The organism is Arthrobacter sp. NicSoilB8 (assembly GCF_019977355.1).
In the GTDB taxonomy this organism is placed as follows: Bacteria; Actinomycetota; Actinomycetes; order Actinomycetales; family Micrococcaceae; genus Arthrobacter.
In genome coordinates this window covers 1,026,292-1,082,667 of record NZ_AP024655.1, presented here as the reverse complement: position 1 = coordinate 1,082,667, position 56,376 = coordinate 1,026,292, and the positions used below count along the sequence as shown (strand labels likewise).

The following is a 56,376-nucleotide window of genomic DNA, read 5'->3' as shown; positions in this document are numbered from 1 at the left end:
CGATCCCATGGCCAGTGACCCGCTTCACTTCTTGGAAGTGCGGGTTCATGGCGTCCGGGGAACCCGCCCCTGGGAAAGTCTCGGAGTGCCCGAGGGCGTCGAGCAGCCCTGCGACCCTGCTCCCCCCGGCGTCGGGACGGACACCGTCGATAACAAGACGGGCTTCTACTGCGCCGGCAAGGCACGTCACGGAGTAGGCGAGGCCGGGACGGGGGCCGATCCGAACCTGGACGGAAGCCGGCAGCTGCATGTGGAGGCCTATTTCTGGGGCAGGCTAACGTCCGGTGCCCGGGGGTTCGAGAGCGTCGGGAGAAGTTTGTGGCTCTTGCTGGCCCCGTTCGCTTTTGTCAACGTGGCGATGTGGTCCCGGCCTGGACTGTCCACGGCCGGGCGCCGGCAGGACGTGGCCGCGGTCCTCATCCGGTGGGCAGGCCTTCTTCTCACGTGCCTCCTGCTGGGAACTATCTGCAGCATCGCCGTCGATCTTGTGGCATGGCAGTGTTTTCGTCATGGCAAATCCTGGTGCGCCAGCATCAGCGTCCTGACGCCCATCTTCAGCAGCTCCCGCGCTGTGGAGCGGATTGTCATTGCGTCGGTAATTCCTCTTGCCGGACTGGCCGTTCTGCTGGCCCTCAGCCGGCAGTCCATCCGGAAGACAGAAGCACGAACGCCCCAGTACGCAAACCCGGACGAACACATCCACGACAATCAGATCCTGCGCCGACCGGCCTTCTGGCAAGGCAAGGACAGGGCGGATTCTCTCCTTAGACTTCACGCGGCCTGCGGGCTCTGCGTGCTCGCCATCTCTGCCGCAGCGCCCGTCCATGCCCTCGAATCAGGCGGTTCCTGGGCGCTGCCCCTCCCGCTGATATTCGCCGTCATTGTGCTGCTGGCAGTCTTTCTGTGGATAGGCATCGGCGTCCAGGACCAGATAGAGCACGGCGCGTCCGTGAAACTCCAGCGCACACGGCGCAATGGTCCGCCCGTGCTGCTGGTGACGGCCGTAGCAGCTTTCGCAGCGAACATCGCCTGGCTCTGGAACGGGCATGAAACCTTGGATCAAAGCGGGCAGCTGCCGCTGAATTCCGACATTCAAATCGTCATCACGGCGTGCCTCTTTACCCTCGTGTACTTACTCGCCGCTGTCCTTTCGGCGGTGTGGTTCGCATGGATAGCAGGCGTAATTCTCGCCGCCTTCATAACTATGCAGATCCTTGATCCGGCGATCATCAGGGATAACTTCCTGGCCGCTGCCTGCCTCCTGGTGGCCGCGTTTTTCGTCGGCGCTCTGGTGCATTACAGATCCCGGAAGGGCGTGGTCCTCAGTTGGGCGTGGTTTGGACTAGCCCCGGCGTATCTCCTCTCATTCGCTACCTTCCTCGGCGTCATGTATTCATCGGTGGCCACCCTGTTTTCCGCCGCAATTCTGGACGGACGGCTGGACACGGCCCTTCTGAACCCGTCCACCCCCTATGCGACTTCTGCCGGAGTCAGCAATACCCTGGTGGTGCCCAGCCCGTTTCTTTGGTTCGCCATGCTGTTCCTGCCCGGACTGGTGATAGCCGTTGTCCTCGCCGTGATTCTGCTACTGAGATTCCGCCGCGATGGCGCCCAGGACATAAGGGACCTGGCCCGAGAAGACCAACAGACGGAGCCTCGGCCGGACGACGCCACGCTGCTCAGCAGGACCACCCGTTCCAGGTACTTCGCCGCCGTCATTCACCGGGCAGAAGCCCTTCTGGGCGCCCTCATACTGGTGCCACTGAGCATGGGATTGCTGGCCGCCCTCGGCATGTTTAGCGGGCAGAAACCCTACTTCTCCGCACTCGTTCAATGGGGCGTCATCTTGGCCGCCGTCACTGGGATCATCCTCCTGGTCATCATCGCGGTGGGCATCGTCCACGAGAACTTGCTGCGGACTGTGGGCATCATTTGGGACCTGGCCACATTCTGGCCCCGCGCCGCGCACCCGTTCAGCCCGCCATGCTACGGAGAGCGCGTTGTACCTGAACTGTTGGACAGAATCAGTGGCGGCCTGACGGGGGCAACGTCCCCGGGAAATGCGGACGGGACAAATACCCCCTGCAAGAAGACGGACACGCAGGCAGCAGCCAAATACGACTACATCATCCTTTCCGGACACAGCCTCGGTTCGGCCATCCTGGCCGCCGTGATGCTCCAGCTGCCCGACGCGCAGCTCCCACGAATCAGGTTTGTGTCCTACGGCTCGCAGCTGCGGGCATGGTTCGGCAGGTTCTTCCCGGACCTACTCGGCCCCGCAGTCCTTGGCCATCAGGTGACCGCCCGGCCGGATTTCCGGACCGCTGTCCCCGATGCTCCGCCGCAGCCGCCCGTGGGCGGATTTACTCCTCCCGAGGGGTCCCTTGCCAGTCTGTTGCAGAGCAGACAACACTGGCAGAACTTTTATCGGCGCACGGACTATCTGGGATTCCATGTGTTCCAGGACTCCGAGAACGACGTCGACCATCGCATTTCCGACTGGGACCCCTACCCATCGGGTACTCAAAAGGTTAAGCCGCGCGATCACAGCCAATACCAAGAGTCGGCACCCTACGGAAGTTTGATCCTTTCCTGGCTTGCCGACGGCGGCGGCGATGGCGGCAGCCGCGACGACGGCGGCGGCGGGTCACTGGAGCAGGAGGAACAGCCTTAAGGATCGTCCCCTCCGCCCCGGTGTCACAGGCCGGGGCGCGCCCGCCGTGACGCCCAAAACGGGCGCGCAACTGCCCCCGGTGGTGGGACGCGCCGTCGAACATGCCCAAGCACGCCAGCGGGTGGACCGCTCCCGCATCGAGATGATGCGCGGCCACGCCGAGCCGACGCCGGCCCTACCCGTGGGTGACAGCGGCGCCCACCAGGCCGAACAGCGTCCCGGCCGCCAAGGCAATGAGGGCACGCTTCCTGGTGGGATACAGCCAGCGCACGGCGAACACGGCCGCTGCCATGATGATGCCGTTGACGACGCTCAGGATGACCGCGAGCCACTCAGTCCCGGTGGCCACCCCGAAACCTCCGCCGCTGCAGCCGCTGATCCCGCACCAGGCAAAACCCGCCACCATCCACTGCGGGAGGCTCAGCAGCACTGCCAGCGGCACGGCCCACCAGAGCTTGGTGACGTCCGGGGTGACCCCACGCAGCGTCGCCCGAGGAAACGGGGCCGAGGGGCCGGGCCTGCCCGCTACGGGAACCGGTGTGCCCCTCCGGGCGCTCAGGACCAGCCATCGGAAAACCGCCGCGTTGACCACCGCCAGGAGAAGGTATCCGAGATAGTAGAGCACCGTGGTCAGGCTCAATGCGGCGCTGGATCCAAAGGTGCCGATGACGAAATAGGCAACCGAAACGGGCAGTGTCAGAACCACCATGGCGATTAGCAGCCACTCCTTGAACCCGGCATCCAGTCCCGGCACGAAGCTACTGCTCACCAGCGCACCCGCAACAACAGCAACAGTCACCGACAGATAAATCACGACGGCGGTTCTGGCCCAGCGCGGCAGGACCCTTTCATTCGGCCGAGATACCCTGCTCACAACGCTCCCCCTTGACGTCGTTCCGGCCCACTCTGCGCGAGGGAACCGATGCTGCCGGCATGCACCCGCAGGCCTCCGGCACTTTGATGGTCGCACGCCGGGCGCTCAAAGCACCCGCCATCTGCCCCGGCGAGGGCTGCGGGCTTCCGGGGAACCCGCCGTCGGGGCTTTCCTGCGGCCCGTTCCCCGAACCGTGTGGCTGCTCCCCGGGGCGCCACCTCTAAGATGAGGCATGGACTTTGAGGACATGCTCTGGACGGTTTTGGGGGCCGGGCTGGTGCTGCTGATGCTCATCGACGTCTTTCGTACTCTCCTTTATCCCCACGGCTCCGGACCCGTGGGCCGGGCGATCATGCGCGGATTCTGGCTGGTGTCGAGAAAACTGCGGGGCCGGGGCTCCTTCATCGCAGCACCTTTGGCCATGGCGGCTGTAATTGGCGCCTGGGCGGGTCTCGCCGCCGTCGGCTGGGCCCTGCTGTACCTGCCCCATCTGCCGGCCGGTTTTGTTCACGATGCCGGGGTACCGCAGCAGAGCGACTTCGCCGAAGCGCTCTACATCTCCCTGGTCACGCTTTCCACTGTGGGTTTCGGCGAAATCGTGCCGGCGTATCCGCTGCTGAGGCTGGTTGTGGCATTTGAGGCGGTCACGGGTTTCGGGTTGCTGACAGCCACGGTCACCTGGATCCTGCAGATGTACCCGGCCCTGAACCGCCGCCGGGCGCTTGCCCACGAGCTGAACCTGTTCAGGGAGGCTGCAGGTCCTGCAGGTGTGCTGTCCGTGGATCCCACGCATGCTGCCGGGCTGCTGGAGTCAATGGCCGGAAACGTAGCTTTGGTGAGCATCGATCTGCTTGCGTTCCATGAAACCTACTATTTCCGTGAAATCGAGCAGCGCGGATCGTTGCCGGCCACCGTCGCCTACGCCCAGGAGCTGGCATCCCAGGCCCAGCGCAGCGACAACCCTGAACTCCAGTTCGCCGGACGGATGCTCCACGCGGCGATGGACGGACTCGCGGACGTCCTTCGCGGCAAGTTCGGCCATTCAGGAAGCACCTCTTCGGATGTGTTCGACAGCTACGAGCTGCACCACCGGCATCTCCGGCGCGGGGAACCCGGCGCGAACTAGCTTGCGGGTAAGCCGCTGCGAACCGCGCTGATCTAGCCGGTCTCCCGCGTGCGGCTGCCAGGTTGGACGTTGTCAAGCGCCGCCCTCACCCGGCAGCGGAATAGCGCCCGGCGGAAGACGAACCAGATTCCGCCAGGAGCCGAGTCAGGTTTTCGGGTTCAGTGTTCCGCGGGCGATGCTGTCGGCGGAGTGGGCGGGATTCCCGTTGTACGGCTGGTTGGAAATGTCGACGACAGGGTATTGGGCCAGATCGATGCCGGCGGGGATGGTGAAGACGCCGGAGTCATTGGCGAGGACGCCGAGGCTGACCATCTTGGAGAGGTCGGCAGAGCCAACCCACACTCCCCGGAATCCGGAGATGTGGTCGTTGGATAGCCGGATCGCGAGTCGGCGGGATCCGTCGGGAAGTTGTTGCACCTGCGCATCTCCGCTCCCGGTGTGCGCGGGAAGGGGAGTCAGGGATGTTTGGGCGAGGACGATGGCGGCGGGGACCGACTGGCTGGATATGGGTGCAGGGGTGCCAGCGCGTTCGAGGACTCCGGCCGCGGTCCACCCGGCAGCCACGCCGACGACGATGCCGGCGGCTGCGGCGGTAATCCAGAACCTGGGACGGGTAAGCCGCTTTTTTGCGCCGCGCCGCAGTGGAATCGGTGCAGCCTGTGGTTCGGTGCCGGGCGTGTCAGTTGCATCAGGACCGGCGGCCAGCGACGATGGCATGGAAGGCCCGGCGGATCGCCGGCTCAGGGGATCCGCCGCGAGGTCCGGGGAGAGCCCGAGGGCCTGATGGATGGCGGTCCAGGTCTGGCTGCCGGGTGCCTCGAGTTCTATGTCGGCGAGGTCGAGGGTGGCTACGTGCACGGCGTGTTGCAGGCTTCGGAGGGTTTCACGGCACTGCGGGCAGTTGGCGAGGTGGTCCGCGTCCGCGTCTGGGCCCAGGGACTCGCCAAGGGCCATCAGGCTGAGAAGTTCGGCGTCAAGGTGTTCCATGTTCCACCTCCAGGCGGTTGCGCAAACGGGTAAGGCTGCGCCGGATGTGGCTCTTGACCGTACCGAGCGGCAGGTTCAGGCGCGAGGAGATCTGCTCGTGGGTCAGGTCTTCGTAGAATGCCAGCCGCAATATTGTCTGTTGTGGATCCCCAAGGTGTTCCAGTTCTTCGTCCAGGACCAGGCGGTCGGCAAGTTTTTCGACATCGCCGGTAGCGGGCCCGGGAGCCGGGTCAGCGACCAAGTGAGTGGCGGCTTGTTCCAGATGATGCTGCCGTGAGCGGGCGGACAAGGCGTCGGAGATGGCATTGCGCGTGATCCCGATCAGCCAGGCCGGCAGCCTTGCCGCTTCGGGGCGATAGCTGGTCCGCGATTTCCAGGCCCGGATGAAGACCTCCTGGGTGACATCGTCGGCCGCGGCACGCTCCCCCACGGATCGCAACGCCAGGGTGTAGACCAGCGGACTTAGCCTCCGGTAGACCTCGGCGAGGATGCGCTCGTCGCCGCCGGCAAACGCGTAATCGAGGCTGGGGTCCCAATCATGCGCGGCGGCAGCCTCCATGGGGTGCTCCTTCGAGCGGCAGCGGGGCTTGTTGAACCATATTATGCCGCTCCCACAGGGGCTCCGCCATGGTCGGATGGCCGCAGTTGTCCAGAGTGCCACTATGCGCGCCTGCCGGCGGGGCCGCCGTCGAAGCGGCCCCACCGGGCTAGGGAACGTGATGGCGGCACGAGCCGTAGGAGACTACTTTCAGTCGTCTCCGCGCGATGACGAGTCCACCACTTGTACGGCGACTTTGAGGTTCTTGGCGGAGAGGCTGCCCCACGCGTAAACGATGGTGTTCTTGCCCTCCGCGACCTTGACCTTCGCGGGGCCGATCAGTGGGGCTGTGGTTCCCGCGGCCGCGACCGAGGCGGAGACAGTTCCGGCCTTGAGGGTAAGGGTCTTCTGATGCGGGTTGGTGAGGCCCTTGATGACAGCGGTCTTTCCGGCGAGGACATCGACGGCCGGGGCGGCCGCTACGTGCCGGACAGTCAGCTTGCCCTTGCCATCCGGGCTGGGCGACGTGTCATTGGTGAACAGCGTGGCCGTGGGCTTGCCGTTGGCGCTCAGGTGCGCGACCGCCGTGTAGTCTTCCCCTGCTTCCAGGTCGACCGTGACCGGACCAATTACGGGGTGGGCCGCGCTGGTGGCGTTCGCGCCGGTGATAGCAATCTTGTGGTCACCGTCCGGGACGTTGAGCGGTCCGGCCAATGTGCCCGGTTTGAAGTTGTCCAGGGCCCGCTTTCCGTCGACCCAAACGTCCACGGTGAGGCCCGGGACACCGTGAAGGACCGAGAGTTTCGCTGTGCCTTCATCGCGGTGATGCGAGTTGCCGGCAGCGTCATCGCTCCGGCAACGGCAGAAAGTGTCTTGCGCATTTCCAACTCCTCGTAGAGGCCCCCGTGGGGGCTGTGGTTGTGCTTACACCTCTACTACCGGCCCAAGGCCGTGCCTGGATGCACCTGTACGGAAATTTCTTGGGCGCCTTGGCCTCATTATGGAGTCGGCTACCCGGCGCACGGCCTTGGCCGGGACTGCGTGGAAGGTCAGCCACTTTGACAGTTCGCCCGCCGGTACGTCCATTTCGAACCGGACACGGCCGGGATGGCGGCATTCCTGCACCCACGTCCCGTCCGGCTGCCGAGCGAACCGGACCAGCTCGACGGCGTCGGTGATCCGCGGATCCGGCGCTGCGGCGTCGTGGATAGCCGCTGCCCGGAAATAGTCCGCTGCGTTGAGTGCACTGTAGAACCAACGGAACGGGTAGGCGAAGTGGGTCGACCACGGCGCCACCACCTCGCCCGAGGAGAGCCTGTAGAGCAGCCTGCGCTCCAGCAGGTACTCCTCGCCGCGACGCCGGGCCGCGCGCAGTTCATCGGAGCCGCCGGTCTCGCCCTCGTAGTACAGCAAGCCCTTGAGGGAGTTAATGGTGGAATGAAAGGAGGACCTGGTGGAGCCGTTGACCCACTCGCAATTCCAGCCGCCGTCGGCCATCTGGTGAGCTGGGAACCATCGGGCAATCCCGACGGCGTCGGCGCCCAGCCACACGCCGTTTGCCAGCGTGAAGGCGTTGATGCAGCAGGCGGCGCGCCGGCAAGGTCGCGCTCAACCTCCAGCGGAGCGCAGGGGCGGAGTCCAGAAGCCGCGTCAGCACAGCGGGCTCTACGGCCATAGCGGGGAGACTACCACGGCGCAGCGCGTCCGCCGAGGCCTGTAACGGCACCTGCCTGCTCCCCGCCGCCCCGCTGGCTAGACCGCTGGCTAGAGCTTGGGAATCAGGACCGGAGTGTTGCTCTTGTAGGCCTCATAATCGGGCTGGCCGCCCCACTTCGAGTCGGACTTCTTCTCCAGGAGCGGAACACCGCTGACCTTGGTGATCAGCAGGGTCACGAATACCGGGGAGATCAGGGCAACCCACTGCCACCCTTGCAGCACGGGGACGGCGATAATGGCCACGCCCAGCCAGAGCAAAATCTCGCCGAAGTAGTTCGGGTGGCGGGACTTTGCCCACAGTCCGGTGGAGATGAACCGGCCCTTGTTGGCGGGGTCGGCGTTGAAGCGGCTCTTCTGGGCGTCCGCCACGACCTCGATGCCGAACCCGGCCGCCCAGACGAGGAAGCCGGCCAGCGCGAACCAGTCCAGCCCCACCTTGGTCTCCGCTGTGATGGCCACCCACGCGGCGGCCGCGGTGAACACTACCCAAAGCCCCTGGATGGTCCACACGTTAAGGAAGCGCACAAAGGACGGCTTGATCTCGTCAAAGCGGTCGTCCTTGCCGGCCTTGCTGATGCGGCGGAACAGGAAGCTCCCCAGCCTCATGGCCCAGGCCAGGACCATGGCTGCCAGCAGCAGCGCCCGCGCGTCGATCCCCGGGGTCAGCAGCACCAGCAGCACAGTGATCGCGATATAGGTCAGGGAGCCGGTCAGGTCGTAGAACTTCTCAGTCTGGGCCCTGAACGAGGGGACGAACACTAGCCACTGGGTGAGGAACGCCGCCCCGACGGCCATGGCAAAGATGGGAACTCCGCCCAGCGTCGCCCCGTGCTGGCTGCCGGCCAGGGCAACGAGAGCGGCCAGCAGCACCACCGCGGGAGTGACGGTGAGCGCCTTACGGTCTGAATCCCTCATCAGGCCTCTCCTTCCTATGCCGAACCTGGCGGCGGCACTCCGGGTCCTGTCGGGGCACCGCCGTATATTCAAACTTGTTTGATGATCAATCTTCATTGATTACTATATGAGCTAGCAAAACCGAGGAGGAACCATGAGTGGGATGCCTTACCACCCGGCCGCCGTGGCGCTGCAGACCCTGTTCACCCTCGCCACCGAAACTGAGCGCGAGATTGCCCGCGGGATGGGCATCAACCCCACTGACTTCCGCGCGCTGTCAGCTCTCGAACTCGCCGGACCGCTCACCGTGGGAAGGCTTGCCGACGAACTCGGCGCAACGGCCGCCACCACCACCGGGATCGTCAACCGGCTGGAGAGCCGCGGCTACGTAGTCCGGCACCGCGGCACTGACGACCGGCGCCAGGTCCAGGTGAGCGCCACACCAGCATCCGCTGAGGGGATCATGGCCTTGATGCGGCCCCTGATGACCGCCACGGACCAGCATCTCCAAGCTCTTCCCGCCGCAGAGCAGAAGGCTGTTACTGACTTCCTCGACGCGGCCCAGCATCTGATGCGCAGCCACCTCCGCACACTTTCCGAAAAGGACACCCGATGAGAGAGTTCACCACCCCGCTGCTGGTGGAGTCCTCCCTTCACCGGAACGCCACCGACGTGTTGATGCAGCGGTTCCGGACTGACCCGGGCCACGTGGCCTTCGAGGTACGCGCCCCGGACGCCCCGATCACGGAACCGTGGCGCCGGGTGACTACCGGCCAGTTCGTGGACGAAGTACGGGCCCTGGCCAAGGGCTTCATCGCCGCCGGCCACCAGCCCGGCGAATCGATGGCCATCATGTCCCCCACCCGGTACGAATGGGCGCTGGCCGACATGGCAGGGTGGTTCGCCGGCGCCGTCGTGGTCCCGATCTACGAGACGTCGGCGGCTCCCCAGGTGACCGCCATCCTCGCCGACGCCGATGTGCGGCTCGCCATTGGCGGCACAGCGGAGCACGCCGTCCTCCTGGAGGGCGGATTTGAGGACGCAGGGATGCCCCGCCTCGGGGTTTGGACGATGGATGCCCGTCCGGGCGCGGATCTGAAGGAACTCGTGGCCCGCGGCGCCGGGATCACCGATGATGCGCTGGAGGAGCGGCGCCTGCTGGCAGGCCTCGACTCGGTGGCCACCATCGTCTACACCTCCGGCACCACCGCCGCACCCAAGGGCGCCCTGATCACCCACGGCAACTTCGTGCGCCATGTGCTGAACGTGGCCGCCGCCTACACAGGGGTGGTCCGTGAGGGCGGCAACACCATCATCTTCCTGCCAATGGCCCACGTGCTGGCCCGCGGACTGCAGCTGATCTGCCTGGCCAACGGCATGGGCATCGCGCACCTGTCCGATCCCCGGGAGGTGGTTCCCGCACTCGGGGTCCTGCGGCCCACGTTCCTCGTGGTGGTTCCACGCGTTCTGCAGAAGATCCAGGCGTCCGCAGCGGACGCCGCGGCGAAGAAACACCTCGGACGGGCATGGGCGTCGGCGCAGCGCACCGCGGTGGCGTGGGGCCGGTTCGCCGAAGCCCGCGACGACGAGGCGGGACGGCTCAGCCTCACGGGCCGACTGAAGGACGTCATTGTCACCGCCGGGGGCAAGACCGTCTCCCCGGCCATCTGGGAGGGCTACGTTGAGGGCGACCCCCTTGTGGCGCATGCCGTGATGGTAGGAGAGGGCAAACCGTTTCTCGGCGGACTCGTGCTGCTCGATCCGGAGTCCGTCGCGGCCTGGGCGGAGCGCGAAGGCATCACGGACCTGACCCGGCTGCGGCTGCCGGACGACGGCGGCGCGCTCCAGATCGACGACGCGCGGCTTCTGGCCGCAATCGGCAACGCCGTGAGCGCCGCCAACGCGAAGATTGCCCGGTCCGAACGGGTGCGCCGCTTTGTCCTGCTACTCACCGACATCAGCGAGGCCGGCGGCGTGGTGACCCCCACTATGAAACTCAAGCGTGCCGCCTTCGCCGAACGCACCCAGCACATCGTCGACACCCTCTACGCCCAGCCAAGGAGCCAAGCATGAACACTCGGGTCAAAAAGTGGCTGCTGGCCTACGCGGTTACCGCCGTGGTCTTCGCCGTCATCGACGTCGTCTGGATCCTCACCGTGGCAAACAGGCAGTACGAAAGCCAGATCGGCGGCCTGCTTGCACCCAGCGTCAACGCCACCGGCGCCGTTCTGTTCTACCTTGTCTACGTCATGGGAATCGTGCACTTCGGCATCCGGCCCAACGACGCCGATGCCACCATGCGCCAGCGCGTGACCGGAGCTGCCCTCTTCGGCTTCTTCACCTACGCCACCTGGGCACTCACCGCGCTCGCCGTCCTCAAGGACTTTTCCCCCGTAGTGGCCGTGACCGACATCGTCTGGGGCGTCGCGGCGTGCAGCACCGTCACCTGGCTCACGGCCACCGTGCTCCGGCCGGCCCGTGCCAGGCAGCGCGCGTCCTAGTCATCAGAACCCTTTGGCCGCCCACCGCCGCGCTCGTCGCCGTCCTGGCGGGCCTCGCCGTCGCCGCGTCCGACGCCGAAGCTGGCTCCGGCCGTCGTCGAAGACGGCCGGAGCAGCTGCCTTCAGCCGAACAACGCAGCCTGGATGCTGCGGGGAGGCGACCATTTCACCGGAACACGCCGTGCGGTTTCACCCCCTAGCAAAAATACGGAGGTCACAGGACAAAGCGGCATAGGGTGCCGATAGGATCGGGCCGCAATCCGCATCACCCGCTTTTTTGGCGTTGCCGGGCGTCATGCTCGGGACCAGGCGGCGCGCATCGCTCAGGCCCTGGCCGCAGGACTAGGCAGCCGTGGCGAGACGGGGGTCCTGGTGCTCGCCACGGAGGAATTCGTGGCGCTGCCCTTGGCGGTCCGCTGTCGGCTGGAGGACCTGCGTCCTGACATCGACATCCGTTACTCCACCAAGGCAATCGCCGAACGGATCGCTTAGCCCGGTTCATCCAGCGCGGCGATCGGTGAGCGGGTACTGTCATTGGCGCCTGGGCGGGCCGGAAACGTAGCACTAGTGAGCATCGATCTGCTTGCGTTCCATGAAACCTACTATTTCCGTGAAATCGAGCAGCGCGGCTCGTTGCCGGCCACCGTCGCCTACGCCCAGGAGCTGGCATCCCAGGCCCAGCGCAGCGACAACCCTGAACTCCAGTTCGCCGGACGGATGCTCCACGCGGCGCTGGACGGACTCGCGGACGTCCTTCGCGGCAAGTTCGGCCATTCAGGAAGCACCTCTTCTCATGTGTTCGACAGTTACGAGCTGCACCACCGTCATCTCCGGCGCGGGGAACCCGGCGCGAACTAGCGTGCGGGTAAGCCGTTACTGCGTAGGCTGCCGTTCTGACCGCGCTCAAGGGTGATTTCCGGGGGCCCGCGTTATGATCTCGCGTAGCCGCACTGAAACCGGCTCCCGCCTGGGTGGCGGGAGCCGGTTCTCTCCGCCGTGTTAGCCGGCGGCAGCGATGCTTTGCGTCGTTGACCGGTGCCCGGCCTACGAGCGCTGGGAGATGTTGATGATGTTGCCCTCGCTGTCCAGGAACCAGGCTGCCTTCCCCCAGGATGCGGTGGCAATGCCGTTCTCCGTCTTCAGACCGGGGAAATCGTACTCTTCAAAGACGACGCCGCGGCCGCGCAGTTCCTCCATCTCGCCTTCGAGATTGTCCGTTTCCCAGCCCATCTGGGTGTTCTTGGCTGTCCCGGCATTCTCTGTCTGGTAAACGAGGAAGCGGGTTCCTTGGCCGCAGGTGTACATCGCACTGCCTTCCTCCATGGATTCGGAGGGTTCGATTCCCAGCTTGTCCCGGTAGAACTCCTTCGCCCTGTTGATGTCCTTCGCGGGGAGGACAGCCATGATGTTTGAATCCTTGAGCATGATGATTCCCTTCAGTGCGTTGTTGATCGCAGCGATGGCGTTACTCCCCCCGGTTTCGGTCCCCGGAAGCTTTCTCCGCAGACCGTGACCGCCCCTTGCGCCGAGCCGGGGCAGCCACCTGGGACCCTTCAACGCCGTGCCACTTATCACCCGCGCGAGGGGTCCCCGAAGCTTATGCGGCCATTATGGACCGATGTGGACCTGTGGAAACAGGGCTGCCTGGTATCCGCCTGACATCTTGAGCGCAGCGCCGCCGTGCCGGCAACCCGCTTCCGTCAGCGTCCGCAGGGTGACACAGTTGAAGGATGAATGGGGAAACTGGCGGACTGGTCCTGAACCTCGAATACACGCTCGACGCTCCCCCGGAAGAAGTCTTCAGGATGCTGACGGAGTCGACCGAACTGGTGAAGTGGTGGGGTCCGCACGGCTTCACCATCCCTGCCGCCGAACTGAACCTCACGGAAGGCGGCCGCTACGGATTCCGCATGGCGCCGCCGGACGGCGAACCGTTCCACCTCTCCGGCGAGTTCCTGGAAATCGATCCTCCCTGGCGCCTGGTGTACACGTTCCGCTGGGAGGAACCGACGCCGGACGACCGGGAAACCGTCGTCGACCTCGCGCTCGGAAGTACCGGCGAAGCCACGCGCCTGGTGCTCTCGCAGGGACCGTTCCTGACGGAGGAACGGCTGGCCCTGCACCGCAACGGATGGACCGAGTCGTTCGAGAAATTGCAGACGGTATTGAACAGCCGCACGTGACGCCGTGCGGGTGCTGCGCGACCGATGACGCCTTGGGAACGTTGCCGTCATGGCAGATTTCAGTCAATCCGGCGACCTCCTGGAGCAGAATTCGCCGACGTGAACCTGCGGGGAGCAGGTGGCTTCGCAGGAGGATTTTGTAGCCGGGGTCGGCCGCTCGTCCGCGCTGAATTGTTCACCGCAGGTCCAGTTCCCCGCACACGGCAGTCCATCTGGCTTCCCTAGGGTTGTCGGGTCGTCGGCGCAGCGCCGGCAACCGTCACCCAGGAGGAACCATCACCATGCGCACAGTCCTGACTGCCGCGGCCACCGCCGCGCTCATCGCCGCCCTGGCGGGCCCCGCCGTCGCCGCGTCCGACGCCGAAGCCGGCTCCGCGCCGTCGTCGAACACTGCCGGAGCAGGTGCCGCAGAGGCGCCGGCCAGCATCAAGACCAACGAGAGCAACGGGTCCTTCGACCTGCAGGCACACCGCGGAGGCCGGGGCCAGTGGACCGAGGAGTCCCTGGCCGCGTTCGGCAACTCGTTGAAGCTGGGCGTCACCACCCTGGAACTCGACACGCACCTGACTGCCGACGGCAAGATCATCGTCTGGCATGACGACACCATCCAGGCGGACAAGTGCGTGGACACGGCGCCGGCCGCGCCGGGCGACGCCGCCTTCCCCTATGTCGGCGACCGGGTTGCCGACCTGTCGCTCGCCCAGATCAAGACGCTCGACTGCGGGTTCACCCAGCTCAAGGGGTACCCCGAGCAGGCCGTGATCGGGGGCAACCGGATCGCCGAACTCAAGGACGTTTTCCAGCTGGTCCACGACGCCGACGCCAAGAAGGTCCGCTTCAACATCGAGACCAAGGTGGAGGACGGGAAGTCCGGCGGCGAGGGCATGGTGGCCCTGACCAAGGCCGTCGTCTCCGAGATCCAGGCCTCCGGCATGGCGGACCGCACCACGGTGCAGTCGTTCGACTGGTCCTCGCTGAACCTGACCAAAAAGCTCGCCCCGGAGCTGCCCCTCGTTGCCCTGTCCAGCGGCGACGCCTGGCTCGAGGTCGGCCAGCCCGGCGCCAGCCCCAACCTCGGCGGCATCGACATCGACACTTACGACGGATCCCTCGCCAAGGCAGCGGCGGCCCAGGGCTACGACGCCGTCTCCCCCGCGTTCCGGTCCGTCACCCCCGGGATGATCGCCGACGCGCACCAGCTCGGCCTGCCGGTCATCCCCTGGACGGTCAACACCACCGCGGACATGAACCGGCTCATGGACCTTGGCGTGGACGGCATCATCACCGACTACCCCACCCGCCTGCGCACCGTCATGGAAGAGCGCAGCCTAAAGCTCCCCAAGGCCTACCCGGCCAACAGCTAGCAAATCCAACGCGGGGTCACTTCGCGCCCATAAATCCCCTCCGGATGGGCCGTAGGTGACCCCGCGTTGCTTTTGATTGCCGGCGGGAGGGGCCTCATAAATCCCATGTAAAACGGGCCGGGCCGGGCGTATGCTCCTCGCATGGGACCTGCTCGGGCTCGTCCCGGGGTCGTGTTCCTCGCGCACGGAGCACAGATCGACAGTACACAGATCGACAGTGCACGGATCGACAGTGCACAGATCGAGGCGGTGGGCGGAAATGGACGCTGAAGTGGACACGCTCGTGGTGGGCGGAGGCCAGGCGGGCCTGGCCATGAGCTACTGGCTCGGCCGGGCCGGCGTCGGGCATCACGTGCTGGAACGGCGCGCCGCCCTGGGCGGTGGCTGGCAGGACCGGTGGGATGGGTTCTACCTGAACACCCCGAACTTCTCGCTGTCCCTGCCGGGCATGCCCTACTCGGGCGCGGACCCGGAGGCCTTCATGCCGCGGGATGCCGTGGTGGACTATTTCCGGCACTACGCGGAGGCCATCGGTGCGCCGGTCCGCACCGGCACGGACGTCACGCGCATCGCCCCCGCGGACGGCGGCGGCTTCGACGTCGAAACAACCCAGGGCGGCTGGCGCGCCCGCAACGTGGTGCTCGCTACCGGCGGCTTCCAGAAAGCGAAAATCCCGGCGCTCTCCTCCCAACTGCCCGGGCACATCCTGCAACTTCACACCAACGAGTACCGCAACCCGGGCCAGCTGCCGGACGGCGCCGTACTGATTGTGGGGACCGGCCAGTCGGGCGGCCAGATCGCCGAGGAGCTGCTGGCGGCCGGCCGCGACGTCCATCTGGCCGTGTCCGCCTGCCCGGAGGCCCCGCGCCGGTACCGCGGCAAGGACACCTTCTACTGGATCATGCAGCTCGGCCTGCACGGCCCGGAGTACGGGCTGAACGGCCTTACCGTGGCACAGCTGCCCTCCCCCGCCGCCCGGTTCGCCTGCAACCCGCTGCTGTCCGGCGCCGACGGCGGCCATGACATCCACCTGCGGGACCTCGGCCGCCGCGGCGTCCGGCTGCACGGCCACCTGGAGGGAGCCGACGACGGCGACCTCGTCTTCAGCGATGACCTCCCCGAACGTCTCGCCACCGTTGAGGCCGGCTTCAGCCAGCGGCTCCGGCCGATGCTCGATGCGTACATCGCCGCAGCCGGGATCGAGGCGCCGGAGGCTGAACCCCGGCCGGCCGACGCATGGCTTCCCTCGGAGCCAGCGCGGCTGAACCTGGCAGCGGAGGGCGTGACGTCCGTCCTGTGGGCTACCGGCTACCGGCTCGACTTCGGCATCCTCGACATCGCGGTACTGGATGAATGGAACTACCCCCGCCACAGCCGGGGCGTCACCGAACACCCGGGCCTCTATGCCGTCGGACTGCCGTGGCTGACCGGGCACAGCTCGGCGATCGTGGCCGGCGTGGGGCGCGACGCCGAGTACGTCGCAACGCACATTGCCGGGCGCTGACGCTCCGGTTCCGGCAGCGGTGATGCGAATAGAACCGCCCCTGCGTCCCAAAGCACAGGAATCTGGACGGCCCTTTTCGACCTTGAGGATCTAAGCCTGCAGCACCGGGCTCGGCGACATCTCCGCGGCCTGGCGCAGGGCCTCGATCATGCTGCGCACGTCCACGATGCCCTTGCCGGCGATGTCGAAGGCCGTGCCGTGATCCACAGAGGTGCGGATCACGGGCAGACCCACGGTGATGTTGACGCCGGCCTCGATGCCGAGGACCTTCACGGGGCCGTGGCCCTGGTCGTGGTACATCGCGACGATGAGGTCGAAGTCGCCGCGGCCGGCCAGGAAGAACGCGGTGTCCGCCGGGAGCGGGCCGCGGGCGTCGATGCCGTCGGCCTGCAGCTTCTCGATGGCCGGGGTGATCTTCTCCGCTTCCTCGCCGTAGCCGAACAGGCCGTTCTCCCCCGCGTGCGGGTTGATGGCGCAGACGCCGATCTTGGGGTTGGCGATGCCGGCGCGCTGCATGGCGCTGTAGCCGCGCCGGACGGTGCGTTCCACGAGTCCGGGCTCGATCTTGTTGATCGCATCGATCAGGCCGATGTGCGTGGTGACGTGGATGACCTTGACCTTGGGGGTGGAGAGCATCATGGACACTTCGTCAATCCCCATGAAGTGCGCCAGCAGCTCCGTGTGGCCCGGGTAGACGTGCCCGGCCTTGTGCAGCGCGGCCTTATTCAGCGGCGCCGTGCAGATCCCCTGTACCTCCCCCTTCATCCCGAGCTCGCAGGCGATCCGGATGTAGTGGTACGCGGCGTTGCCGGCCTCGGCGGATTCCACACCCCAAGGCAAAGCGTGCGAGAGCAGCTTCGGATCAATCACATTGATGCGGCCCGGTTCAAACACGGCCTCGGCCACGTCCTGGATCTCCACGATGTCCGCCTGGACACCCAGCGCCTTCGCACCAAGCTCCAGCCGATACACGTCCCCGATGACCACGGGACGGCAGTCCCGATAGGCGTTCTCGGCCAGCAGCGCGCCCACCGTCACTTCGGGGCCGACGCCGGCGCCGTCGCCCATGGTGACGGCGATGACGGGGCGGGTGTCCTGTTCGGTGGCATTCAACTCGGCGGCTTTCAAGACTGAATTCATGGTTTCTCCAGATTTTGCGGAAGGGTCGAGTGGTTCTTGGCGTGCAGTGCCCGCCGGTTTAGTGGCCCGGCGGCTTTGGATTGAGCGGTAGAGCTGCAGCAGGGCATGGTCATCGCCGAAGCTGCCGGGCTTGGTGCCCACCAGCCTGCCGTCGTCGGCGAGGCTGACCACCGCGCCGTGCTGTTCGGCGCCGAGCGGCTCCAGCGCCCGGATGCCGAGGCGCTCCAGCACCTCGCGGGCGGTCTCGCCGCCGGTCAGGATGAGATCGGGCAGGACGACGACGGCGGCAGGTCCGTCGGGCGCCGCGCCGTGGGGGTCCAGAATGTTGGAAACGAAGCGCCCCAGGTTCCTGACGATCGCGCCGGCCTCGCGGGGATCCACCGTCTCGGCGACGACGGTCAGGGCCACCGGCTCGCCGGCGGCCAAGGTTTCGCGGACAACGCTGAGAATGCGGGCGGATTCGGACTCACGCAGTTCCTCCGGGCTCAGCCCGATAAGCGTAAATCCCCCGGCCTGAAGCTCCCGCAGTTGCCTGCGTGCGGCCTCGGACGCGGAGCCGACGACGGCGAGCACTGGCCGGGCGTGACGGTTTTCAGTTGAGTCTGAGGTGCCGGAGTCTCCTTCGACAATCTGCGCGTTCTGCGCAAGGACCGGGGCTCCCGTGGCCACCACCGAGTTCCCTGCAGACCACAGCGTTTCCGCGAGCACTGCAGCGATGCCGCCCGTACCCACCAGGACGATCCTTCGGCCGCCGGCGGCATACTCCAACTGCGCCAGGGCTGCGACCACGGTCTCCAGGTCCGCCTCGGTTTCCCCATCGGCCACCACGGTCACGGCTTTATCAACGGAGAACAACTCACGGAGCGTGTCTGAGAGGTTCGGGGAGCGGACCGCGGCGAGATCCAGATCCTGAACGGAACCCTGCGGGAGAACCTCCGCGATCCGGGAAGGCGGAGCAGTTGCCTCAGCCTTCCAGAGTCCGGTTTCGACCAGCGGCACACCGTCCGCGTAGGGACGCCCGTCCACCACGGTCCGCCGCAACTGCGGGAGCGCACCAGCAATCAGCACGTGGTAGCCGAGGTCCGTCAGGGACGCCACTTCGGCGCGCACGTTGCCCCGCCACAGCGAGTCGATCTTCTTGAACAGCACAGGCGTCTGGGCCGCTTCCTGGCCTTCAAAGACCCGGGCCACGGCGCCTGCAGCATCCTCCGAGGAGGAAGCCCTTGAATGGGTGTCAACGATAACGACGTCGGAAGTCGCGGAAGATGGTTCGAGCTGGATCCGGGTGTCGAACCCCTGCCGGGCAAAGCACTCCCCTGCTTCGGCGGCGCCGGAAAAGTCGTCGGCCTGTACGAGCACTGTTGCCATGTCTCCCTCCTCCCTTGGATCGGACTGGTCCTGGAGACCAGCAATGAAGCTGGTCATCGAACTCGCAATCGAGCTGTCGATGTCCTCATCATGACACAGCTGCGCGAATCGCGCTAGAACTGTTGCGCGAATCGCGCAAACGTGGCAAGGTGATCCATGTAACACGGCGCAGGCCATCCGGCCGCCAGCCGTCCCCGTTCAACCGAGAGGTCAACGATGACCGTTCTTCCTCAAGGACCCGAGATTTCCCGGCGCCGCCTGCTCCAATTTGGCGGACTGGCCGGACTTCTCCTGGGCACAGGCACCGTCGCAGGATGTGCCGGCCCCACCGGCCTGCCGGGACCCAGCACCTTGACCCTGGCGCTCAACCGGTCCCTGGTCAGCCTGGACAACAAACTTAACCAGTTCGACGCCGCCGTCACGGTCCAGCGCGCCGTTCGCCAGGGACTCACGGCCATCGGCCCCGAGACTAAGCCCGTCCTGGTCCTGGCCGAAAGCTTCGTCATGACCTCCCCCACGGTATGGACCGTCCGGCTGCGCGAAGGTATCAAGTACTCTGACGGCACTCCCCTGAAGATCGAGGACGTCGCCACGGCCCTGAAGATGTACCAGCAGGTCCAGGGCTCCTTCGTGGCCGGTTTCTTCCCCGAGTTCCCCACCGTGGTGCCCGTCGATGACCGCACGTTCCGGATGGAATCCAAGAAGCCCATCCCCATCCTGGACTCGCTCATGAGCATGATCCTGATCAGCCCCGCGGCCAAGAACAAGCCTGAAGAACTGCAGGACGGGGTGGGCACCGGCCCGTACGTCGTGACCAAGTTCAACCGCGGCGCCGGCACCTACAGCCTGCGCCGCAACGAAAACTACTGGGGCACCCCACCCGCGGTGGACACCGTCGAGGTCCGGTTCCTCCCGGAGGAATCCAGCCGCGTCATCGCGCTGCGCAGCGGCGAGGTGGACGTCATCGACTCCATCACGCCCGACTCGCGCGAACAGCTTGCCGGACTTCCCGGCGTCGTACTCAAAGAGGCATCCAGCCTGCGGCTGAATCAGATCTTCTACAACTTCCGCAAGCCGGCGGGGCACCCGCTGGCCGACGTCCGGGTCCGCGAGGCCCTCAGCTGGGCCGTCGACGGCGAGGCGCTGGTCAAGAACGTGCTGGTGAACTCCGTCAGCCAGGCCGAGGGCGTCACCCCCTCCAGCCTGACCGGCTTCGCCAAGACCGGCGCTTACGTCTACGACCCCGAGAAGGCCAAGGCCAGGCTGAAGGAGCTCGGCGTCACCGACCTGACCCTGAAGATCATCTGGGAAACCGGCGAATTCGCGTCAGACACCTCCGTCATGGAGGCCCTGGTGGAAATGTTCGGCAACATCGGCGTCAAGACCCAGCTCCAGCAGTTCGAACCGGGCGGCAACATCCTGGCCTGGCGCCAGGGCAAGGAAGGCGACTGGGACCTGCTCGGCAACGGCTTCAGCAGCCCCACCGGCCTGGCCATCACCATGATGCAGGGCATGTACGCCGGCACCGCGGAGAAGGAAAAGTCCCGCGACACCTACCAGGGGTATGTAAAGCCCCAGGTGCAGGCCAAGATCCAGGCCGCCGCCACCGAGGTGGACCCCGTGCGCCGGCAGCAGCTGCTCGCCGTCGCGCAGCAGGCCATCTGGGACACCTGGCCCTGCGCGTGGGCGTTCGTGCCCAAGTCCGTGCTGGCCCACCGGGAGCGCGTGGGCGGCCTGTCGCTGGCACCCACCAACTCCTACCCGCTCTCTAACGTCCGGCTGGAGGCCTAGACCATGACGAAATACATCCTCAAGAGGCTCGGGCAGGGCCTGCTGACCGTGTTCCTCACGGTCTCCACCGTGTTCATCCTGATCCGACTGGCCCCGGGCGACCCCGCCGTGGCCTACGCCGGACCGCTGGCCACCACCGAGGAACTGGCCAAGGTCCGCCAGCAGTTCGGCCTGGACCTGCCCCTGATCGAGCAGTACTGGATCTTCCTGCAGCAGCTGTTCACCGGCAACCTCGGCACCTCGTACTCCTTCCAGGCCCCGGCCATTCAGGTGGTGCTGGAACGGATGCCGTACACGCTGACCCTGGCCACGGCCTCGATCCTGCTCACCGCGGTGGTCGCCATCCCGCTGGGCGTCTGGATGTCCCGCCGCCCGGACACCAAGAGCGAATTCGGCGTCAACGTCCTGACCATCGCCGGGCAGTCCATGCCGGACTTCTGGACCGGCATCATGCTCCTCACCTTCTTCGCAGTCCTGGTCCCTATCTTCCCGGCTTCCGGCTTCGCCACCTGGGGCGGCCTGGTCCTGCCCACAGTCACCATCGCCATCCTGCAGATCGCCCTGATCTCCCGGATGGTCCGGCGCGAAATGACCACCAACTTCGCCGCACCCTACCTGACCGTGGCCCGTTCCCGCGGCGTCCGGGGATCCCTGCTGACCTGGCGCTACGCCATGGGCAACTCGGCCATCCCGGTCTTCACTGCCCTCGGCACCCGCTTCGCGGCCATGCTCAACGGCGTGGTGGTGGTGGAGGTCGTCTTCGCGTGGCCCGGCGTCGGCTCCCTCGTTGTCCGGGCGCTGGAGACCCGCGATTACCCGCTGATCGTGGCCACCGTCCTGGTCACCGCGCTGCTGGCAGTCGCCGTCCAGCTGGTCATCGACCTCGCCTACCCCCTGCTTGATCCCCGCGTTCGTCTTGGAAAGGCGGCCACAGCATGAGCCTCAGCGACACCGCAACCTCTTCCGCAGGAAAACAATCAGGAAACCCCGCAGGCCTCGCCGACGAGGCATCTGCCCGGAAGCCCTCCCCCAGCGCCGTCACCAAGGAACTGATCGCCAAGGCCGCGGCCACCCGCCGCCGGATCTCCTCGAAGGTGAAGATCCGCACCGGCATCATCTGCACACTGCTGGTGGCCCTGCCCATCCTGCTGGCCCAGGTCCTGCCCCTTCCCAACCCCAACCATCAGGACCTTGCCCAACGCCTGCTTTCGCCGCTGACGGACGGACACCTGTTCGGCACCGACCAGCTGGGCCGCGACCTCCTCTCCCGCGTCCTGTACGGCGGGCAGGTCTCGCTCACCATCGGCGTCCTCGCCGTGGTGGTCTCCGGCATCCTCGGCGTCATCGCCGGCGCAGCCGCCGGCTACTTCGGCGGCAAGCTGGACACCGTGGTCTCCCGCCTGATCGAGGCGCAGATGTCCCTGCCGCTGCTGATGATGCTGCTGCTGGTGGTGGCCCTCTTCGGCCCGTCCATCCCCGTCATCACCTTCGTGATCGCCATCGCCCAGTGGCCGGAAGTGGCCCGCCTGACCCGGTCCATGGTGCTCGTGGAACGCGAAAAGCCCTACGTCTCCGCCGCCCGGATCCTCGGCCTGCACCGCGTGCAGATCCTGATCCAGCACATCATCCCCAACGTCATCAAGCAGGCCACGCTGGTGGTGCTGCTCCTCCTGGCCCAGGCCGTGCTGCTGGAGAGCGCTCTGAGCTTCCTGGGCGCCGGCCCGCAGCGCCCGTTCGCCACGTGGGGCCGCATCATCTCCGACGGCCAGGACTACATCACCACTGCCTGGTGGCTGGTGACGCTGCCCGGCCTGGTAATCGTCCTCATGGTGGTGGGCGTGAACCTGCTGGGCGACGGCCTCCGCGACCGTCCCCGCCGCAAGAAGAAGGGTGCCTGAGATGAACTTGCATTCGGAAATGACTGCACAGCCGCTTCTGGAAGTCCGCGACTTCCAAGTAGAACTGATCACCGACGCCGGCATTGTTCGCGCCGTGGACTGCGTCAGCTTCACCATCCACCGGGGCGAGACGGTCACCATCATCGGTGAGTCCGGTTCCGGAAAATCGACGACGGCGATGGGCCTCCTCCGGCTGCTGCCGGACGACCTCGCCGTGATCTCAGGATCGGTCAAGATCGACGGAGTGGACGTGATCGCCGACTCCAAGGCGATCGACAAGGTCCGCGGCAGGACCCTCGCGCTGATCCCGCAAGACCCCATGACAGCACTGAGCCCGGTGCACTCGATCGGCAACCAGCTGTTCGAGGCCATCCGGATCGCCGGCGCAGCCTCGTCCAAGGACAAGGGCGCCGTCCGTGCCCGCGCCATCCGGCTGCTGGAACAGGTCCACATCCCCACCCCGGATGCGCAGCTCAAGAAATACCCGCACCAGCTCTCCGGCGGCATGCTCCAGCGCGTCCTGATCGCCATCGCCCTCGCCAGCGAACCGCAACTGCTGGTCGCCGACGAGCCCACCTCCGCCCTGGACGTCACCGTGCAGGCCGGCATCCTGGACCTGCTGCTCGAGCTGCAGGAACAGCGCGGCATCGGCATCCTGATGATCACGCACGACCTCGGCGTGGCACGGCTGATCTCGGACCGGATCCACGTCATGAAGGACGGCTCGTTCGTCGAGTCCGGCGAGGTCCAGCAGATCGTGGACAACCCCGCCACCGAGTACACCCGCAAGCTGCTCGCCGCCATCCCCGTCCTGGGCGCCTGGGATGAAACGCCGGCGGCCAACACCGCCCTGACCACCACCGGAGCCAGCCATGAATAAGCCGTTCCTTTCCGTCGAGAACCTCGTGGTGGACTACCACGTCTCGGGCGGTACCTTCCGGGCCGTGGACGACGTCTCCTTCTCGGTCGAGAAAGGCAAGACGATCGCCGTCGTCGGGGAATCCGGCTGCGGGAAATCAACCATCGCCAAAGCGCTCATGCGCCTGGTTACGCCGACCAGCGGCCGGATCGAGCTGGACGGCACGGACCTGGCGCCGCTCAGCGAGGCCAAGCTCCGGCCTCTGCGCTCGAAGTTCCAGATGGTCTTCCAGGATCCTTACGGTTCACTGGATCCGCACCTCACGGCGCAGGAAATCGTGGCCGAGCCGCTGAAGCTTCAGGGTGTCCGGTCGCGGGCCGAGCGGCACAAGGCGGCGGCCAGCCTGATCGACCAGGTGGGCCTGCCGGTTGCATCCCTGGACAAGCACCCGTCAGAGTTCTCCGGCGGGCAGCGGCAGCGGATCGGCATTGCCCGGGCGCTGGCGTCCAAGCCCGAACTGCTGGTCTGCGACGAGGCCACCAGCGCACTCGACGTTTCCGTGCAGGCCCAGGTGCTCCGGCTGCTGAAGTCCATCCAAGACGAAACGGGCATCACCTACGTTTTCATTTCGCACAACCTCGGCGTGGTGCAGGAGATCAGCGATACCGTGATGGTCATGCAGCGCGGCAAGCTCGTGGAGCACGGAACGACGGCGCAGGTGCTGACCGCGCCGAAGGAGGACTACACCCGCCGTCTCCGCCGGGCCGCCCTGGACCCGTCCACTATGACCGGCCTGAAGCCGCGGCATATCGTCTCATCGCTGGCGCTGAAGACCGCCTGAACCCGCCTGCCCCTCTCCCCCAAACCAGCAACCCGTCAACGCAATCATGAGGAATCAACTAATGAGCATCCAGCCCGAAGGCACGCCCGTGGACGGCCTGAAGCTACCGATCTCCAGGCTCGTCCTGGGCACCATGACGTTCGGCGACACCGCCGATGAGGCCACCGCGGGACGGATGGTGGATGAGGCGCTGGCCGCCGGCATCACCACGATCGACACCGCCAACGCCTACGTCGGCGGAGCCACCGAGGAGATGCTGTCCCGCCTCCTGAAGGACCGCCGGGCCGACGTCGTCCTCGCCTCCAAGGCGGGCATGCCGCATCCGGACCACGGCCAGCACGCCCCGCTGTCCAAGGAGGGGCTGCGCAACAGTGTGGAGGGCAGCCTGCGCCGGCTCGGCACGGACAGCATCGATCTGTTCTACCTCCACCAGCCGGACCGGGCCACCCCGCTGCAGGAAACCCTGGGCACCGTGGCCGAGCTCGCCGCCGAAGGGAAAATCGGCGCCTTGGGCGTATCCAACTTCGCGGCCTGGCAGATCGCCGACGTCATCCACGTGGCCCGCGAAGTGGGCGCGCCCCGACCCGTGGTCGCGCAGCAGCTCTACAACCTGGTGGCCCGCCGGGTGGAAGAGGAATACCTCGAATTCGCCGCCACCCACCAGGTCCACACCATGGTCTACAACCCGCTGGGCGGCGGCCTGCTGACCGGCAAGCACAGCTTCGACGCCAAGCCGACCGAGGGACGCTACGGCGACTCCAAGCTCGCCGCCATGTACACCCAGCGGTACTGGGACAAGCAACTGTTCGAGGCCGTCAATGAGCTGTCACTCATTGCGCAGGAACTTGGCATTACGCTCGCCGAACTGTCCCTGCGCTGGCTCGCCTACCGCAACGGCGTCGGCTCCATGCTGCTCGGCGGATCGAAGGTGGAGCAGTTGCAGGCCAATATCGCCGCCGTCGCCAAGGGTCCGCTGCCGGAAGCGGTGTCCGCGGCGTGTGACACCGTCGGCGCCGGCCTCCGCGGCCCCATGCCCGCCTACAACCGCTGATACGAAACCGTTCCCCCGACTGAAGGCAGAAGACACGACATGACATCTGAACTCGCTACCGAATTCGCCCGGAAGATCCGCGCCCGGGAGCAGGCCGTCGGCTACTGGGCCGTCCTGGATGCGCCGGTTGCCACCGAGCGCATCGGCCGGCTCGGTTATGACTACGTGGCGCTGGACGCGCAGCATGGACTGCTCGGCTACTCGGGCATCCTGAACGGGCTCATGGCAATCGACGCCGGGCACACCGCCGTCGGCATGGTGCGGGTGGAGGACAACAACCTCACCGCGATCGGCAAGGCGCTCGACGCCGGCGCCGTCGGCGTGATCGTCCCCCTCGTCAACACCGCGGCTGACGCCGCCGCCGCCGTCGCGGCAGCCAAGTACCCGCCGATGGGCGGCCGGTCCTACGGCCCCATGCGCTCCGCCCTGCGGATCGGCCCGGTTCCCGCCGACGCCAACGCCGCCACCCTGGTCTTCGCCATGATCGAGACCCCCGACGGGCTGGCCAACGTCAAGGAAATCTGCGCGACGCCGGGACTGGACGGCATCTACGTGGGCCCCTCCGACCTCGCCATCGCCGTGGGCGCCGCGTACCCCGGTGACCCCGCCGTCGAAACCGAGTTCAACGCCGCACTGAAGACGATCGCCGAAGCCGCGGCGTCCGCCGGCGTGGCCGCTGGCATCCACACCCCGGCCGGTGAGGTGGCCGCGCTCCGGCTGCGCCAGGGCTACACCTTCACCACCATCGCCTCCGACCTGACCCACCTGGAGCAGGTTGCCAAGGCCCACCTGGCTGCCGCAACGGCAAAGGACTGAACCGTGACTTCAACAGATGCGCCCGCAACTGACTCGACCCGCACTCAGGCTCCCGGCACAGCCGCTGGCTACGCCACCATCACGCCCGACGGCGAAGTGAAGGAGGCAGGCGGCAGCCTGTATGCGTACCTGCCGGCGCCCACCGTACAGAGCCACGCCGCGAACCTCCTGACCCTCCCGGACGGCCGGCTCGGCTGCGTCTGGTTCGGCGGTACGCAGGAAGGCGTGCCGGACATCTCGATCTGGTTCTCCACCTTGGAGCCCGGAAGCCGCCAGTGGTCGCCGGCCGAGCAGCTCTCCGACGACTCCACACGCTCCGAACAGAACCCCATCCTGTTCGCCGCCCCGGACAACCGGCTCTGGCTGCTGTACACCGCGCAGAAGGCCGGCAACCAGGACACCGCCGAGGTCCGCCGCCGCATCTCCACGGACAGCGGCCGGAGCTGGGGCCCGGTGGAGACCCTGTTCCCCGCCAACGCAACCGGCGGCGTGTTCGTCCGGCAGCTGCCCGTGGTGCTTCCTTCCGGCCGCTGGATCATCCCGATCTTCCGCTGCATCACCACCCCCGGCGAGAAGTGGGTGGGCAACAGCGACGACAGCGCCGTAATGATCTCCGACGACGCCGGCGCCACCTGGAGTGAGCATGTCCTGCCGGGAAGCCTGGGGTGCGTCCACATGAACATCCAGCCGGTGGCCGACGGGTCCCTGCTGGCCCTGTTCCGCAGCCGGTGGGCGGACTCGATCTACGAATCCCGCTCCACCGACGGCGGCACCACCTGGAGCGAGCCCGTTCCCACCGAGCTGCCGAACAACAACTCCTCCATCCAGTTCACCGCCCTGGCCGACGGCCGGCTGGCCCTGGTCTACAACCACAGCCGGGCCGAGGCCTCCACCGAACGGCGGCTCTCGCTCTACGACGAGATCGACGACGACGGACTCGCCGAGGAACAGGGGCAGATCACCGAGCCGGTGGTTACCGACGGTTCGGTTCCAGGCTCTGCCGCTGGCGACGGCGACCGGAAGGCCTTCTGGGGCACGCCGCGGTCGCCGATGACGCTGGCGATCTCCGAGGACTCCGGCCGCAGCTGGCCCATCCGGCGCAACCTCGACGTGGGCGACGGCTACTGCCTGTCCAACAACTCCCGTGACGGCCTGAACCGCGAATACTCTTACCCGTCCATTCACCAGGGCCCGGACGGAGCCCTCAACATCGCGTACACCTACTTCCGGCAGGCCATCAAGTACGTCCGCGTGGATCCCCAGTGGACCTATGAGGGGACCAGCACGCCGGGCGGCGACGTCGACGGCGGCCAGCCTGGCGGTCGCGGGGCTGGTGACGGAGAGCAGGGATGACCGAAATGAGCGCTGAGCCAGCAGCGGCCGCTGAGCTACCAACGGCAGCGCCGCACGCCGTCGTTACCGGCTGCAGTTCCGGCATCGGCAAGGCCATCACCGTCCGGCTGCTGGCCGACGGCTGGCAGGTGACCGGGCTCAGCCGGAGCCGGCCCGAGCTCGGGCCGGGCTTTCTGTGGCGGCGGGCGGACCTCTCGGACCCGGCGTCCCTGGCCGCCTGTGTCGAGGACCTGCCTCCTGTGAATGCCCTGGTCCACGCGGCCGGCTTTCAGCGGACCGCGATCCTGGGCGAACTGGATCCCGACGCGCTGGCCGGTATGTTCACCGTTCATGTGGCGGCCGCGAGCAGCCTGGCGAACGCCCTGGTCCCGCGGATGCCGGATGGCGGCCGCGTACTCCTGGTGGGCAGCCGGACCTCCACCGGCTCCCCCGGTAAGAGCCAGTACGCGGCCACCAAGGCCGCGCTGCTGGGCATGGGCCGGACCTGGGCGCAGGAACTGGCACCGCGAGGCATCACGGTGAACGTGCTGTCGCCCGGACCGACGGACACGCCGATGCTCGCCGATCCGGGCCGGGCCGCCACACCGCCGAAGCTGCCTGCCTTGGGCAAGCTCGTGGACCCGGAGGACGTGGCGGCGCTTGCCGGCTTCCTGCTGGGGCACCACGGGAAGTCCATCACGGGACAGAACTATGTGATCTGCGGCGGCGCGTCCCTATGAACGGACACAGAGTGAACGGATGCGCGCCGGGTCCGAATAGCATGAGGACAGCAATGTACCGACGGGTACAGCTACGGATGCGGCAGCAGCCGGTGAAGGAGAGCCAACGATGACTACCGCCAAAGCCAGGCGCGAGGAGATCTACCACCTCGCCGTGACCACGGGCCTGGCGTCCGTGGAAGAACTGTCGAGGCATTTTTCCGTAACCGCCTCCACCATCCGGCGGGACCTGGCCCAGCTGAACGAGCAGGGAAAACTCGCCCGGACCTACGGAGGCGCCGTGGCTCTGGGCGCTCACCCCGAGCCGTCCCTGCGGCAGCGGACCGGCGAGGCCTTCGATCAGAAACAGGCCATCGCCGCCTGGGCCGCCGCGGAAGTCAGGGAGGGTGAAAATATCCTGCTCGACGGCGGCTCGACCGTCGGGGCCATGGCGCACGCCCTGCGGGACAGGGAGAATCTGTCCGTCACCACACCGGGCATCAACACGCTCCAGGAACTCGCCGACTCGCCGGGGATCCAGGTGGACTGTCTGGGCGGGCGCCTCCGCGGGCTTAGCCAGACGTTCGTGGGTCCCATCGCCGAGGCAGCCTTGGAACGGATGAGCTTTGACCGGGTGTTCCTTGGGGCGGACGCCGTCACGGTGGAAGCCGGCCTGTGCGAGGCCGACCAGGCCCAGACGCGCCTTAAGGAACTGATGGCACGCCGAGGCAACACCGTCTATGTCCTGGCTGATTCCACCAAGCTCGGCAAACGGCCCTTTCATGCCTGGGTCCGGATCCCGGCCCCCTGGATCCTCGTCACGGACACCCGCGCGGACCCGGAGCAGGTTGAACTCTTCAGGCAATCCGGCGTGACAGTCCAACTTGTGGACGTGTCACCGGCTCAGGCCGCCTGACGCACGACGCCGCCGTCGGCATCGCCGTCGACCACCATGTCGAAAGGCTGTCCGCGTTTCCCGAAGGGAACGTGGACAGCCATTTTGTTGCGGGCGTCGGCTTCGCTGCATGCGTCGGCCCTGTGCTCGTTGCTCAGTTCAGCCAACAGCCACGGCGCCAATCTGCTGCATGAGGCTCAGGTTGTCCGTGGTGCCCCAGTGCTCGGCCACCTTGCCTTCTTCGACACGGATGATGTCAGTGCAGTCGAACTCGACGCTCTTGCCCGTCGCCGGGATGCCGGCCAGGTCCCCACGGTGAGTACCCGTGAGAACCACGTGGCACGCTTCCATGTTTCCGGCGGCGACCGTGGGCTCGATCTCCTTGACCTTGATATCCGGGAAAGCCGACCGCATCGTGTTCACGAAGAATTTGACACCATCTTTGCCGGCAGGTTGCCCGGGGAGGGCCATTTCGTGATCCACGTAGCCATCCGTGGCCAGCTCGTCAATGAGGGCGAGGTTTCCGCTCTCTATGACGTCCTTGTAAAACCGCTCAATCAATCCAACACCTTCAGACATTTCCGACTCCTTGTGGGCGAGAGACCGACATTTGATCCCCCAGCGTTGTGCATCGGCCGCACGCGCAGACCACCCCGGAGGATCTTCCGTTCTTGGCCCCAAAGACAGGCATCAGCGGTCCGCGTAGAGCGCCGAGTAATAGTGTGAAAAAACGAGTGTGGAACGGGCGAGACGCCTCGTTAAGGCCGAAGATATTCCCGGGTCCCGAGCCTGTCAAGATGCCCACGAACACTGGGCCGGCCCGGCCGTCCGAGTAGTCACATGCGCCCCACGCGAGTACCGGCTGCGAACCATCACGTAGTAGATGGGATTTCTACAAGTAAACATAGGTACTACCTACTGGTGCCCGGACCGCCCACCCGTTCGTAGCCTTACTAATGTCAGATCATGGGGGTTGTTACAGAGGACTTTACGAATTCTGTGACGCATTGGGATGGCACATCTCGAAAGAACTGCTCTGGGGGGATTTCGGGATGGTGTCAGTCTCAATTGACGAATAAAAACGTCAGCGCGGTTCGCGCACTCCTCTCCAGGCGGGAAACGTTCGATTTGTCCTGCGCCGGAACCCGGCGCAGGACAAAGTGCACTTCTTCCCTACTATCCGTTTACGGTAAGGAGCCACAATGCGAGTTCTTGTCACCGGAGGTGCCGGGTTTCTCGGGTCTCATCTTTGCGAAGCATTACTCAACAGCGGTAACACCGTTGTTTGCGTCGATGACCTGTCCACCGGGCAGGCCAGAAATGTCGAGAAATTCCAGACGAACCCGCTGTTCACGTTTATCAATATGGATGTCAGCGCTGAATTGACGCTGAACGGCCCCCTCGATGCCATCGCTCACCTGGCCAGCCCGGCTTCTCCGCCCGATTACCACCGGCTCCCGCTGGAGACGCTCGCCGTCGGAAGCCGGGGAACCGAAAATGCGCTGCGCCTGGCTCGTGAAAAGGGGGCGCGCTTCGTTTTGGCGTCAACCAGCGAAATCTATGGTGACCCCGCTGTTCATCCGCAAACGGAAGAATATTGGGGCAACGTCAATTCCATCGGCCCGCGGAGCGTTTATGACGAGGCCAAGCGCTTCGCCGAGGCTATCTCCACGGCTTATGCGCGGAGCTGCGGAGTCAATGTCGGCATCGTTCGAATCTTCAACACCTTCGGCCCACGGATGAGGCCCGGTGATGGAAGGGTCGTCTCCAGTTTCATCACCCAGGCCCTCAATGGATCCCCGCTGACGATCTATGGAGACGGCACCCAAACGCGCAGTTTCTGCTACGTCGATGACCTGATTCGGGGAATCATCGCAATGATCCTGAGCGATGAACCCGGCCCCATCAATCTCGGCAATCCCGCGGAACACACCATGCTCGAACTCGCGCAAATGGTCCTTGAGATCACCGGTTCCACGTCGGTCATCGAATTCCATCAGCTTCCGGTCGACGATCCCACCCGCCGGCAGCCGGACATCACCCGCGCCTCAACACTGCTCGGCTGGCTGCCCCAGGTCCCCACGAGCGTGGGCCTTGACCTCACAGTGTCCTTCTTCAAGTCGCAGCCGCTCGAGGTCCGGGCCGCAGCCAAGACCGTCGCCGGCGCCCAGTTCGAGGGCGCAGCGGCGAGGATCCGCTCCGGCAATGCATTGGCCAAGACCGCCTGAAGTCTGTGCGTTCGGCTTTCAACGCACCCGTTCGTGTTGAACGCGCCCGCCAAGGGACCCTCCAAAGGCGCATCGATGTCATTGGAACGGGCTTCATTCAGCCACCGCAAGCACAGCACCCCAAAACTTTAGGAGAATCACGATGCGAATACTCGTTACCGGCGGGGCCGGTTTCATTGGCTCCCATGTTGTGGAGATATTGCTCAGACAGGGACACGACGTGGTGGTGTTCGACAAGCTCGTCAAGCAGGTACACGCCGAGAGGGGGCCGCAGTTCGTGCCGGACGGCGTCCGCTTCATCCAGGCGGACATGTTTGACAGGGCCCAGCTGATTGAGGCGCTCAAGGGAGTCGACCAGATCGTGCATCTTGCTGCCGAGGTCGGCGTCGGGCAGTCAATGTACGAGATCTCCCGCTACGTGCAGGCCAACACGGGCGGGACTGCCCTCCTCCTGGATGTCCTCGCCAACGAACCTCACCAGGTGTCAAAGATTGTCGTCGCCTCGTCGATGTCGATCTACGGCGAGGGCTCCTACACCTGCAGCGAACACGGCCTGCAGGCCCCGCGTTTGCGGTCAGAACAGCAGCTGCGCGAACACGACTGGGAACTCCGCTGCCCCGGCTGCGGCCAGGAGTTGACGCCGGTGCCGACGGCGGAATCGAAGCCGCTGTTTCCGACGTCCGTTTACGCGATTTCCAAGATGGACCAGGAGCTCCTCTGCCTGGCTGTCGGGCCCGCTTACGGGATCGACGTCACCGCCGTGCGCTATTTCAACGCCTACGGGCCGCGACAGGCTCTCTCGAATCCTTACACCGGCGTGGCGGCCATCTTCAGCGGCCGGCTCCTGAACGGCCAGCGGCCCCTGGTCAACGAGGACGGCCTGCAGATGAGGGATTTTATCCATGTCAGCGACGTTGCGCGGGCCACGGTGGCCGCCCTCACCGCCCCGCGGGCGAGCGGTCAAGCCATCAACATCGGCATCGGGGATCCGATCAGTATTCTGGAAGTGGCCACGCTCCTTGCCGAGACCCTCGGCGTGGACATTGAGCCGGAGATCACCGGCCAATTCCGTTCCGGGGACATCCGGCATTGCTGGGCCGATCCGACGGCCGCGAAAGAACTCCTGGATTTCGAGCCGGTCTACCGGTTCCGCACGCAGGGAGTGAAAGAGCTCGTCGAGTGGGTCCGGGATCAAACGGCAATCGACCGTCAAGATGAGGCCGTCGCGGAATTGCGACGCCGGGGACTGAGCGCCTGATGCACGGGGTACTTCTCACCGTCTATGGCGTGGTTCAGGTGCTTTTTCTGGTGAGCCTGCTCGTCACCATCTGGTTCCTGACCCTCAAGGTGAACCTGATTCGGCCCGCGCGAAAGTCTCATCGGTCGACGTCGGGGCCTCCTATCATCTTGTTCTACCCGGTCCTCAACGAACTCGAAGCGACAATGCGGACGACGTTCACCGGCATATCGCGGTCACACTATCCGAAGAAACTGTTGCGCGTGGTCGCCATCCCCAACGACGACGACGTCACCACCATTGCCTCGCTGCGGCGGCTTCAGAAGGAATTCCAGTTCCTGGAGATCCAGCCCGTCCCGCCGACAACTGACCCAAGCTGGCGTGCCGTCTTCTCGTCATGGGACAACAACCCCAAGGCTTATTGGTGGCATGCCGGGAAACGAACCGGGGAGACGCAGCTGCCGCCGAAGAAAACACGGCAGCTGATATGGGCGATGTACACCGTCGCCGGCAGCCATCCGGAGGCGCTGCTGTCCTATATCGATGCGGACAGCATCGTTCCGGAGGACTACTTCGAGACGGCCGCCCAGGGCATCAAGGATTACGACGTCATCCAGTTCACGAACATCTCGGGCAACCTGATGCATTCGTGGGCATCATCGTTCTTCGCCATGGACCATATCTCGTGGGATTCCACGCTGTACAAGCACATGACTGCCGGGGGAAAGCATCCGTACTATGTGCTCGGCAAGGGCCTGTTCTTCCGGGTTGCCGATTTGCTGGAAGTGGGCGGTTTCCATCCCTGGCTCACTATCGAGGATCCGGAAATCGGGATGCGGATGTGGACCAACGGCTACCGCCTGGGCGTCGTCGAATCCCCGCTCGTGGAGGAGGTTCCGGCAACCTTCAGTCAGGGAATCACGCAGCGAAAACGATGGATGGCGGGGTTCTTCCAGTCTCTGGGTGGACCACTGATCCAGATGGGCATGCCGCTGGGCAAACGGATCCGCGCGCGCCTGAATTTCGTTCCCTGCCTGTCGCTGGCCCTGAACCCGATTGGCCTGTTCGTCGGCGTCTGGGCCGTTGTGGGTGCGGTGACGTCACCGACGCAGTTCATCGGCACGCCGCTGATTGTGCTGTCCGTGCTGAACATCGTTCTCGCCGTTGCGGTGATCGGCTACGGCCAGTACCGGGCGTGGAAAATGAGCGAGCCTGTGCTGACCCGGCCGCGGGACCGGGCGCGGTTCCTGCTGCGGGTCAACCCCCTGTTCCTCATGGGGTATTGGCTGTGGTGGTCCATTCCGCTCGCCATCGGCTTCACCATGTTCCTCCGCGACACCGGGCTGGTGTGGGAACGAACCGAAAAGACCGATGCCAACCGCGAACTCCTCACGGAAACCGCAGGCGTCATTCAGGAACCGGCGGGCCGGAACGCCGAAGGGTCCGTGCCGCCGGTCAACGCGGCGATGGTGAGTGGTCCAGCGAAGTAGCTCAAACCCCAGTCCCGCAGATCTACATTCCCCAGCGGCACCGATTGCGTTCCCCCCAGGATGACATTGTTCTCATAGGTGGACACGGAGTCGGTGCTGTTGGGGGTGTTGAGCGGGCAAATCACGTTATTTCGGAAACGCACCGTGTGGTCAACTGTCCCGTCCATTTCCACGCCCCCGGAAATGGCCGGACTGGGGGTGCGCATGTTCCCAATGACGGTGTTCCGCACAACGTCGGTATTCACGGTCCCGAAGGCGTGCACCGCCCTTCCTCCACAGCCGGTAATGATGTTGTTTTCCACCAGGATCGGTTTCCGGTAGGCGTAAGTGCTCTCAATGAGATCAAGCGAAATCCCGTTCCCGTCAGTGACATAATCGAAACCGCCGCGCCGGAAACCAACAGTGCATTCGACGTCGTAAATGTAGTTCCCCACCACCCGGTACCCGTAGCCGCCGTCGAGCAGTTCACCCCCAGTAAGATCCCGGGGTGCATAAATGCTGATGCCGGAAGTGTTCTCCGGACTGTGACGGGAAGTCCCGTGAATCCGGTTGTAGCTGATATCGACGAGGTCGTGCGAGCCGTCGGCGTCAAAACAGTTGATGCCGCCACCGGGAAAGTCATGAACATTGTTGCCCCACAGAACAACGTGGTGGCTCCCGCCGTACACCGAGATTCCCGAGCAGTTGGTGTTGGCATTGTTTTGATCGCCCACAACCTCAAAGCCGAAAAGTCCTACGTATGAGGAATTCGTGATGTTGACGAAGTTGTCCGTTGGAGGGGGCACCGATATCACCGCTTCGGCTTCATCATTGCGGGTCATGATCCCGAGCCACGCGTCGGGTGCACCCCGGAAGTCAGCCACTTCGGTGTAACCGTAAGTACCGCTATCAACGAGGATCAGGTCCCCCGGCCGGGCTCGCCGGACGGCGGTATTGATCTCCCGCAAGGGCTTCTCTGCCGTACCCGGGTTGCTGTCCATCCCCTGACCGGACACGTAGAGGGTGCGGCGTCCGCATTTCACCGTCCCGAGAAACTCCTCACGTCGGGAGCCGGAGTGTTGGTCGGCCCCCACCGTTCCCGACAGTGAACGCAGCGTCGACTCCCGCGCCGGCCCCTCCAGCTGACTTTTGGCCATGAAGCCTCCAAAGGCTGCGACGACGGTGCCCGCGAGCACGGTAAGGAACCTCCGCCGGGTCACCATAGGGCGGGCGGAACCGACGGAGCGAAGCGTGGTCCCTGCTGGCGAAACGTCACGGCTGCCTCCCTCAGGGGTTACAGCCGTCCAGGCCGCACCTCGTTCAGATCCCTCGAATTATAGCTTCACCCACTTCGGTGGCGTCGTCGTCGTCCTCCATCCGGGCTGCTGCAGCCGCGGGTCCGGCCGCGCCCTCATTCCGGCAGGGCCTGCATTCCGGCCACGCCTTTATTCCGGCAGGGACTTTATTCCGGCAGGGCACCGATCTGCTGCATCAGGCTCATGGTGTCCGTGCTTCCCCAATGCTCGGCGATCTTGCCGTCCTGGACGCGGATGATGTCGGTGCCGCCGAATTCGACAGTCTTGCCCGACGCCGGAATGCCCATCAGCTCGCCCTGGTGCGTGCCGGTCATCACGACATGGGCGGCTTCAAGATCCCCGTCGGACAGTGTCGGCTGGGCTTCTTTGACCGAGATGTCAGGAAACGCGGTTCGGATGGTGTGCGCGAAGAACCGGGCGCCCTCTTTGCCGGGCGGCTGTCCGGGGAGCGCCAGTTCGTGGTCGATGAAGTCGTCCGTGACCATTTCATCGACCAGGGCGAAATTGCCGCCCGCGAGAACCTCCGAGTAGAAGCGGTTGATCAACATGCTGGACATGGTGGGCTCCTTCAGGTGCAAGAGACCGCTGTAACTGTCCGCCGGGCGCTGTCCATGGGCGCCCGGCAGAAGCGCCCAAAAGCTGGGCGCTGAAATTTGTTGGGAACGGGTGAAATGCCCGTTAAGGCCGAAGGTATTCCGGCGGTTGGAGAGTGTCAAGATGCCGCGATTACCGCCTTTCACCGTCTGCCCAGGCCGCCGGTTTTTGTCACACCGGCCACGTAGTCTGCCTTCACGAGCCTGAACCGCCGGACAGGGGATGACATGGCTGATCCGTTCCACGAGGCGAGCGACCCGACGCCTTCCTCGCCCTCAGAAGTTGGCTCGGTCCTTGAATCATTCGAGCCTGATGGCTCTCCCTGGCCGGAACTGTTGGCGGCAAGCGGCGGCGTCACTGTCGACGCCGTCGGGGACTATCTGCGCCGGCTGAGGCATTACGACTTGCTCACTGCCGAGCAGGAAGTGGAATTGGCGCAGGAAATCGAGGCCGGGCTTTTCGCGGAGCAGCTCCTGGCGGACGGTACTTCGCGGGCCGGTCAGGACGCAGACGAGCTTCGGACCATCGTCCTGCTGGGCAAGCGTGCCGCTGACGCGCTGCTCCACGCCAACCTCCGGCTAGTAGTGTCGATCGCCAAGCACTACACGCACCGGGGCCTCGACTTTGAGGACCTGATCCAGGAGGGAAACCTTGGACTCCATAGGGCTGTCCGCAAGTTCGACTTCACCAAGGGTTTCAGATTCTCCACGCACGCGACGTTGCTCATCCGCGGCGGCATCCTCCGGGCGCTGGCTGATCAGTCCCGTCTGATCCGGCTGCCGGCGAAGGTCATCGAGCAACTGCAGACAGTGAGGTCAGCACAACGGACTTCCGCTATGACGGGTACCCTGTGCACCAACGAGGATCTTCGCCGCCTGACCAAATATTCGATCGGGAAGGTGGAGTGCCTGCTGAGCCTGGATAAGCCGGTCTATTCTTTGGATTCTGAGGTGCCCGACGGCCAGGGCGGAACCGAAGCCCTGGCCGAACAATTGTTGGATTCCTCCGGCCCAGACGTAACTGAAACGCTTTTCCATCACCAGCTGAAGGCGCAGCTACTGGAAGTACTCGACACGCTCGAAGACCGGGAGGCACGGGTCATTTCACTGCGTTTCGGCCTCGGAGGCGGCGGAGCGCAAACCCTGGACGCGGTAGCGGAAACCTACGGCATGACCCGCGAACGCATCCGCCGGATAGAGCTCGCGGCGCTGGAAAAGCTCAAGGACCCGTCCCGGTCCAACGTCCTGCGGCAGTATCAGTTTGATGGCGAGGGCCCATCCGTCCGTGCGCGGGTGGGCCTTTGACGGCCTCCGCCATCTGGGCCGCTGTGCGACGATGTCGGAATGGAACAGACCACGGAGATACTGCGCTATGCCGCCTTTACCACCACACCCGACGGCGGAAACCCGGCCGGAGTAGTCCTGGACGCAACCCGACTCGACGACGCCAGGATGCAGGCCATCGCGGCCGACATCGGCTATGCGGAAACGATGTTTGTCACGGAGGTGAGGGTTGATGGAGACTCCCGCCGAAACCGCGTTCGGTACTTCTCCCCGATCGCCGAGGTGCCGTTTTGCGGCCATGCCACGATTGCTTTGGCCGTCGCGCTGTCGGGTCGTGACGGTACGGGGACCTTTATCTTCGACACCCCGGTGGGGCCCGTCGCGATCGAGACTGCAGGCCAGGGCGCGGAGGTGACGGCAAGCTTCACGAGCGTCGAGCCCCGAGTGTCCGAGTTCCCCGACGATGTTCTGAGCACCCTGCTCGGGTTGCTCGGCATGGGCCTGGGCGACCTGAACCCTGATTACCCTCCGATGATCGCTTTTGCCGGAAACTGGCACCCCATTCTTGTCTTCGCGGGACGAAAGGCCTTTGACTCCTTCGTTTTCGACCCTGATCCCATGCGCACGCTGATGGATGACCAGAACTGGACCGGCACCGTCACGACTCTCTACGAGATCGGGCCGGGTGAGTTCGACTCGCGCAACCTCTTCCCGGTGGGCACCATCACAGAAGATCCGGCCACCGGTTCGGCTGCCGCTGCCTTCGGCGGATACCTCCGCTTGCTTTCACTTGTGGAGCCGCCAAGCCGCGTGCTGGTGCACCAAGGCAGCCATGTCGGCCGCCCGAGTGTGCTCACCATCGACATTCCTCCGTCCGGCGGGATTGTCGTCAGCGGTGAAGCCGTCGAGATCAGTTGAATCGTGCGGCCCGGTCATGGATCGAGCCACGCGGAAGAGCAACGCGGGGTCACTTACGGCCCATTCCGTCGGCCGGGATGGGCCGTAAGTGACCCCGCGTTGCAATTTGGGGGTGGCTCTCAGGCGCGCCGCTCCCGCCACGCCAGCGACACCGTAAACACCACCGCGCCCAGCCCCAGCATCACGAACACCATGAGCCCCCAGTTGGCCTGGGTGACGCCGCTGCCGTAGAAGATGCCGATCAGCACGGTCGCCGTGATGGCCCCCAAGTAGCGGCAGGTCTGGAAGATCCCGGCAGCCACCCCGCGCTCCTCCATCCGGGTGGACAGGTACATGCCCTGGCTCGAGGAAATGCTGACCACGCAATACGGCACGCCCAGCAGGGCGGTCAGTGCGAGCACCAGCGGGACAGCCAGGGACGCCGTCAGCAGCCACATCGCCCCCGATGCCACGATGAGCAGCACGACGCCGGCGATCAGCACCCGCCGTACGCCGAACCTGTCGATCGCGCGGACCGCGAACGGCGTCCCGACCACCGAGATCGCGGCGAGCGGCAGCATGAGCAGGCCCACGACGCCGGGACCGTAGCCGCCGGCAGTCTGCAGAAGCTGCGGCAGGCCGAAGAACGCGAAGTAGTAGACGCCGTTAAACAGCGCGAAGCCCAGGTAGACCAGCAGCAGCGGCCGGTTGCGGCCCAGCAGCCGCAGGTCCAGGAACGGCGGGCTGAACCGCAGTTCCCGCCACACAAACAGAATCGCGAGGAGCAGCCCGCCGCCAAGCAGCCACCACCGGTAGGCGGGCAGCACGTTCAGGAGCGCCATCATCACCAGCACCAGGGCACCGATGAACGCGCCGATGCCCGGCAGGTCCGAGTCCCGCAGCAGCTCCGACACCCGGCCCCGCTCACGGACCCCGTCCGCCGGGGCGAAGCGCCGGACCACGAAGATCGCCACCAGCGAGAGCGGAACGTTGATCAGGAACAGCGCCTGCCAGCCCACCAGGCTCACCAGCAAGCCGCCCACCACCGGCCCGACGGCAGCCGCCGAGGTGTTCGCCATCTGGATCCGGCCCAGCGGCCGCGTGGATTTCACGTTCGCCTGCCGTGCCAGCGCCGCGACCATGACGACGGCGCTCGGGTAGGCGGTCGCGGTGCCGAGCGCCATGAAGGCCCGGGCCACGCAGAGCAGGGCGAAGTTCGGCGCGAAGGGAGCGAGTGCGCAAGTCACGGCCACGAGCGCCATGCCCAGCAGGAACAGCCGCCGCGGGCCAAAGCGGTCCGCGAGCCGGCCCATGAGCGGCTGCCCGGCCGCGGAGGTGAGGTAGAACGCGGTGATCACCCAGGTGACGGTGGCGACGTCGAGCCCGAAGTCCTCGCGCAGCACCACCAGGGCGACGGCGATCATCGAGGAATTCAGCGGGTTCAGCGACGTGCCGAGGCTGAGTCCAGCGACGGCAAGTCCTGTCCGGGAAGAGTTGCTCACGGCAACAGTCTGTCCTACGGCGGCTGCCAAAATCGAACCGGACCACCCATGCCGCGACAGCGGGCTGTTGACGCGTCACGCAGGGAAAACTTTGGGCCGGACGTCCAGCCCGGATCTCCCGGGAAACCGCGGATGACCACACCCCAGGGGCGGAACAGACTGCTGTGCGTGACGTGCCCCGCGGATCGCGGCCAGACCCGGGCCCGCTCATTCCCCGGCGGGCGACGCCGGCCGGGACGGGGCAGCGGCCGGCGCGGACACTGCGGCCCGGTGCCGCCCCCACGCCAGCTCACGGAGCCGGATTAGGTCCAGGGAAGGCTGGGCCGGGGGGACGCCCGGGCGTTTCCGCGGCACCAGTACGCGCAGCGCGCGGGGTTCGACCGTGCACCGTACCGGGGTGCTCATCAGCAGGGCCTCGCCGTCCACGCCGACGGGGATCTCGGGCACGTCGGCGCCGACCACCACCTCGGACGCGGTGCGCTGGATCAGGCCGCGCTTCGTCGCACGGCGCAACAGGCCCACCGCTTCCCGGGTGCTGGAGGCAGAGATTGCCACCGCACCGAGCACGCCGCGGTCGAGCCGGGTCCGGCGGCCCAGGCCCGCGACGTCGTTGCTGCCGTAAGGGCCATTGCTCACCAGCACGGCCTGCGGGCCGTCTACTGTCACGCCGTCCACCTGGGCCCGCAGCCGCGCGCCCTTTGCGCCCTTGATGAGGTCCGGAAGCATCTGCAGCACGGTGCCGGCTTTGTCATCGCGGTATTCCGGGCTCTGCACCACCTCGGCGTAGACGCCGAACGATGAGTTGTTGACGAAGGTGCGGCCGTTGATCTTGCCGAGATCGACGTGCAGCTCCACCCCGTCCCGGAGGGCGTCCAGGCAGCCCGTCGGGTCCTCGCGGTCCAGCCCGAGATCCAGGGCGAAATGGTTGCGGGTTCCGGCGCTGATCACCAGGAACGGAAGGTTGTGTTCGGCCGCAATGCCGGCCACCAGCGCCTGGGTTCCGTCCCCGCCGGCGACGCCGAGCAGATCGGCCCCGCGCTCCACCGCCTGCCGGGCCAGAGCGTCGACGTCCACCGGTCCCGGCCCCTCGAGAAGCGCCACCTCGGCGCCGAGCTCCTCAGCTTTCCGCTGGAGGTCGAACTTCACCACTTTGCCGCCGCCGGACCGCGGATTCATTACCAGGAAGGCATGTTTCCAGGTGGGAGCGGGGTATTCGGTCATGGTCGAACCCTCCCTCGGTTCCCGGAGCGCCGCGCGGGCGCAGACCAGTGCCACGAACGCCAGTCCAACGGAGAGCACCACCTCCCACAGCAGGCTCGCCTGGATATACAGGAAAATCAGCACCAGCGGGGCGAGCACCGCGAGCGCCAGCGCACACCAGCGCAGCACGCCGCGGCTGATGAGGAACCAGTAGATCGCTGCCACGGTCACCAGCAGGGCGCCGAGCCCCGTGATGAGCAGTGCGATGGTGCCTGCCAAACCGGCAGCCACCAAGGGAACGGCCACCGCGAAGAAGACCGCGGCGTAGGCGGCCCTCGCCCACCACCGCCGGGTCTCCGGAACCTCTTCGAGGGGGATGACAGTCATATCCTGCTCCTTGCGGTAATCCGGCCACTGGTCGATCGCCCCGACCGGTCTCCCCGCCTGCGGCTGTGCCGTCAGGTCTTGATTTTCGCCACCGTCATGAGGATCGCGGAGTCCTCCTCGGCTTCCAGACTATGCAGCCCGTCCGGCACGATCAGCAGGTCCCCGGTCTTCCCCTGCCAGGATTCGTTGCCGGCCCGCAGGCGCACACAGCCGCGGAGCACAAACACGGTCGCTTCGCCCGGGTTCTGATGCTCGCTCAGCTGCGTCCCCGCCCTGAAGGCCATGACGGTCTGGCGCAGGACTTTCTCGTGCCCGCCAAACGCAGTATCCGCCGCACGTCCGCTGGGTGCCGCCACCGCAGCCGCAATCTGCTGCCGGGCCAGGGCATCGACCGATATTTTCTGCATGGGGCCACCCTACTCAGAAACAGGTTCCCTGCCGAGGGTCCTTTGCCCCGTTCAGGCCGGACCGGGCCTGCCGTCGACTCGTCGCGGTTTTCGCAACTCTCCCGGCATGTCCTACCCTGAAAGCAACGGCCCGCACCCCGGCCGTCCCGCCTCACCTCACCTGTCGCAACGGAGCTGCAATCATGACCGAGGCCATCGCTGCCAACGCGGATGCGTCGCGGCCGGACGCCCCGGCGCCGCGGCTTCCCTCGGCGCTCCCGGAAATGCCGGCGCCCCGGCTTCCCCCGAGCTCCCGGAAGTACCGGCGCCCCGGCTTTCAGTGAACGACGACGCCGACCTCCGCCACCTCGCGGACGTCACCTTTGGCCTGCCGAACCTCCGCGAAGGCCAGTTCGCCGGGATGCGGGCCCTTGCCGCCGGCCGGGACGTCCTCGCCGTCATGCCTACCGGCTATGGGAAGTCCGCCATCTACCAGGTTCCCGCGCTCCTGCTGCACCGCCGGCTGCAGCGGCCTACCGTCGTCGTGTCCCCGCTGATTTCCCTGCAGGAGGACCAGCTGGACGGGCTGAAGGAAGCGGCGGGGCCGGGAGGCGCCGTCGCGGTCAACTCCTCGCACAGCGCCGCCGAACAGGAGGCTGCGTGGCGGGCAGTGGAAAGCGGCGAGGCGGCGTTCCTCTTCCTCGCCCCCGAGCAGCTCGCCAAGACCAGCACGGTGGAGCGGATCGCGGCGCTGAACATCGCCCTGTTCGTGGTGGACGAAGCGCACTGCGTCTCCTCCTGGGGGCACGATTTCCGGCCCGATTACCTCCGGCTCGGCGAGGTCCGCGAGCGCCTGGGCAACCCGACCACCGCGGCTTTGACGGCCACCGCCTCTCCCCCGGTGCGGGAGGAAATTCTGGCCCGTCTGGGAATGGCCAGGCCGCTGGTCCTGGTCCACGGCTTCGACCGGCCCAACATCCGGCTGGAGGTGCTGCGCCACCACGAGGACAAGGAGAAACGCCGCGCCGTCCTCGGCCAGGTCACCGCACTGGTCGCTGCCGGGCGCGGGCCCGGGCTGGTGTACGCGGCCAAGCGGAAAGACACCGAGAAGTACGCCGCGAAGCTGGCCCGGAGCGGCCTCCGCGCCGAGGCCTATCATGCCGGCCGCACCCCCGCCGATCGGGAGCTCGTCCATGAGAAGTTCCTCGACGGAAGCCTGGACGTGGTGGTGGCCACCACCGCCTTCGGCATGGGGATCGACAAGCCCGACGTCCGGTTCGTGCTCCACGCTGACATCCCCGAATCCCTGGACAGCTACTACCAGCAGATCGGCCGCGCCGGACGGGACGGGCAGCCGGCCGTCGCGGTGCTGCACTACCGTTCCGAGGACCTCGGCCTGCGGCGCTTCTTCGCCACCCATACCCCGGACGAGGCGGCGCTGCTGGCGGTCCTCACCGTGCTGCGGGATGCGGGCCGGCCGCTCCAGCCCCAGTCGCTGGCTGAACGGACGGCCTTCCCCGCCCGGCGGATCACCGGCCTGCTGAACCAGCTGCAGGAATCCGGCGCGGTGACCGCCACCCATGACGGCGCCCGGCCCGGGGTTACGCTGGACCCGGCGGCCGACCCGGCCCGTGTGGTGGAACGCGCCGTCGGACTCGCCGCTGCCCGCGAGCGAGTGGACAAGTCCCGCATCGCGATGATCCGCAGCTACGCCGAAACGCACCGCTGCCGCCGCCAGTTCCTGCTCGGCTACTTCGGCGAGGACCTGCCCGAACCCTGCCGGAACTGCGACACCTGCACCACCGGCACCGCGCTGCTGCAAGGACGCAGCGGCGAGCACGACGGCGGTGCTGCCGCCGCCGGCGCTGTGCCGGCCGGTGCCGCCGCCGCCGGTACAGCGCCCGTTGAGCCTGCGGCGATAGCCGGCGCCGGGGCGTTCCCGCTGAACTCCCGCGTGGAACATGCCTTGTGGGGCCCGGGCGCGGTGATGGGGCACGACGGCGATCTCATCACAGTGCTGTTCGACCATGAGGGCTACCGGACGCTGTCCTGCAAAGCGGTCCTGGGCCACGGGCTGCTCACGCGCACCTGAGTTCTGCTCTCTTAGCTGAGCTCGCGCGCATCCTCGGTGCTTCCGTCCTTGACAGACACGGGACGCGCGACTCCGCGGGCCGGTTCCAAAGGCCAGTCCACGGGCAATTTCAGAAGCCAGGATTCAGTACACCACCCGGAAACTGCTGAACTCCCCCGCCGCCGCTGAGACGGACTCCTGGACGTCGTCCACGCGGCCCGGCGCGTCCTGCGAGCGCAGCCAGCGCCGCAACTCCAGCACCACGGACTGCGGCCCCTCGGCCACGATGCCTACCGTGCCGTCGTCGTTGTTCCTGACCGTGCCGGTGAGCCCAAGCTCCTCGGCCTTCCGGACCGTCCAGTACCGGAAGCCGACCGCCTGCACCACACCGGACACCCTCGCGTTCAGGCGCACGGGCTCGCCGGTATCCGCGGAAAACTGCGCCGAATGCTTGTCAGTCATGCTCCCAATGTAGCGCCCGGCCCCGCCCCGGAGTGGGTCCCATGAGGCTCCCGCGTTCAGTCTCCCGGCTTTTGTCTCACCGGCCAGACATAAAGGGACCTTTGCCTCTTTTCGAGCACGCGCGGTTCACGACAGGCTGGTTTCTCGCACTGAGGCAGCTTGTCGAAGATCCGGCAACAGCACAAGGAAGTGCTCTTACCCCCACCAGCAGCAACCGCTGCCAGATAAGGACAAGATAATGGCTGGACAATTCGAAATCTTCACCGACGCGGAATCCAACGTCCGGTTCCGGCTCCTCGCCGCCGATGGAACCGTGTTGGCCGTTTCCCGGGCATTTGACGACAAACGCCAGGCGGCGAACGGCATCATGGCCGTTCGCGAGTGCGCCGGAACCGGACTGATCCGGGTGGTCCGCAGCAACCCGTGGACCGGGCAGCACGCCAGCAGGAACGCCTCGCCGTCACCGGCCAGCCACCGCCGCCGGCACCTACCCGCCGTGTAGCCCGGCTGCTTCCCTCGCCGGGCCGGCTGGCGAGCGGCTACTTCGCCGGTTCCGACGCCGCCGTGCCCGCGGGACGAAGAGACGTGATCATCTTCCGGACGTCCTGGTACTCCGCCGTGGTGGCATAGAGCTTCGCCTTCTCCAGATACGGCAGCCCGGGGTCCCCCGGCGTCGTGTTCTTCGCCGGGTCGTAGGCCTGGCCGAACAGCGCGCCGCTGGGCGGCCAGAGGAAGAGCTGGAACATGGGACAGGACAGGGGTCCGGTCTCCTCCGGCATCATGGTGATCCCGTATGACGCGACCGTCGGCGGTGACGCTACCGCCGCAGTGACGTCACCGCGGCCCTCGAAGACGTAGCGCGGCACATTGTGGTCCGCCGCGCCGGGTTCGGCCAGGGCCTGCATCGGCTCCGAATCGATGAGCACGTAGGGCTGTTTGTCGCCGCATTCGGCGCCCGTGACGATGTTGGTGCGCAGCGCGGCCATCTGCTTCCCGGCGGCATTCAGGACGTCCACAAACTCCCCGCCCAGCGGAGCCTCCCCCGCCGGATCCTTGACGGTCCAGGCCTCCGGGTAGTCGAAACTTAGCGTCCCGTCCGACGTCGTGAACGTCTTCCAGCCGGACGACGACGGCGGAGCCGCCGACGTCGGTGAGGTGCCCGGCGTCGTGGTCCCCGCAGCTGTTCCGGGCGTTGTGCCCGGAGAGGTCCCCGCCGCAGTTCCCGACGACGAGCCCGACGGCGAGTCCGACGGCGGGGTTCCCCGCGTCTCCGGCGGGGTGCCGGCCGACGTCGCGGGTCCGGACGTTGTGCCCGGCGTCGCCGCCCCGGATGTCAGGGGCGGCGCCGGCGCACCGCAGCCGGCGAGCAGCACGGATGCGAGCGTCAGCGCCGCAAATATGGGAACGGGAAACGCGGCCGTAGATGCTGCCCACCGCCGTCTCATGCGCGTCGCCATCAGCCCAGCCGCCCCTACTGCCCCGCCGGGCGCAGCGAGGTGATCATTTTCTTGATGTCCTGGTATTCGGCGGTTTCCAGGTATGCCTCGGGGGTGTCGACGTGGGGCTCGTTGCCGGGAGTGGTGTCGAAGGGGTTGTAGACGCCGCCGAACGACGCTCCGCTGGGAGGCCATGTGAAGAAGTGGAAAATCGGGCAGGCATCGGGCCCGGACGGTTTGGGTGCCGAACTGATCCCGTACGCCATGACGTTGGCCTTGGTGGGGTCCTTCTCCGCCGGGTACAGCCGCAGCTCAAAGATGAAGTGCGGTGTGACCCCCTGCTGGGCCAGGGCCGGAACCGGAACGAGATCGAGCAGTTGGTACGGGATCCTCTGCGTGCATTCGGACCCCGTCACCACGTTGGTCCGCAGCGTGGCCAGTGACTTGCCGTGCGGGTTGAGTACTTCCACGAACACCCCGCCGGGCGCGGCCTCGGCGCCGCGGTCCTTGACGGTCCACTCGGCCGGGTGATCGAACTGCAGTTGACCGTCCGGGGTCTTGAATGTCGCCCAGTTCGTCGCCCTCGGCGCGGGCGTAACCGGTGCTGCCGGCGACTCCATCGGCGGAACGTCACTGGCGCCGCCGGCGGGGCCGGTGCCACTGGTCGCGGGGGCTGATGTCAGCGGGGGTACGGTGGGCATCGACGGCGACGCGGTGCCCGGACCCGGGGCGGCGGGCGCACCGCAGGCGCCGAGCAGTGCCGCCAGCAGCAAGCCGGCCGCTGCTGCGCTGCCGATTCTTAGCTGGCCGATTCTTGACGGGCCGGTTTTTGACGGGCCGATTTTTTGCGGGCCGGTTGTCCCGAGTCGACGCATCTCACCCTCCCCCTGGGCTGCAAGTGGTTCGACCATTCTGGGTGGTCCGGGGGTAGAAACTAGAGTCAAAAGTCCCAGATCCGCGGCGGCACCGGGCCCGGTCCGTACGCGGCCGCCACTTCCAGCAGCGGCGTGACCAGACGCACGTTGACATCCCGGCGATTTCAATTGCCCGTGGAAGCTTGCTAGAGCTTAAGTAATGCAAGAGTTCCTGACACAAGCAATGCCGTTCCTGGCCATGGCCCTCGCCGTGGTTGCCGGACTCGTCCTGTCCTGGCTGGTGCGCAAGATTGTGCTCCGGCTCAACCGCAGCAAGCCCGAACTCCGCGAGACGTCCCGCGTGGCCCGGATGCCCCTGCGCCTGTCTCTATGCCTGATCGGAGTCCGGATCGCGCTGGCCACGAGCACCGGGGACCTCGAATGGCGTCACGCCCTGGATCATCTGCTGCTGATTGCGCTCATCGCCTCCCTGGCCTGGCTGGCCATCGCCATGCTGCTGATCGTCGAGGCGATGGTCCTCACCCGGTACCGCGTGGATGTCGCGGACAACCGCCGCGCCCGGCGGCTGCGCACGCAGGTGATCCTGGCCCGGCGGATCGGCGTCGCCCTGATCGTGGTGGTGGCCTTGGGCAGCATGATGCTGACGTTCCCCGCGATCCAGGCGCTCGGCGCCGGGCTGCTGGCCTCCGCGGGCGTGATCTCGATCGTCGCCGGCCTCGCCGCGCAGACCTCGCTGGTCAACGTCTTCGCCGGCATCCAGCTCGCCTTCACGGACGCGATCCGGGTGGACGACGTGGTGGTGGTCCAGAAGGAATGGGGCCGGATCGAGGAGATCACACTGACTTACGTAGTGGTCCACATCTGGGACGACCGCCGGCTGATCCTGCCCTCGACGTACTTCACCACCACCCCGTTTGAGAACTGGACCCGGCGGCAATCCGAAGTCATGGGCACCGTGGAGTTCGACCTCGACTGGCGAGCACCGGTCGAGGCGATGCGCGCCGAACTGAAGGAGGTCCTGGCCGAGACCCCGTTGTGGGACAAGCGCGTCGGGATCCTGCAGATCACGGACGCCACCGCAGGCTTTGTCCGGGTGCGCATCCTGGTCAGCGCCGCGGACAGCGCCTCCCTCTTCGACCTCCGCTGCCTGATCCGCGAGGAACTCGTGCTGTTCCTGCAGCAGGACCACCCGACGGCGCTCCCCCACGTGCGCCTCGAGTCGCTGCCTTCGGCGCTGGCGGGATCCGCTGCGGCCGTCCCGGGGTCCGCCGCCTCCGCCACTTCCGACGCCGGGACGAAGTACCAGCGTCCCGGCAAGGTTTCCGCCGCCGACGAGCACCACCGGCACCCGGACCCGCACGATTCCCAGCTGTTCACCGGGTCCATTGAGGCGATCCAGCGCTCCAAGGCTTTCTCCGGTCCCGGCGAGGATGTGTTCGAGGACCGCGACAACGCCATCGCCTCCCAGAACTAGTCCCGCGCCGGCTGGACGGCGCAACGACGGCGCTGGCCAGATAGCTACGCCGCACAGCAGGGTCCGACGGTACTGGGCAGGCAGGAGCGCCGGACAGCGGGCCAGGCAGCGGGACCAGGCAGCAGGACCAGGCAGCAGGACGTGGCAGCAGGACGTGGCGGGGTCTTCCCAGCATCCGGGAACTGGCCGATAATCAGACGTTGGCGGGACAGCAACAGCGCTGTCCCCATTGTCTGCCGGACCAGCTGAGGAGTCCCCATGACGGTCGAACAAGCCCCCGCGAAAACGCTCGAGGCGCCTGCCCGCGACTGGTTCCAACGTGCCGTCGTCTATCAGATCTATCCCCGCAGCTTCGCCGACTCCAACGGCGACGGCATCGGCGACCTCCGCGGCATCATCAGCAAGCTGGACTACCTCCAGAAACTGGGGGTCGACGTCGTCTGGCTCTCCCCGATCTACACTTCCCCGCAGGACGACAACGGCTACGACATCAGCGACTACCGCAATGTCGACCCGCTCTTCGGCACGCTCGAGGAGCTCCGGGAACTGACCGACGGGCTGCACGCACGCGGGATGAAGCTGGTGATGGACCTCGTGGTCAACCACACCTCGGACGAGCACCCCTGGTTCGTGGAGTCCCGGTCTTCGAAGGACAACCCGAAGCGTGACTGGTACTGGTGGCGGCCGCCGCGGGACGCCGGGGCCTCGCAAGGACGCGGGGCCGCGGAGCCGAACAACTGGGGCTCGGCGTTCTCCGGGCCCGCGTGGGAGTTCGATCAGGCCACCGGGGAGTACTACCTGCACATCTTCTCGAAGAAGCAGCCGGACCTGAACTGGGAGAACCCCGAGGTCCGCGCCGCGGTCTACGAGATGATGAACTGGTGGCTGGACCGGGGCGTGGACGGGTTCCGGATGGACGTCATCAACTTCATCTCCAAGGACACCGCCCTCCCGGACGGTCCCGTCGCCGACGGCAAGCTCTTTGGCGATGGCACACCGTACTACATTGACGGCCCCCGCATGCACGAGTTCCTGCAGGAAATGCACCGGGAGGTCTTCGCCGGCCGGACCGGTGAACTGCTGACCGTCGGCGAGATGCCCGGCGTGACGGTGGAGGAAGCCGTGCTGTTCACCGACCCCGCCCGGGCCGAGGTGGACATGGTGTTCCAGTTCGAGCACGTGGCGCTGGACCAGGAGGAGGGCGACAAGTGGCGGCCCAAGAAGCTCCTGCTCACCGAGCTGAAGCAGACCCTGGGACGCTGGCAGGACGGCCTGGCCGAGCGCGGCTGGAACAGCCTGTACTGGGGCAACCATGATCAGGCACGCGCAGTGTCCCGCTTCGGCGACGACGGCAAGTACCGCGAGCTCTCCGCCAAGATGCTGGCCGGCATCCTGCACCTGCACCGGGGCACGCCCTACGTCTACCAGGGTGAGGAACTGGGCATGACCAACATGACGTTCGGCGCAATCAGCGATTACCGCGACATCGAGGTCCTCAACCACCACCGCGAAGCCACCACGCACCTTGGCCACACCGACGCCGAGGTCCTCGCCGCCCTCGCGCCGCTGAACCGGGACAACGCCCGCACCCCGGTCCAGTGGGACGCCTCCCGGCACGCCGGGTTCACCACCGGAGCTCCCTGGATCGCGGTGAACCCGAATGCCAACCACATCAACGCCGCCGCCCAGGTGGATGACCCGGACTCCGTCTACAGCTTCTACCGGAAGGTGATCGCGCTGCGGCATGCGGAGCCGGTGGTCTCGCACGGGAACTTCACCATGCTCCTGCCCGATGACCCGCACATCTACGCGTTCACCCGGGCGCTGGATGGTCCACGTGCGGGGTCCCGGGGCGGTTCAGCAGGCAATGCGTCAGACAGCGCCTCGGACAGCGCGTCAGACAGCACCCGGCTGCTGGTGCTGGGCAACTTCTCCGGCGCGGAGCACGACGCGGAGCTCGGGGATCCGGTCTGGGCTGACGCGGAACTCGTCCTGGGCAACTACCCGCCCGACGACGGTGCAGTCGACGGCGGTGCAGTCGACGGCGGTGCTGCCGCGACTGCCGCGTCAGGCGGCGGGTCCGACGTCGGTCATTCCGCGGGTGCTGCGACTGCCGGGTCGGGTGCCGCTGCTGCGGGCGGCACGATTCGGCTGCGGCCCTGGGAACTGCGGGTCCTGCGCCGGCGTAGCGACGCCTGATCCGGCTGTCCGCCTGTTCATGCTGTCCGACTGTTCCAACTGTCCGACTGTTCCAACTGTCCGCTTCACTTAGAACGCCAGCTCAGGAAGGGAGCCCGACATGACTATTCCACCGACACCCGAACCCGATCCGTTTCCGCCGGATCCGGGCCCCACGACGCCGCCGCCGGAGCCTGGGGACCCGTTTCCGCCCGAGCCCGGTCCGGTCACTCCGCCGCCGGTTCCGGAGCCGGGACCCGGGCCGGTACCCGGACCCGCGCCGTCCCCGGCACCGGCACCGGGTCCGTTCCCGACGCCCAATCCCCTCCCGATTCCGGACCCCGGCCCGGTCCCGCCGCGGCCGGACCCGACCCGGTTCTAGCGGGCATCATCCGGCGGTAACGCCGCGCAGGAACCGGCGGACCTCGGCGTTGAAGGCGTCCGGCGCTTCGACGGCGGCCATGTGCCCGACGTCGGGAATCGTCACGAGCGTCGAGCCCGGGATCCGCCGGTTCATTTCGCGGGCCACGCTGAGCGGCGAGCGGACATCCTCCGTGCCGTATAGCAGCAGGGTGGGCACCGAGATGCTCGGCAGGACGTCGCGATAGTCGGCATGGGCGCTGGCGTTGAGCAGTGCCCGCATGCCTGCCGGATGGAAGTCGGCCATGATGGCGGCGGTTTCCTGCACGTCCGCCGGATCAGCGTGGTCGGTGAAGAGTGTGGGCATCCATCCGGGGATGAACTGCTCCGGCGGCTGCTCGAGTTCGGCCAGCACTTGCGCGTAGCGGCGCTCCACTTCCTCGGGCGGCAGGGATCCCGCCCAACCCGCGTACGCCGAGACCAGCAGCAGCGACGCAGGGACTGACGGGTGTGCCCGGTAGAGCTCCAGTGCAATGCCGGAGCCCATGGATAGTCCGAGCAGGTGCGGCTTTCCCGGCACCGCTTCCCGCAGGAAGCCGTCCAGTGCCTCGCCCAGGTCCTTTCCGGTGAAGTCCGGCGGCGGATCGTCCGAGCCGCCGCAGCCGGGTGCGTCCCAGGCGAAAACAGTGAATTCGTCCGACAACGCGTCGAGCTGCCGCCGCCAGATCCGGCTGTCTTCGTACGCGCCGTGCAGCAGGACCAGCGGCGGACCCTGGCCCGCACACCTGTACCGGATCCGCAGGCCTGCAACTTCGACGGTCTCCATGAGGCAATGCTAGGTCGGTCCGGCACCCCGGGCAGACTCAGGACGCGCAAATCCGCACGCGACGCGCAAATGACCCAGCGCTACCGAATTCGGGAGTCGCAGGGTCATTTGCGCGTCGTCAGGAAGATCGGGTGTCGATGCCTACGGCAGGACGATGTCCCGTGTGCGGTGATCGTACTGAATGACCAGGAGGCCGCCGCCGTGGTGGACCTCGTGGTTGGGCCCGTCGAAGACGCCGAACGCGCCGTAGTTCTCGTCCCAGGAACGGTTCAGGGCGATCTTGAAGGTGTAGAAGCCGGCGGGAATGTCCGCGGCGATCTTCCAGAGCTGGTCCACCTGGTCCAGTTCCATCTGTGCCTCGTCGTACTGCGGCGCCCAGTTGGCCGGCGCGCCCAGCAGGACGTTGAAGTCACCGGCAACCGCAACGGCCTCGGGCTGTTCGATGGTTTCGACACTGACGGCAGGCGCTTCCGCTGCTGCCGCCGCGGTCTCGGCTGCAGCCGGGGCCTTGGCTGCGGGCTTGCGCTTCCGCACCACCTTGGCCACGGGGGCCACAGCCTCTTCGACGAGCTTGGCGGCCTTGTCAGCAACCGTGCCGGTTTTCGACGGCGCTTCCTCGGCCTTGGCGGCCTTTGTTGCCTTCGCGGCCTTTGTTGCCTTCGCCGGCTTTGCAGCGGGAGCAGACGGCAGCGGGGTGCCGGCCGGAACCGGAGTGCCGGCGTCGAGCGCTGCAGAGAAGGCGACGGGCTCGGCGAAAGCAACCGTGGCGCGCTGGCCGTCATCGGTGATGGACCAGCCGGAGCGGCCCTTGACCAGCCAGCCGGCCTTGACCAGCTTCGACGTGGCGGTGGTCAGCGTCTTGTGGCCGCGGGGAATGCCGCCGCTGAGGAGTTCACGTTCGTGGTCGTTCAGCGGTACCCGTGCGATTGCCTCGCCGAGTACGGCGCCGGCGTTGAGTTTTTCGCCGGTCCATACCTCCTCTGTGAGGACATCCAGCACGGCCTTCAGCCGAAGGTTGGTGTTTTCCGCGGTGTTCGCGCCCATGGGTCTCCTTTAGAAGCAATTGATCCACCTGCATTTTGCCAAGGAAAGGTTGGTTTTTGCGAGCGGGATCTGTTAACTCTATGTGTCGTGACCCACTATGACAGCGCCGACCGGAGAGCGCGAAGCACCAACTCACCGCTACCCGCGAGTAGAAAAACCAACGCGGGGTCACTTACGGCCCATGGAGGCGCCGCGAACCGGCCGTAAGTGACCCCGCGTTGGTTTTAGGGAGCGCTGGATCCGGGGAGCCCTCGGGCCGACAATGAGCCGTATACGTCCGGAACCTCAGGAGTCGGCATGCCTCGTTTCAAGGTCTGGCTGCAGAATCACCGGCTCCCGGCGTTTTTTGTGCTGGCCTTCGCGATTTCCTGGTGCTCCTGGCCGCTCTATGCGGCCGGGCTGATGCCGCAGTTCGAATTCCTGCCGATCGGTCCCTTGGCTGCGGCGCTGATCATCATTGGGCTCGCCGAGGGCAAATCCGGCTTCCGGGCGTGGGGCCGGCGGCTGATCCGGTGGCGGGTGGGCTGGGTCTGGTACGCCGTGGCCCTCCTGCTCCCGGCGATGATGGCGCTGCTCACCGGATTCGCGAACATGGCCCTGGGCGCCCCGGCACCCGGGCTGGCGGAGGTGACCTGGTCCGGGCTCCTGGCTGTCTTCGCCGTGCGCCTGGTCAATCCGCTGGACGGTCCCCTGGGCGAGGAGCCCGGTTTCCGCGGTTATGCCCTGCCCCTGCTCCAAGCCAGATGGACTCCGCTGCGGTCGGCGGCGCTCCTCGGCATTGTTGTGTCACTCTGGCACCTTCCGCTGGTCCTGTTCGGGCAGCTCAGCCTGATCGGGCTGCCCAGCACGTTCGCAATTACGTTCCTCTACGTGTGGCTGTTCAACCGCACCGGCGGAAGCGTGCTGCTCACGTACCTCTTCCACAACAGCCAAGGCACATTCACAGTGGGTTCCTTCGGCTTCTCCGGTGCCGAGGCTGACCGGGCGGAGCTCATCTACTTAGCCGTCGTCGGCCTCGCAGCTCTCACCACGGTGCTCCTGGACCGCGGTGCATGGCGCACGGCACCTGCCTCCGCGATCGACTCTGTCCTGCTCCGCCCCGGATCAGATCGGATCCGCAGCTAGCGAGGAAACACGGCCTCGCCCCTGCCGTCCCATGGCGGGCCTATCGCCCTTGCTGGGGCCTGGCCTTCGCCGTCGAGGACTAGTGGCGCCTGCTCGCGGCGCCCACGACGTCAGTCCCCGGGGCTCCATTGCGCTCCCGTGTGAGCCATGTAGGCCTCGACGGCCGCGTCGAGGGTCGGGTAGAAGTGGTGCGGATCGATTTCCTGTTTGAGGCCATAGATTTCGATCTTCTCCTTGACCCGGTGTTTGAGCTCGGCAAACACCAGGGAGGTGCCCTGTGCGTCCAACTCGCGATCCAGCTCGATCAACACGTCCGCGGCGGTGGTGTCCACGTCCGTGATCGGTTCGGCCGCCAACAGGATCCAGCGCGGCTTGGGTTCGGCCCGCGCCAGCTGACGGATGTTGTCACGGAATGGCTTGACGTTGGCGAAGAATACTGGAGCGTCCCAGCGGTAGATCACCAGACCGGGCAGGTGCTTCGCGTCCGGGTGGAAATTCACGTCGTGGAACCCCTCGTACCCCGGAACGCGCCCGATCACCGTCTCGTATGGCCACCATGCCCGGCGGAAGATGTTGAGAATTGAGAGGCCCACGGCAATACCGATACCGGGCAGCACACCCAGGAACGCAACCCCGAGGAAGGCCGCGAGCGACAGGCTGAACTCGGCCTTGCTCTGGCGCCACAGACGCACTGTGCCATGGACATCGGCCAGCGACACGGACGCGGTGATCACCACGGCTGCCAGAGCCGGCTGTGGCAGGTTCCGGAACAGCCCGGGAAGCAGCACGAGCATGAGCAGGACCAGCACGGCGCCCGTCACACCCGTGAGCTGTGTTTTGGAGCCTGAACGTTCCGCGACGGCGGTCCGGGAGCCGCTGGTGCTGACCGGGAAGCCTTGGAAGAAGCCCGCGGCCAGGTTCGCTGCACCGATGCCGATCATCTCCTGATTGCCGTGAACCTCTTGGCCGGAGCGCGCCGCGAACGCCGTCGAATTCGAGATCGTGTCCGTCAAGGACACCAGCGCAATGCCCAACGCCCCGGCGAACATCAGTCCGATGTCCGCCAACTCCACGCGGGGGATGGTGAACGGCGGGAAGCCTCGCGGGAGCTCGCCGACCAGGGAGACACCCCGCGCGGCGAGGTCGAAAATTGTTGTCGCCGCGATCGCGAGGACCACCATGACGAGCACCGCGGGGACCTTGGGCAGCCACTGTTGCAAGGACAGGATCAACACGATGCCGGCAATGCCGACTGCAGCGGCAGCGACCACTGTTTCGCCGTTGGCTACGCCCTGAACGAAGCCGACCAGGTCACCGACGAAGCTTTCGCTGTCCACCTTGAACCCGAAAAGCTTCGGGAGCTGGCCCACCAGGATGGTGAGCGCGAGGCCGTTCATGTAGCCGATCATCGTGGGTTTGGAGATGAGGTCGGCGATGAACCCGAACTTGGCCACGGACGCGAGGACCATGATGAGGCCGACCATGATCGCGAGCAGCGACGCGAGCGCCACCGCCTTCTGTGGATCCCCGTCAGAGGCGACGAGCGGCAGGACCGTCGCGGCGATCATCGGGCCGAGTGCCGAGTCAGGACCCAGCACCAGGACGCGGGAGGGGCCGAAGACCGCGTAGGCGAACAGACAGAGAATGGTGGTGTACAGCCCGGTGATCGTCGGCAAACCTGCCAGTTCCGCATAGGCCATGCCCTGCGGGACGAGCAACGTCGCCAGGACGACGCCGGCGATGACGTCCTTGCCGAACCATTCCTTCTGGTAGGTGGCGGGGACGTCGAGCCCTGGCATCACCCGGCGCAGCCGGCCCACGCGCCGCTGTCGAGTCTTCGTCATAGCTGCACTCTTCCGTCCGACGCCGCCCCGCACATCCCCCGGCGAGGGTGAACCGGGTCAGCCGCCGCAGTGGCTGCAGCTGTGGGCGAAAGCTATGGCACATTCAGGGGACGCGGCAGGAACAGCAACGCGGGGTCCCTTACGGCCCGTGTGATGTCCCGGGATGGGCGCGACGTGACCCCGCGTTGCCTCTCAGCTGCAGCCAGGATGCGAGGATCCTCCGTAATGCCAGCCGTCGTACCCGTCGTCGTGGCCGCCGGCGTACTCGACGTTGTGCCCCCGGCCCGATGGGCCTAGAGTAGCGGTCTGCCAACCTCGTGCGGTCCCCCTGTCCAGTCATGTGCCTGCTCAGGTACCGGCGGCCGCCCCCACAGTTCCTATTGAGGAGATACCTATGGAATTCCGCACACTCGGCTCTCTCACCGTCTCCGCCCTGGGTTTGGGCTGCATGGGCATGAGCGAGTTCTACGGCCAGGGCGAGGAAACCGAGTCCATTGCCACCATCCAGGCCTTTCTCGACGCCGGCGGAAGCTTGCTCGACACCGCGGACATGTACGGCCCGTTCACGAACGAAATGCTCGTCGGACGGGCCATCGCCGGCCGGCGGGACGACGTCGTCCTCGCCACGAAGTTCGGCAACGAACGCCGGGCGGACGGCTCCTGGGTCGGCATCAACGGCTCCCCCGACTACGTGCGCGCCGCATGCGACGCAAGCCTGCAGCGGCTGGGCGTGGACCACATCGATCTCTACTACCAGCACCGGGTGGACAAGACCGTCCCGATCGAGGACACCGTCGGAGCCATGGCTGAGCTGGTGCAGGCCGGCAAAGTCCGGCACCTTGGCCTGTCCGAGGCCAGTGCCGACACCATTCGCCGGGCCCACGCCGTGCACCCGATCACCGCTCTGCAGACCGAATACTCGCTGTGGGAGCGCGAGCCGGAGACCAAGGTCTTCCCTGTCCTCGCGGAACTGGGCATCGGCTTTGTCCCCTACAGCCCGCTGGGCCGCGGCTTCCTGACCGGCCAGTTCCGCAGCCCCGATGACTTCCCGGAGGACGATTTCCGCCGGCACTCCCCGCGCTTCCAGGGCGAGAACTTTACCCGCAACCTC

Annotated in this window: 53 protein-coding genes (2 of these 53 cut by a window edge); 32 read left to right on the top strand and 21 right to left on the bottom strand. The window is 66.3% G+C overall.

Features of this window, described 5'->3' with window-relative positions; genetic code table 11:
- Window positions 1-2,674: the 3' portion of a hypothetical protein gene (locus LDO15_RS04880; RefSeq protein ID WP_223984592.1), read on the top strand. 17 nt of this gene lie to the left of the window's left edge; the window shows 2,674 of its 2,691 coding nt (coding positions 18-2,691); its start codon lies off the left edge, out of view; it ends in the stop codon at window positions 2,672-2,674.
- A gap of 175 nt (window positions 2,675-2,849) precedes the next feature.
- Here LDO15_RS04880 and LDO15_RS04875 read toward each other — a convergent pair whose 3' ends face one another.
- A complete protein-coding gene (locus tag LDO15_RS04875) occupies window positions 2,850-3,443 on the bottom strand; it encodes a hypothetical protein (protein WP_223984591.1) in 594 nt (197 codons plus the stop codon).
- 337 nt (window positions 3,444-3,780) lie between these two features.
- Here LDO15_RS04875 and LDO15_RS04870 point away from each other — a divergent pair, with 337 nt between their 5' ends.
- A complete protein-coding gene (locus tag LDO15_RS04870) occupies window positions 3,781-4,674 on the top strand; it encodes a potassium channel family protein (RefSeq protein WP_223984588.1) in 894 nt (297 codons plus the stop codon).
- 144 nt (window positions 4,675-4,818) lie between these two features.
- Here the strand turns inward: LDO15_RS04870 and LDO15_RS04865 are convergent, their stop codons facing one another.
- From LDO15_RS04865 to LDO15_RS04845, 5 genes are all read right to left on the bottom strand, one after another.
- On the bottom strand, window positions 4,819-5,661 hold the full coding sequence (locus LDO15_RS04865; protein ID WP_223984585.1) for an anti-sigma factor: 843 nt from the start codon (window positions 5,659-5,661) through the stop codon (window positions 4,819-4,821).
- Window positions 5,648-6,220, bottom strand: coding sequence for a sigma-70 family RNA polymerase sigma factor (locus LDO15_RS04860; RefSeq protein WP_223984581.1), 573 nt, complete (start codon window positions 6,218-6,220; stop codon window positions 5,648-5,650). The genes LDO15_RS04865 and LDO15_RS04860 overlap by 14 nt, the downstream gene beginning before the upstream one ends.
- 189 nt (window positions 6,221-6,409) lie before the next feature.
- Window positions 6,410-6,967 (bottom strand): DUF4397 domain-containing protein, encoded by a 558-nt coding sequence (locus LDO15_RS04855; protein WP_223984576.1) that lies wholly within the window; start codon window positions 6,965-6,967, stop codon window positions 6,410-6,412.
- Window positions 6,968-7,123: 156 nt separating this feature from the next.
- Window positions 7,124-7,750, bottom strand: coding sequence for a hypothetical protein (locus tag LDO15_RS04850; protein ID WP_346655982.1), 627 nt, complete (start codon window positions 7,748-7,750; stop codon window positions 7,124-7,126).
- Between the two features lie 213 nt (window positions 7,751-7,963).
- Window positions 7,964-8,830, bottom strand: coding sequence for a DUF1295 domain-containing protein (locus tag LDO15_RS04845; protein WP_223984573.1), 867 nt, complete (start codon window positions 8,828-8,830; stop codon window positions 7,964-7,966).
- Between the two features lie 133 nt (window positions 8,831-8,963).
- Here LDO15_RS04845 and LDO15_RS04840 point away from each other — a divergent pair, with 133 nt between their 5' ends.
- The 5 genes from LDO15_RS04840 (at window position 8,964) to LDO15_RS04820 (ending at window position 12,168) form a co-directional block, all read left to right on the top strand.
- On the top strand, window positions 8,964-9,425 hold the full coding sequence (locus LDO15_RS04840; protein ID WP_223984570.1) for a MarR family transcriptional regulator: 462 nt from the start codon (window positions 8,964-8,966) through the stop codon (window positions 9,423-9,425).
- Window positions 9,422-10,882: an AMP-binding protein gene (locus tag LDO15_RS04835; RefSeq protein ID WP_223984569.1), complete on the top strand. Its 1,461-nt coding sequence runs from the start codon at window positions 9,422-9,424 to the stop codon at window positions 10,880-10,882. The genes LDO15_RS04840 and LDO15_RS04835 overlap by 4 nt, the downstream gene beginning before the upstream one ends.
- Complete coding sequence (locus tag LDO15_RS04830; RefSeq protein ID WP_223984565.1) at window positions 10,879-11,310, top strand: DUF2177 family protein; 432 nt, start codon at window positions 10,879-10,881, stop codon at window positions 11,308-11,310. Before LDO15_RS04835 ends, LDO15_RS04830 begins: the two co-directional genes overlap by 4 nt.
- Window positions 11,311-11,568: 258 nt before the next feature.
- The gene (locus LDO15_RS04825; RefSeq protein ID WP_346655991.1) at window positions 11,569-11,802 is read left to right on the top strand and encodes a TRSP domain-containing protein; all 234 of its coding nucleotides are present in this window, start codon (window positions 11,569-11,571) and stop codon (window positions 11,800-11,802) included.
- Window positions 11,803-11,877: 75 nt separating this feature from the next.
- Window positions 11,878-12,168 (top strand): hypothetical protein, encoded by a 291-nt coding sequence (locus LDO15_RS04820; protein ID WP_223984562.1) that lies wholly within the window; start codon window positions 11,878-11,880, stop codon window positions 12,166-12,168.
- 186 nt (window positions 12,169-12,354) lie between these two features.
- On the opposite strand, the gene LDO15_RS04815 is transcribed toward LDO15_RS04820, so the two are convergent.
- Window positions 12,355-12,735: a VOC family protein gene (locus tag LDO15_RS04815; protein WP_223984559.1), complete on the bottom strand. Its 381-nt coding sequence runs from the start codon at window positions 12,733-12,735 to the stop codon at window positions 12,355-12,357.
- A gap of 305 nt (window positions 12,736-13,040) precedes the next feature.
- Here LDO15_RS04815 and LDO15_RS04810 point away from each other — a divergent pair, with 305 nt between their 5' ends.
- From LDO15_RS04810 to LDO15_RS04800, 3 genes are all read left to right on the top strand, one after another.
- Window positions 13,041-13,493, top strand: a complete 453-nt coding sequence (locus LDO15_RS04810; protein WP_223984556.1) for an SRPBCC domain-containing protein — start codon at window positions 13,041-13,043, stop codon at window positions 13,491-13,493.
- Between the two features lie 281 nt (window positions 13,494-13,774).
- Window positions 13,775-14,857, top strand: a complete 1,083-nt coding sequence (locus LDO15_RS04805; RefSeq protein WP_223984553.1) for a glycerophosphodiester phosphodiesterase family protein — start codon at window positions 13,775-13,777, stop codon at window positions 14,855-14,857.
- A 259-nt stretch (window positions 14,858-15,116) separates the two neighbouring features.
- Window positions 15,117-16,361: an NAD(P)/FAD-dependent oxidoreductase gene (locus LDO15_RS04800; RefSeq protein ID WP_223984549.1), complete on the top strand. Its 1,245-nt coding sequence runs from the start codon at window positions 15,117-15,119 to the stop codon at window positions 16,359-16,361.
- Between the two features lie 90 nt (window positions 16,362-16,451).
- Here the strand turns inward: LDO15_RS04800 and pdxA are convergent, their stop codons facing one another.
- Window positions 16,452-18,869: a 4-hydroxythreonine-4-phosphate dehydrogenase PdxA gene (gene pdxA / locus LDO15_RS04795; protein WP_223984546.1), complete on the bottom strand. Its 2,418-nt coding sequence runs from the start codon at window positions 18,867-18,869 to the stop codon at window positions 16,452-16,454.
- A 216-nt stretch (window positions 18,870-19,085) separates the two neighbouring features.
- Here pdxA and LDO15_RS04790 point away from each other — a divergent pair, with 216 nt between their 5' ends.
- The 10 genes from LDO15_RS04790 (at window position 19,086) to LDO15_RS04745 (ending at window position 29,092) form a co-directional block, all read left to right on the top strand.
- Window positions 19,086-20,660, top strand: a complete 1,575-nt coding sequence (locus tag LDO15_RS04790) for an ABC transporter substrate-binding protein (RefSeq protein ID WP_223984543.1) — start codon at window positions 19,086-19,088, stop codon at window positions 20,658-20,660.
- Between the two features lie 3 nt (window positions 20,661-20,663).
- Window positions 20,664-21,599: an ABC transporter permease gene (locus LDO15_RS04785; RefSeq protein WP_223984540.1), complete on the top strand. Its 936-nt coding sequence runs from the start codon at window positions 20,664-20,666 to the stop codon at window positions 21,597-21,599.
- Window positions 21,596-22,558 (top strand): ABC transporter permease, encoded by a 963-nt coding sequence (locus LDO15_RS04780; RefSeq protein WP_223984537.1) that lies wholly within the window; start codon window positions 21,596-21,598, stop codon window positions 22,556-22,558. The genes LDO15_RS04785 and LDO15_RS04780 overlap by 4 nt, the downstream gene beginning before the upstream one ends.
- A 19-nt stretch (window positions 22,559-22,577) precedes the next feature.
- The gene (locus LDO15_RS04775) at window positions 22,578-23,438 is read left to right on the top strand and encodes an ABC transporter ATP-binding protein (protein WP_223984535.1); all 861 of its coding nucleotides are present in this window, start codon (window positions 22,578-22,580) and stop codon (window positions 23,436-23,438) included.
- Window positions 23,431-24,258, top strand: a complete 828-nt coding sequence (locus tag LDO15_RS04770; RefSeq protein WP_223984533.1) for an ATP-binding cassette domain-containing protein — start codon at window positions 23,431-23,433, stop codon at window positions 24,256-24,258. Before LDO15_RS04775 ends, LDO15_RS04770 begins: the two co-directional genes overlap by 8 nt.
- 61 nt (window positions 24,259-24,319) lie before the next feature.
- Window positions 24,320-25,309 (top strand): aldo/keto reductase, encoded by a 990-nt coding sequence (locus LDO15_RS04765; protein ID WP_223984532.1) that lies wholly within the window; start codon window positions 24,320-24,322, stop codon window positions 25,307-25,309.
- Between the two features lie 39 nt (window positions 25,310-25,348).
- The gene (locus LDO15_RS04760) at window positions 25,349-26,125 is read left to right on the top strand and encodes an aldolase/citrate lyase family protein (RefSeq protein WP_223984531.1); all 777 of its coding nucleotides are present in this window, start codon (window positions 25,349-25,351) and stop codon (window positions 26,123-26,125) included.
- 78 nt (window positions 26,126-26,203) lie between these two features.
- Complete coding sequence (locus tag LDO15_RS04755) at window positions 26,204-27,478, top strand: exo-alpha-sialidase (RefSeq protein WP_223987093.1); 1,275 nt, start codon at window positions 26,204-26,206, stop codon at window positions 27,476-27,478.
- Between the two features lie 5 nt (window positions 27,479-27,483).
- Window positions 27,484-28,197, top strand: a complete 714-nt coding sequence (locus LDO15_RS04750; protein WP_223984529.1) for an SDR family oxidoreductase — start codon at window positions 27,484-27,486, stop codon at window positions 28,195-28,197.
- Window positions 28,198-28,306: 109 nt separating this feature from the next.
- On the top strand, window positions 28,307-29,092 hold the full coding sequence (locus LDO15_RS04745) for a DeoR/GlpR family DNA-binding transcription regulator (protein WP_223984527.1): 786 nt from the start codon (window positions 28,307-28,309) through the stop codon (window positions 29,090-29,092).
- On the opposite strand, the gene LDO15_RS04740 is transcribed toward LDO15_RS04745, so the two are convergent.
- A complete protein-coding gene (locus tag LDO15_RS04740; RefSeq protein ID WP_223984526.1) occupies window positions 29,080-29,238 on the bottom strand; it encodes a hypothetical protein in 159 nt (52 codons plus the stop codon). The two genes, LDO15_RS04745 and LDO15_RS04740, sit on opposite strands and share 13 nt — an antisense overlap.
- On the bottom strand, window positions 29,231-29,650 hold the full coding sequence (locus LDO15_RS04735) for an ester cyclase (protein ID WP_223984525.1): 420 nt from the start codon (window positions 29,648-29,650) through the stop codon (window positions 29,231-29,233). The genes LDO15_RS04740 and LDO15_RS04735 overlap by 8 nt, the downstream gene beginning before the upstream one ends.
- A 623-nt stretch (window positions 29,651-30,273) precedes the next feature.
- On the opposite strand from LDO15_RS04735, the gene LDO15_RS04730 reads away from it, so the two are divergent.
- The 3 genes from LDO15_RS04730 (at window position 30,274) to LDO15_RS04720 (ending at window position 34,026) form a co-directional block, all read left to right on the top strand.
- The gene (locus tag LDO15_RS04730) at window positions 30,274-31,299 is read left to right on the top strand and encodes a UDP-glucuronic acid decarboxylase family protein (RefSeq protein WP_223984523.1); all 1,026 of its coding nucleotides are present in this window, start codon (window positions 30,274-30,276) and stop codon (window positions 31,297-31,299) included.
- A 142-nt stretch (window positions 31,300-31,441) separates the two neighbouring features.
- Window positions 31,442-32,557 carry an NAD-dependent epimerase/dehydratase family protein gene (locus LDO15_RS04725; protein ID WP_223984521.1) on the top strand — a complete coding sequence of 372 codons (1,116 nt, stop codon included), beginning with the start codon at window positions 31,442-31,444 and terminating at the stop codon, window positions 32,555-32,557.
- A complete protein-coding gene (locus LDO15_RS04720; RefSeq protein WP_223984519.1) occupies window positions 32,557-34,026 on the top strand; it encodes a glycosyltransferase family 2 protein in 1,470 nt (489 codons plus the stop codon). The genes LDO15_RS04725 and LDO15_RS04720 overlap by 1 nt, the downstream gene beginning before the upstream one ends.
- Here the strand turns inward: LDO15_RS04720 and LDO15_RS04715 are convergent.
- Together LDO15_RS04715 and LDO15_RS04710 are read right to left on the bottom strand one after the other, a co-directional pair.
- Window positions 33,948-35,201 (bottom strand): DUF1565 domain-containing protein, encoded by a 1,254-nt coding sequence (locus LDO15_RS04715; protein ID WP_223984517.1) that lies wholly within the window; start codon window positions 35,199-35,201, stop codon window positions 33,948-33,950. The two genes, LDO15_RS04720 and LDO15_RS04715, sit on opposite strands and share 79 nt — an antisense overlap.
- Window positions 35,202-35,467: 266 nt before the next feature.
- The gene (locus LDO15_RS04710; protein WP_223984514.1) at window positions 35,468-35,878 is read right to left on the bottom strand and encodes an ester cyclase; all 411 of its coding nucleotides are present in this window, start codon (window positions 35,876-35,878) and stop codon (window positions 35,468-35,470) included.
- Between the two features lie 264 nt (window positions 35,879-36,142).
- On the opposite strand from LDO15_RS04710, the gene LDO15_RS04705 reads away from it, so the two are divergent.
- Together LDO15_RS04705 and LDO15_RS04700 are read left to right on the top strand one after the other, a co-directional pair.
- Window positions 36,143-37,219 (top strand): sigma-70 family RNA polymerase sigma factor, encoded by a 1,077-nt coding sequence (locus LDO15_RS04705; protein WP_223984511.1) that lies wholly within the window; start codon window positions 36,143-36,145, stop codon window positions 37,217-37,219.
- Window positions 37,220-37,258: 39 nt separating this feature from the next.
- On the top strand, window positions 37,259-38,116 hold the full coding sequence (locus LDO15_RS04700; RefSeq protein WP_223984509.1) for a PhzF family phenazine biosynthesis isomerase: 858 nt from the start codon (window positions 37,259-37,261) through the stop codon (window positions 38,114-38,116).
- Window positions 38,117-38,235: 119 nt separating this feature from the next.
- Here LDO15_RS04700 and LDO15_RS04695 read toward each other — a convergent pair whose 3' ends face one another.
- From LDO15_RS04695 to LDO15_RS04685, 3 genes are all read right to left on the bottom strand, one after another.
- Window positions 38,236-39,597, bottom strand: a complete 1,362-nt coding sequence (locus tag LDO15_RS04695; RefSeq protein WP_223984506.1) for an MFS transporter — start codon at window positions 39,595-39,597, stop codon at window positions 38,236-38,238.
- Between the two features lie 207 nt (window positions 39,598-39,804).
- Window positions 39,805-41,184 carry a diacylglycerol kinase family protein gene (locus LDO15_RS04690; protein ID WP_223984503.1) on the bottom strand — a complete coding sequence of 460 codons (1,380 nt, stop codon included), beginning with the start codon at window positions 41,182-41,184 and terminating at the stop codon, window positions 39,805-39,807.
- A 71-nt stretch (window positions 41,185-41,255) separates the two neighbouring features.
- Window positions 41,256-41,591: a cupin domain-containing protein gene (locus LDO15_RS04685; protein ID WP_223984501.1), complete on the bottom strand. Its 336-nt coding sequence runs from the start codon at window positions 41,589-41,591 to the stop codon at window positions 41,256-41,258.
- A gap of 319 nt (window positions 41,592-41,910) precedes the next feature.
- Here LDO15_RS04685 and LDO15_RS04680 point away from each other — a divergent pair, with 319 nt between their 5' ends.
- Complete coding sequence (locus LDO15_RS04680) at window positions 41,911-43,662, top strand: RecQ family ATP-dependent DNA helicase (protein ID WP_223984498.1); 1,752 nt, start codon at window positions 41,911-41,913, stop codon at window positions 43,660-43,662.
- 123 nt (window positions 43,663-43,785) lie between these two features.
- Here LDO15_RS04680 and LDO15_RS04675 read toward each other — a convergent pair whose 3' ends face one another.
- Complete coding sequence (locus LDO15_RS04675) at window positions 43,786-44,103, bottom strand: acylphosphatase (protein WP_223984495.1); 318 nt, start codon at window positions 44,101-44,103, stop codon at window positions 43,786-43,788.
- A 238-nt stretch (window positions 44,104-44,341) separates the two neighbouring features.
- Here LDO15_RS04675 and LDO15_RS23505 point away from each other — a divergent pair, with 238 nt between their 5' ends.
- Complete coding sequence (locus LDO15_RS23505; protein WP_346655981.1) at window positions 44,342-44,605, top strand: DUF1508 domain-containing protein; 264 nt, start codon at window positions 44,342-44,344, stop codon at window positions 44,603-44,605.
- A gap of 37 nt (window positions 44,606-44,642) precedes the next feature.
- On the opposite strand, the gene LDO15_RS04665 is transcribed toward LDO15_RS23505, so the two are convergent.
- Complete coding sequence (locus LDO15_RS04665) at window positions 44,643-45,119, bottom strand: hypothetical protein (protein WP_223984493.1); 477 nt, start codon at window positions 45,117-45,119, stop codon at window positions 44,643-44,645.
- Between the two features lie 88 nt (window positions 45,120-45,207).
- Between LDO15_RS04665 and LDO15_RS04660 the strand changes: the two genes are divergently transcribed.
- The gene (locus tag LDO15_RS04660; protein WP_223984491.1) at window positions 45,208-45,603 is read left to right on the top strand and encodes a hypothetical protein; all 396 of its coding nucleotides are present in this window, start codon (window positions 45,208-45,210) and stop codon (window positions 45,601-45,603) included.
- Here LDO15_RS04660 and LDO15_RS04655 read toward each other — a convergent pair.
- Entirely contained in the window at window positions 45,575-46,414 is an 840-nt protein-coding gene (locus LDO15_RS04655) for a hypothetical protein (protein WP_223984489.1), read from the bottom strand. The two genes, LDO15_RS04660 and LDO15_RS04655, sit on opposite strands and share 29 nt — an antisense overlap.
- A 199-nt stretch (window positions 46,415-46,613) precedes the next feature.
- Between LDO15_RS04655 and LDO15_RS04650 the strand changes: the two genes are divergently transcribed.
- Together LDO15_RS04650 and LDO15_RS04645 are read left to right on the top strand one after the other, a co-directional pair.
- Window positions 46,614-47,888 carry a mechanosensitive ion channel domain-containing protein gene (locus tag LDO15_RS04650; RefSeq protein ID WP_223984487.1) on the top strand — a complete coding sequence of 425 codons (1,275 nt, stop codon included), beginning with the start codon at window positions 46,614-46,616 and terminating at the stop codon, window positions 47,886-47,888.
- Between the two features lie 258 nt (window positions 47,889-48,146).
- Window positions 48,147-50,087: an alpha-glucosidase gene (locus LDO15_RS04645; protein ID WP_223984486.1), complete on the top strand. Its 1,941-nt coding sequence runs from the start codon at window positions 48,147-48,149 to the stop codon at window positions 50,085-50,087.
- 367 nt (window positions 50,088-50,454) lie between these two features.
- Here LDO15_RS04645 and LDO15_RS04640 read toward each other — a convergent pair whose 3' ends face one another.
- Both LDO15_RS04640 and LDO15_RS04635 read right to left on the bottom strand, forming a co-directional pair.
- On the bottom strand, window positions 50,455-51,252 hold the full coding sequence (locus LDO15_RS04640; protein WP_223984485.1) for an alpha/beta fold hydrolase: 798 nt from the start codon (window positions 51,250-51,252) through the stop codon (window positions 50,455-50,457).
- 141 nt (window positions 51,253-51,393) lie between these two features.
- Window positions 51,394-52,296 (bottom strand): glycosidase, encoded by a 903-nt coding sequence (locus LDO15_RS04635; RefSeq protein ID WP_223984484.1) that lies wholly within the window; start codon window positions 52,294-52,296, stop codon window positions 51,394-51,396.
- Between the two features lie 297 nt (window positions 52,297-52,593).
- On the opposite strand from LDO15_RS04635, the gene LDO15_RS04630 reads away from it, so the two are divergent.
- On the top strand, window positions 52,594-53,421 hold the full coding sequence (locus LDO15_RS04630; protein WP_223984482.1) for a CPBP family intramembrane glutamic endopeptidase: 828 nt from the start codon (window positions 52,594-52,596) through the stop codon (window positions 53,419-53,421).
- Window positions 53,422-53,531: 110 nt separating this feature from the next.
- Here LDO15_RS04630 and sulP read toward each other — a convergent pair whose 3' ends face one another.
- The gene (sulP, locus tag LDO15_RS04625; RefSeq protein ID WP_223984480.1) at window positions 53,532-55,265 is read right to left on the bottom strand and encodes a sulfate permease; all 1,734 of its coding nucleotides are present in this window, start codon (window positions 55,263-55,265) and stop codon (window positions 53,532-53,534) included.
- A gap of 394 nt (window positions 55,266-55,659) precedes the next feature.
- Between sulP and LDO15_RS04620 the strand changes: the two genes are divergently transcribed.
- Window positions 55,660-56,376: the 5' portion of an aldo/keto reductase gene (locus LDO15_RS04620; RefSeq protein WP_223984478.1), read on the top strand. Its footprint extends 258 nt past the window's final position; the window shows 717 of its 975 coding nt (coding positions 1-717); its start codon is at window positions 55,660-55,662; its stop codon lies beyond the right edge, outside the window.

Coding starts and splice junctions, on each gene's coding strand:
- LDO15_RS04815 (WP_223984559.1), bottom strand. CDS start 12,735: ATGCTCAAGGATTCAAACATCATGGCTGTCCTCCCCGCGAAGGACATC.
- LDO15_RS04745 (WP_223984527.1), top strand. CDS start 28,307: ATGACTACCGCCAAAGCCAGGCGCGAGGAGATCTACCACCTCGCCGTG.
- LDO15_RS04790 (WP_223984543.1), top strand. CDS start 19,086: ATGACCGTTCTTCCTCAAGGACCCGAGATTTCCCGGCGCCGCCTGCTC.
- LDO15_RS04735 (WP_223984525.1), bottom strand. CDS start 29,650: ATGTCTGAAGGTGTTGGATTGATTGAGCGGTTTTACAAGGACGTCATA.
- LDO15_RS04700 (WP_223984509.1), top strand. CDS start 37,259: ATGGAACAGACCACGGAGATACTGCGCTATGCCGCCTTTACCACCACA.
- LDO15_RS04860 (WP_223984581.1), bottom strand. CDS start 6,220: ATGGAGGCTGCCGCCGCGCATGATTGGGACCCCAGCCTCGATTACGCG.
- LDO15_RS04845 (WP_223984573.1), bottom strand. CDS start 8,830: ATGAGGGATTCAGACCGTAAGGCGCTCACCGTCACTCCCGCGGTGGTG.
- LDO15_RS23505 (WP_346655981.1), top strand. CDS start 44,342: ATGGCTGGACAATTCGAAATCTTCACCGACGCGGAATCCAACGTCCGG.
- LDO15_RS04805 (WP_223984553.1), top strand. CDS start 13,775: ATGCGCACAGTCCTGACTGCCGCGGCCACCGCCGCGCTCATCGCCGCC.
- LDO15_RS04780 (WP_223984537.1), top strand. CDS start 21,596: ATGAGCCTCAGCGACACCGCAACCTCTTCCGCAGGAAAACAATCAGGA.
- LDO15_RS04705 (WP_223984511.1), top strand. CDS start 36,143: ATGGCTGATCCGTTCCACGAGGCGAGCGACCCGACGCCTTCCTCGCCC.
- LDO15_RS04800 (WP_223984549.1), top strand. CDS start 15,117: ATGGACGCTGAAGTGGACACGCTCGTGGTGGGCGGAGGCCAGGCGGGC.
- LDO15_RS04785 (WP_223984540.1), top strand. CDS start 20,664: ATGACGAAATACATCCTCAAGAGGCTCGGGCAGGGCCTGCTGACCGTG.
- LDO15_RS04725 (WP_223984521.1), top strand. CDS start 31,442: ATGCGAATACTCGTTACCGGCGGGGCCGGTTTCATTGGCTCCCATGTT.
- sulP (WP_223984480.1), bottom strand. CDS start 55,265: ATGACGAAGACTCGACAGCGGCGCGTGGGCCGGCTGCGCCGGGTGATG.
- LDO15_RS04655 (WP_223984489.1), bottom strand. CDS start 46,414: ATGCGTCGACTCGGGACAACCGGCCCGCAAAAAATCGGCCCGTCAAAA.
- LDO15_RS04675 (WP_223984495.1), bottom strand. CDS start 44,103: ATGACTGACAAGCATTCGGCGCAGTTTTCCGCGGATACCGGCGAGCCC.
- LDO15_RS04770 (WP_223984533.1), top strand. CDS start 23,431: ATGAATAAGCCGTTCCTTTCCGTCGAGAACCTCGTGGTGGACTACCAC.
- LDO15_RS04775 (WP_223984535.1), top strand. CDS start 22,578: ATGACTGCACAGCCGCTTCTGGAAGTCCGCGACTTCCAAGTAGAACTG.
- LDO15_RS04830 (WP_223984565.1), top strand. CDS start 10,879: ATGAACACTCGGGTCAAAAAGTGGCTGCTGGCCTACGCGGTTACCGCC.
- LDO15_RS04730 (WP_223984523.1), top strand. CDS start 30,274: ATGCGAGTTCTTGTCACCGGAGGTGCCGGGTTTCTCGGGTCTCATCTT.
- LDO15_RS04760 (WP_223984531.1), top strand. CDS start 25,349: ATGACATCTGAACTCGCTACCGAATTCGCCCGGAAGATCCGCGCCCGG.
- LDO15_RS04750 (WP_223984529.1), top strand. CDS start 27,484: ATGAGCGCTGAGCCAGCAGCGGCCGCTGAGCTACCAACGGCAGCGCCG.
- LDO15_RS04690 (WP_223984503.1), bottom strand. CDS start 41,184: ATGACTGTCATCCCCCTCGAAGAGGTTCCGGAGACCCGGCGGTGGTGG.
- LDO15_RS04685 (WP_223984501.1), bottom strand. CDS start 41,591: ATGCAGAAAATATCGGTCGATGCCCTGGCCCGGCAGCAGATTGCGGCT.
- LDO15_RS04640 (WP_223984485.1), bottom strand. CDS start 51,252: ATGGAGACCGTCGAAGTTGCAGGCCTGCGGATCCGGTACAGGTGTGCG.
- LDO15_RS04810 (WP_223984556.1), top strand. CDS start 13,041: ATGAATGGGGAAACTGGCGGACTGGTCCTGAACCTCGAATACACGCTC.
- LDO15_RS04835 (WP_223984569.1), top strand. CDS start 9,422: ATGAGAGAGTTCACCACCCCGCTGCTGGTGGAGTCCTCCCTTCACCGG.
- LDO15_RS04840 (WP_223984570.1), top strand. CDS start 8,964: ATGAGTGGGATGCCTTACCACCCGGCCGCCGTGGCGCTGCAGACCCTG.
- LDO15_RS04635 (WP_223984484.1), bottom strand. CDS start 52,296: ATGGGCGCGAACACCGCGGAAAACACCAACCTTCGGCTGAAGGCCGTG.
- LDO15_RS04645 (WP_223984486.1), top strand. CDS start 48,147: ATGACGGTCGAACAAGCCCCCGCGAAAACGCTCGAGGCGCCTGCCCGC.
- LDO15_RS04865 (WP_223984585.1), bottom strand. CDS start 5,661: ATGGAACACCTTGACGCCGAACTTCTCAGCCTGATGGCCCTTGGCGAG.
- LDO15_RS04765 (WP_223984532.1), top strand. CDS start 24,320: ATGAGCATCCAGCCCGAAGGCACGCCCGTGGACGGCCTGAAGCTACCG.
- LDO15_RS04870 (WP_223984588.1), top strand. CDS start 3,781: ATGGACTTTGAGGACATGCTCTGGACGGTTTTGGGGGCCGGGCTGGTG.
- LDO15_RS04710 (WP_223984514.1), bottom strand. CDS start 35,878: ATGTCCAGCATGTTGATCAACCGCTTCTACTCGGAGGTTCTCGCGGGC.
- LDO15_RS04630 (WP_223984482.1), top strand. CDS start 52,594: ATGCCTCGTTTCAAGGTCTGGCTGCAGAATCACCGGCTCCCGGCGTTT.
- LDO15_RS04650 (WP_223984487.1), top strand. CDS start 46,614: ATGCAAGAGTTCCTGACACAAGCAATGCCGTTCCTGGCCATGGCCCTC.
- LDO15_RS04720 (WP_223984519.1), top strand. CDS start 32,557: ATGCACGGGGTACTTCTCACCGTCTATGGCGTGGTTCAGGTGCTTTTT.
- pdxA (WP_223984546.1), bottom strand. CDS start 18,869: ATGGCAACAGTGCTCGTACAGGCCGACGACTTTTCCGGCGCCGCCGAA.